Origin of the sequence: Rubrilithobacter danxiaensis (assembly GCF_047272945.1) — a bacterium.
GTDB lineage: Bacteria > Bacteroidota > Bacteroidia > Sphingobacteriales > Sphingobacteriaceae > Rubrolithibacter > Rubrolithibacter danxiaensis.
In genome coordinates, this window is record NZ_JBKOPS010000013.1 from 1 (window position 1) to 57,671 (window position 57,671).

At 38.3% G+C, this 57,671-nt stretch carries 52 protein-coding genes (1 of these 52 running past the window's edge); 24 read left to right on the forward strand and 28 right to left on the reverse strand.

Annotation, left to right across the window (positions count from 1 at the left end; genetic code table 11):
* Positions 1 to 135: 135 nt before the first annotated feature.
* On the reverse strand, positions 136 to 1,512 hold the full coding sequence (locus ACLCDL_RS14960; protein WP_423149208.1) for an OmpA family protein: 1,377 nt from the start codon (positions 1,510 to 1,512) through the stop codon (positions 136 to 138).
* Between the two features lie 245 nt (positions 1,513 to 1,757).
* Between ACLCDL_RS14960 and queG the strand changes: the two genes are divergently transcribed.
* On the forward strand, positions 1,758 to 2,693 hold the full coding sequence (gene queG / locus ACLCDL_RS14965; protein ID WP_423149209.1) for a tRNA epoxyqueuosine(34) reductase QueG: 936 nt from the start codon (positions 1,758 to 1,760) through the stop codon (positions 2,691 to 2,693).
* A 44-nt stretch (positions 2,694 to 2,737) separates the two neighbouring features.
* Positions 2,738 to 4,222, forward strand: a complete 1,485-nt coding sequence (locus tag ACLCDL_RS14970) for an ATP-binding cassette domain-containing protein (protein WP_423149210.1) — start codon at positions 2,738 to 2,740, stop codon at positions 4,220 to 4,222.
* Here ACLCDL_RS14970 and ACLCDL_RS14975 read toward each other — a convergent pair.
* From ACLCDL_RS14975 to ACLCDL_RS15015, 9 genes are all read right to left on the reverse strand, one after another.
* Positions 4,219 to 5,346, reverse strand: a complete 1,128-nt coding sequence (locus ACLCDL_RS14975) for a glycosyltransferase family 9 protein (RefSeq protein WP_423149211.1) — start codon at positions 5,344 to 5,346, stop codon at positions 4,219 to 4,221. The genes ACLCDL_RS14970 and ACLCDL_RS14975 overlap by 4 nt on opposite strands.
* 3 nt (positions 5,347 to 5,349) lie before the next feature.
* Positions 5,350 to 6,828, reverse strand: a complete 1,479-nt coding sequence (rfaE2, locus tag ACLCDL_RS14980) for a D-glycero-beta-D-manno-heptose 1-phosphate adenylyltransferase (RefSeq protein WP_423149212.1) — start codon at positions 6,826 to 6,828, stop codon at positions 5,350 to 5,352.
* A complete protein-coding gene (locus tag ACLCDL_RS14985; RefSeq protein ID WP_423149213.1) occupies positions 6,809 to 7,399 on the reverse strand; it encodes a D-glycero-alpha-D-manno-heptose-1,7-bisphosphate 7-phosphatase in 591 nt (196 codons plus the stop codon). Before ACLCDL_RS14985 ends, rfaE2 begins: the two co-directional genes overlap by 20 nt.
* Before the next feature lie 7 nt (positions 7,400 to 7,406).
* Positions 7,407 to 8,132, reverse strand: a complete 726-nt coding sequence (locus ACLCDL_RS14990; protein WP_423149214.1) for an SDR family oxidoreductase — start codon at positions 8,130 to 8,132, stop codon at positions 7,407 to 7,409.
* A 38-nt stretch (positions 8,133 to 8,170) separates the two neighbouring features.
* Complete coding sequence (locus tag ACLCDL_RS14995) at positions 8,171 to 9,451, reverse strand: glycosyltransferase family 4 protein (protein ID WP_423149215.1); 1,281 nt, start codon at positions 9,449 to 9,451, stop codon at positions 8,171 to 8,173.
* A 28-nt stretch (positions 9,452 to 9,479) separates the two neighbouring features.
* The gene (locus ACLCDL_RS15000; protein WP_423149216.1) at positions 9,480 to 10,496 is read right to left on the reverse strand and encodes a glycosyltransferase; all 1,017 of its coding nucleotides are present in this window, start codon (positions 10,494 to 10,496) and stop codon (positions 9,480 to 9,482) included.
* Positions 10,497 to 10,609: 113 nt separating this feature from the next.
* Positions 10,610 to 11,491, reverse strand: coding sequence for a Ppx/GppA phosphatase family protein (locus ACLCDL_RS15005; RefSeq protein ID WP_423149217.1), 882 nt, complete (start codon positions 11,489 to 11,491; stop codon positions 10,610 to 10,612).
* Between the two features lie 5 nt (positions 11,492 to 11,496).
* Positions 11,497 to 13,551, reverse strand: coding sequence for a polyphosphate kinase 1 (gene ppk1, locus ACLCDL_RS15010; protein WP_423149218.1), 2,055 nt, complete (start codon positions 13,549 to 13,551; stop codon positions 11,497 to 11,499).
* Positions 13,552 to 13,624: 73 nt separating this feature from the next.
* The gene (locus ACLCDL_RS15015; RefSeq protein ID WP_423149219.1) at positions 13,625 to 14,230 is read right to left on the reverse strand and encodes a hypothetical protein; all 606 of its coding nucleotides are present in this window, start codon (positions 14,228 to 14,230) and stop codon (positions 13,625 to 13,627) included.
* 125 nt (positions 14,231 to 14,355) lie between these two features.
* On the opposite strand from ACLCDL_RS15015, the gene ACLCDL_RS15020 reads away from it, so the two are divergent.
* From ACLCDL_RS15020 to ACLCDL_RS15030, 3 genes are all read left to right on the forward strand, one after another.
* Positions 14,356 to 14,847 carry a YajQ family cyclic di-GMP-binding protein gene (locus ACLCDL_RS15020; RefSeq protein WP_423149220.1) on the forward strand — a complete coding sequence of 164 codons (492 nt, stop codon included), beginning with the start codon at positions 14,356 to 14,358 and terminating at the stop codon, positions 14,845 to 14,847.
* Entirely contained in the window at positions 14,847 to 15,272 is a 426-nt protein-coding gene (locus tag ACLCDL_RS15025; RefSeq protein WP_423149221.1) for a GNAT family N-acetyltransferase, read from the forward strand. Before ACLCDL_RS15020 ends, ACLCDL_RS15025 begins: the two co-directional genes overlap by 1 nt.
* A 73-nt stretch (positions 15,273 to 15,345) precedes the next feature.
* Positions 15,346 to 16,236, forward strand: a complete 891-nt coding sequence (locus ACLCDL_RS15030; RefSeq protein ID WP_423149222.1) for a restriction endonuclease — start codon at positions 15,346 to 15,348, stop codon at positions 16,234 to 16,236.
* Positions 16,237 to 16,270: 34 nt separating this feature from the next.
* On the opposite strand, the gene ACLCDL_RS15035 is transcribed toward ACLCDL_RS15030, so the two are convergent.
* From ACLCDL_RS15035 to folB, 5 genes are all read right to left on the reverse strand, one after another.
* Entirely contained in the window at positions 16,271 to 17,584 is a 1,314-nt protein-coding gene (locus ACLCDL_RS15035; protein ID WP_423149223.1) for a nicotinamide mononucleotide adenylyltransferase, read from the reverse strand.
* A 98-nt stretch (positions 17,585 to 17,682) separates the two neighbouring features.
* Positions 17,683 to 18,123, reverse strand: a complete 441-nt coding sequence (locus tag ACLCDL_RS15040) for an Hsp20/alpha crystallin family protein (RefSeq protein WP_423149224.1) — start codon at positions 18,121 to 18,123, stop codon at positions 17,683 to 17,685.
* A 147-nt stretch (positions 18,124 to 18,270) separates the two neighbouring features.
* Positions 18,271 to 18,918: an MgtC/SapB family protein gene (locus tag ACLCDL_RS15045; RefSeq protein WP_423149225.1), complete on the reverse strand. Its 648-nt coding sequence runs from the start codon at positions 18,916 to 18,918 to the stop codon at positions 18,271 to 18,273.
* Position 18,919: 1 nt separating this feature from the next.
* Positions 18,920 to 20,317 (reverse strand): FAD-binding oxidoreductase, encoded by a 1,398-nt coding sequence (locus ACLCDL_RS15050; RefSeq protein WP_423149226.1) that lies wholly within the window; start codon positions 20,315 to 20,317, stop codon positions 18,920 to 18,922.
* Between the two features lies 1 nt (position 20,318).
* Positions 20,319 to 20,684 (reverse strand): dihydroneopterin aldolase, encoded by a 366-nt coding sequence (folB, locus tag ACLCDL_RS15055; protein WP_423149227.1) that lies wholly within the window; start codon positions 20,682 to 20,684, stop codon positions 20,319 to 20,321.
* 71 nt (positions 20,685 to 20,755) lie between these two features.
* Between folB and ACLCDL_RS15060 the strand changes: the two genes are divergently transcribed.
* The 3 genes from ACLCDL_RS15060 (at position 20,756) to ACLCDL_RS15070 (ending at position 24,977) form a co-directional block, all read left to right on the forward strand.
* Complete coding sequence (locus ACLCDL_RS15060; protein ID WP_423149228.1) at positions 20,756 to 21,967, forward strand: acyl-CoA dehydrogenase family protein; 1,212 nt, start codon at positions 20,756 to 20,758, stop codon at positions 21,965 to 21,967.
* Between the two features lie 84 nt (positions 21,968 to 22,051).
* Positions 22,052 to 23,248, forward strand: a complete 1,197-nt coding sequence (locus ACLCDL_RS15065; protein ID WP_423149229.1) for a Gfo/Idh/MocA family protein — start codon at positions 22,052 to 22,054, stop codon at positions 23,246 to 23,248.
* 316 nt (positions 23,249 to 23,564) lie between these two features.
* Positions 23,565 to 24,977 carry a sensor histidine kinase gene (locus tag ACLCDL_RS15070; RefSeq protein ID WP_423149230.1) on the forward strand — a complete coding sequence of 471 codons (1,413 nt, stop codon included), beginning with the start codon at positions 23,565 to 23,567 and terminating at the stop codon, positions 24,975 to 24,977.
* A gap of 52 nt (positions 24,978 to 25,029) precedes the next feature.
* Here the strand turns inward: ACLCDL_RS15070 and ACLCDL_RS15075 are convergent, their stop codons facing one another.
* A complete protein-coding gene (locus tag ACLCDL_RS15075) occupies positions 25,030 to 26,169 on the reverse strand; it encodes a cystathionine gamma-synthase (RefSeq protein WP_423149231.1) in 1,140 nt (379 codons plus the stop codon).
* Between the two features lie 127 nt (positions 26,170 to 26,296).
* Here ACLCDL_RS15075 and egtB point away from each other — a divergent pair, with 127 nt between their 5' ends.
* On the forward strand, positions 26,297 to 27,445 hold the full coding sequence (gene egtB / locus ACLCDL_RS15080; RefSeq protein WP_423149232.1) for an ergothioneine biosynthesis protein EgtB: 1,149 nt from the start codon (positions 26,297 to 26,299) through the stop codon (positions 27,443 to 27,445).
* A 4-nt stretch (positions 27,446 to 27,449) separates the two neighbouring features.
* The gene (locus ACLCDL_RS15085) at positions 27,450 to 28,457 is read left to right on the forward strand and encodes an L-histidine N(alpha)-methyltransferase (protein ID WP_423149233.1); all 1,008 of its coding nucleotides are present in this window, start codon (positions 27,450 to 27,452) and stop codon (positions 28,455 to 28,457) included.
* Positions 28,458 to 28,462: 5 nt separating this feature from the next.
* Here the strand turns inward: ACLCDL_RS15085 and ACLCDL_RS15090 are convergent, their stop codons facing one another.
* Positions 28,463 to 29,443: an exonuclease domain-containing protein gene (locus ACLCDL_RS15090; RefSeq protein WP_423149234.1), complete on the reverse strand. Its 981-nt coding sequence runs from the start codon at positions 29,441 to 29,443 to the stop codon at positions 28,463 to 28,465.
* A gap of 279 nt (positions 29,444 to 29,722) precedes the next feature.
* On the opposite strand from ACLCDL_RS15090, the gene ACLCDL_RS15095 reads away from it, so the two are divergent.
* From ACLCDL_RS15095 to ACLCDL_RS15105, 3 genes are all read left to right on the forward strand, one after another.
* Positions 29,723 to 30,421: a DUF3291 domain-containing protein gene (locus tag ACLCDL_RS15095; protein WP_423149235.1), complete on the forward strand. Its 699-nt coding sequence runs from the start codon at positions 29,723 to 29,725 to the stop codon at positions 30,419 to 30,421.
* A gap of 3 nt (positions 30,422 to 30,424) precedes the next feature.
* Positions 30,425 to 30,676: a hypothetical protein gene (locus tag ACLCDL_RS15100; RefSeq protein ID WP_423149236.1), complete on the forward strand. Its 252-nt coding sequence runs from the start codon at positions 30,425 to 30,427 to the stop codon at positions 30,674 to 30,676.
* A gap of 275 nt (positions 30,677 to 30,951) precedes the next feature.
* Positions 30,952 to 31,488, forward strand: a complete 537-nt coding sequence (locus ACLCDL_RS15105; protein WP_423149237.1) for a DUF6580 family putative transport protein — start codon at positions 30,952 to 30,954, stop codon at positions 31,486 to 31,488.
* A 72-nt stretch (positions 31,489 to 31,560) separates the two neighbouring features.
* On the opposite strand, the gene ACLCDL_RS15110 is transcribed toward ACLCDL_RS15105, so the two are convergent.
* Both ACLCDL_RS15110 and proB read right to left on the reverse strand, forming a co-directional pair.
* A complete protein-coding gene (locus ACLCDL_RS15110; RefSeq protein ID WP_423149238.1) occupies positions 31,561 to 32,805 on the reverse strand; it encodes a glutamate-5-semialdehyde dehydrogenase in 1,245 nt (414 codons plus the stop codon).
* Position 32,806: 1 nt separating this feature from the next.
* Entirely contained in the window at positions 32,807 to 33,895 is a 1,089-nt protein-coding gene (gene proB, locus ACLCDL_RS15115) for a glutamate 5-kinase (protein WP_423149239.1), read from the reverse strand.
* 259 nt (positions 33,896 to 34,154) lie between these two features.
* On the opposite strand from proB, the gene ACLCDL_RS15120 reads away from it, so the two are divergent.
* The 5 genes from ACLCDL_RS15120 to ACLCDL_RS15140 are packed head-to-tail and all read left to right on the forward strand — an operon-like array spanning position 34,155 to position 41,455.
* The gene (locus tag ACLCDL_RS15120; protein WP_423149240.1) at positions 34,155 to 35,636 is read left to right on the forward strand and encodes an ATP-binding response regulator; all 1,482 of its coding nucleotides are present in this window, start codon (positions 34,155 to 34,157) and stop codon (positions 35,634 to 35,636) included.
* 3 nt (positions 35,637 to 35,639) lie between these two features.
* Positions 35,640 to 39,683 (forward strand): response regulator, encoded by a 4,044-nt coding sequence (locus ACLCDL_RS15125; protein ID WP_423149241.1) that lies wholly within the window; start codon positions 35,640 to 35,642, stop codon positions 39,681 to 39,683.
* 6 nt (positions 39,684 to 39,689) lie between these two features.
* The gene (locus ACLCDL_RS15130; RefSeq protein ID WP_423149242.1) at positions 39,690 to 40,067 is read left to right on the forward strand and encodes a response regulator; all 378 of its coding nucleotides are present in this window, start codon (positions 39,690 to 39,692) and stop codon (positions 40,065 to 40,067) included.
* A gap of 3 nt (positions 40,068 to 40,070) precedes the next feature.
* A complete protein-coding gene (locus ACLCDL_RS15135; RefSeq protein ID WP_423149243.1) occupies positions 40,071 to 40,895 on the forward strand; it encodes a CheR family methyltransferase in 825 nt (274 codons plus the stop codon).
* The gene (locus ACLCDL_RS15140) at positions 40,892 to 41,455 is read left to right on the forward strand and encodes a chemotaxis protein CheB (RefSeq protein WP_423149244.1); all 564 of its coding nucleotides are present in this window, start codon (positions 40,892 to 40,894) and stop codon (positions 41,453 to 41,455) included. Before ACLCDL_RS15135 ends, ACLCDL_RS15140 begins: the two co-directional genes overlap by 4 nt.
* Before the next feature lie 311 nt (positions 41,456 to 41,766).
* On the opposite strand, the gene ACLCDL_RS15145 is transcribed toward ACLCDL_RS15140, so the two are convergent.
* Together ACLCDL_RS15145 and ACLCDL_RS15150 are read right to left on the reverse strand one after the other, a co-directional pair.
* Complete coding sequence (locus ACLCDL_RS15145) at positions 41,767 to 43,341, reverse strand: S41 family peptidase (RefSeq protein ID WP_423149245.1); 1,575 nt, start codon at positions 43,339 to 43,341, stop codon at positions 41,767 to 41,769.
* Between the two features lie 152 nt (positions 43,342 to 43,493).
* On the reverse strand, positions 43,494 to 44,024 hold the full coding sequence (locus ACLCDL_RS15150) for a T9SS type B sorting domain-containing protein (protein ID WP_423149246.1): 531 nt from the start codon (positions 44,022 to 44,024) through the stop codon (positions 43,494 to 43,496).
* Between the two features lie 609 nt (positions 44,025 to 44,633).
* On the opposite strand from ACLCDL_RS15150, the gene ACLCDL_RS15155 reads away from it, so the two are divergent.
* Positions 44,634 to 45,797, forward strand: coding sequence for an MFS transporter (locus tag ACLCDL_RS15155; RefSeq protein ID WP_423149247.1), 1,164 nt, complete (start codon positions 44,634 to 44,636; stop codon positions 45,795 to 45,797).
* 1 nt (position 45,798) lies between these two features.
* Here ACLCDL_RS15155 and namA read toward each other — a convergent pair whose 3' ends face one another.
* On the reverse strand, positions 45,799 to 46,863 hold the full coding sequence (gene namA / locus ACLCDL_RS15160; protein WP_423149248.1) for an NADPH dehydrogenase NamA: 1,065 nt from the start codon (positions 46,861 to 46,863) through the stop codon (positions 45,799 to 45,801).
* 17 nt (positions 46,864 to 46,880) lie between these two features.
* Positions 46,881 to 47,768 carry a hypothetical protein gene (locus ACLCDL_RS15165; protein WP_423149249.1) on the reverse strand — a complete coding sequence of 296 codons (888 nt, stop codon included), beginning with the start codon at positions 47,766 to 47,768 and terminating at the stop codon, positions 46,881 to 46,883.
* Positions 47,769 to 47,985: 217 nt separating this feature from the next.
* Between ACLCDL_RS15165 and ACLCDL_RS15170 the strand changes: the two genes are divergently transcribed.
* Positions 47,986 to 48,675: a hypothetical protein gene (locus tag ACLCDL_RS15170; protein ID WP_423149250.1), complete on the forward strand. Its 690-nt coding sequence runs from the start codon at positions 47,986 to 47,988 to the stop codon at positions 48,673 to 48,675.
* A gap of 18 nt (positions 48,676 to 48,693) precedes the next feature.
* Here the strand turns inward: ACLCDL_RS15170 and ACLCDL_RS15175 are convergent, their stop codons facing one another.
* Both ACLCDL_RS15175 and ACLCDL_RS15180 read right to left on the reverse strand, forming a co-directional pair.
* Positions 48,694 to 49,131: a hypothetical protein gene (locus ACLCDL_RS15175; protein WP_423149251.1), complete on the reverse strand. Its 438-nt coding sequence runs from the start codon at positions 49,129 to 49,131 to the stop codon at positions 48,694 to 48,696.
* Positions 49,124 to 49,480: a Rieske (2Fe-2S) protein gene (locus tag ACLCDL_RS15180; RefSeq protein ID WP_423149252.1), complete on the reverse strand. Its 357-nt coding sequence runs from the start codon at positions 49,478 to 49,480 to the stop codon at positions 49,124 to 49,126. Before ACLCDL_RS15180 ends, ACLCDL_RS15175 begins: the two co-directional genes overlap by 8 nt.
* Positions 49,481 to 49,518: 38 nt before the next feature.
* Here ACLCDL_RS15180 and ACLCDL_RS15185 point away from each other — a divergent pair, with 38 nt between their 5' ends.
* On the forward strand, positions 49,519 to 50,142 hold the full coding sequence (locus ACLCDL_RS15185; protein ID WP_423149253.1) for a 7-carboxy-7-deazaguanine synthase QueE: 624 nt from the start codon (positions 49,519 to 49,521) through the stop codon (positions 50,140 to 50,142).
* A gap of 54 nt (positions 50,143 to 50,196) precedes the next feature.
* On the forward strand, positions 50,197 to 52,098 hold the full coding sequence (locus ACLCDL_RS15190) for an OmpA family protein (RefSeq protein ID WP_423149254.1): 1,902 nt from the start codon (positions 50,197 to 50,199) through the stop codon (positions 52,096 to 52,098).
* Positions 52,099 to 52,185: 87 nt separating this feature from the next.
* Here ACLCDL_RS15190 and ACLCDL_RS15195 read toward each other — a convergent pair whose 3' ends face one another.
* On the reverse strand, positions 52,186 to 52,587 hold the full coding sequence (locus ACLCDL_RS15195; RefSeq protein WP_423149255.1) for a hypothetical protein: 402 nt from the start codon (positions 52,585 to 52,587) through the stop codon (positions 52,186 to 52,188).
* 47 nt (positions 52,588 to 52,634) lie between these two features.
* The gene (alaS, locus tag ACLCDL_RS15200; protein WP_423149256.1) at positions 52,635 to 55,244 is read right to left on the reverse strand and encodes an alanine--tRNA ligase; all 2,610 of its coding nucleotides are present in this window, start codon (positions 55,242 to 55,244) and stop codon (positions 52,635 to 52,637) included.
* 121 nt (positions 55,245 to 55,365) lie between these two features.
* On the opposite strand from alaS, the gene ACLCDL_RS15205 reads away from it, so the two are divergent.
* Both ACLCDL_RS15205 and ACLCDL_RS15210 read left to right on the forward strand, forming a co-directional pair.
* Entirely contained in the window at positions 55,366 to 55,701 is a 336-nt protein-coding gene (locus tag ACLCDL_RS15205; protein WP_423149257.1) for a MerR family transcriptional regulator, read from the forward strand.
* A gap of 59 nt (positions 55,702 to 55,760) precedes the next feature.
* Complete coding sequence (locus tag ACLCDL_RS15210; RefSeq protein WP_423149258.1) at positions 55,761 to 56,645, forward strand: diacylglycerol/lipid kinase family protein; 885 nt, start codon at positions 55,761 to 55,763, stop codon at positions 56,643 to 56,645.
* Here ACLCDL_RS15210 and ACLCDL_RS15215 read toward each other — a convergent pair.
* Positions 56,642 to 57,671: the 3' portion of a metallophosphoesterase gene (locus ACLCDL_RS15215; protein ID WP_423149259.1), read on the reverse strand. 32 nt of this gene lie beyond the right edge of the window; 1,030 of the gene's 1,062 nt are visible here — the last part of the coding sequence; its start codon lies off the right edge, out of view; the stop codon is at positions 56,642 to 56,644. The genes ACLCDL_RS15210 and ACLCDL_RS15215 overlap by 4 nt on opposite strands.

The window sequence follows — 57,671 nt, forward strand, 5'->3', positions numbered from 1 at the left end:
TGCCTTTACACAGTGCAGCTTAAATTCAAAACTGTGCTTCTTTTTCTTTATCATAAAAATGCCCCCAGAAAGTGTCTAACTTTTTGGGGGCACTGTACATGATGCAGCCTCTTTATTATTATTATTTGAAAAGATTTAATACAGGGTAAATTCCACTCTCCTGTTATTTTGCCTTCCGGCAGCAGTTTTATTACTTGAGATTGGCTGGCTCTCTCCATAGCCGGTTGCTTCAATTCTCGATGGATTTGCACCTTTACTTACCAGGTATTCTTTTACAGATTCCGCTCTTGCTTTTGACAATCTCAGGTTAGCTTCGGAGCTTCCCACATTATCAGTATGGCCTGAAAGTTTTAAACTAAAGTTCTTCTGTACAAGCAAATTTGCAACCCTGTCTAAAGTTGGATATGATTTAGATCGAATAGTTGCTTTACCAAAATCAAATTCAAGATTTTTAATAGCATCTCTGACTACTCTTTTGTCTTCCTCAGTTATAACAGTTGTCCGGGTAATATTCTTAGCTTCGGGAAGAGGGCATCCGCCACCATCAACCTGGGTTCCGGCAGAAGTTCCGGGGCATTTATCAAAATAATCTGAAACACCGTCTTTATCCTCATCTGCCAGAACTTTAGCAAAATCCTGTCTGAACTGCTCTAACTGCTGTGCTCCTTTGGCTCTTTCGCCGGCAAGCTCATCCCGTAAAGCCTGATTTTGCTTCATATAATCGTATTGCATTGAAGCAACGGGATTGTAAGTTGCCAGCTGAGGTTTTGATTTAGGCCCTAAAGAGAATTCCAAACCAATGTTGGCATAAGAGAATTTATCATTCTGAGGGCCGTTGTTATATCCGTCAAGGTTATCCGCATCAAGAAAGTTCATCGTATAACCCAGGTTTAAACTGGCAGACGGTGAAACATTAAATTTCAGTCCCGCTCCTACAGGAAAGAAAACTTCCGTTAGATCTTTTCCGGGAGTAAACTCCACGCTTTCTCCGGTAGTTCGCTCCAGTTGCGTACTGTATCCCATTAACCCCGCTCCTGCTTTTACAAATGGCTGTACCAGACTTTTTTTATTCAGCCAATTGATATTTGCTATTGTTAGCTCACCAACTAAGCTTGCAGACCAGTTCATGTCAGTTTCAAAGGAATTAAAAGGACTCGTATTCGGCTGTCCGCTTCCCAATGCCTTGGAATTATCTCCTTTAAAACCTCCCCGCAAAAAGTCGGCAGCAATACCAAAGCCGGGTAGTATTTGCTTTTTAACAAAAAGGCCGTAGCCTACATCAGTTTTCCACTTGGTGAAGTCATTTTTTCCGAAGAAAACAATTGGCGACAGAATACCCGCATGCACACCTACAGACCAGGTACGAAAAGAACTTGCCGGACTAAAGGGCTGAACATTGGTAGTTGAAACTTCCACAGCGGTGTTTGAAACTCCCGCAGTATCCTGCGCCATTACAGAAGCAGGTATCAAAAGCCCTGCAGCGAATGCGTATTTAAGATAATTTGTTTTCATAGTTATAGTATATCCTAAAATAAAAAACAAGAAGAGAAAAAGTTTGCCAAAAAAGCATTAAGACTTTAAATTGAAGTTTAATTGTTAATTTTTAAGCAACTGAATATCATTTACTAAGCTCCTGATAGCAGAACTAATAGATTTTCAATATTTATGCAATTAACCTTGGTTATGCCTTTAATTCTATACAAAAAAGTATTGTTATTGAAACAGCGGCCTGAAATTAAAGGTGTATTTTTGCACGAATGATTTCCAGTAAACAGGCATATAGTAGTTATATAAAAGCAGAAGCAAAACGGCTTGGCTTTATGTTTTGCGGAATTTCAAAAGCTGAGTTTTTGGAGGAGGAAGCAACACGTCTTGAAGAGTGGCTGAATAAGGGATATCATGGAGAAATGTCGTACATGGAGAATTATTTTGACAAACGGCTTGATCCAACAAAACTGGTTGAGGGTGCAAAGTGCGTCATATCACTGGCATATAATTATTATACTACAAATCAACAAGATGACCGGTTCGCTCCGAAGATTTCAAAATATGCTTATGGAATTGACTACCATGGAATTATAAAAGACAAACTAAAGGAATTAGTTAATAATATCAGAGATACTATTGGTGAGGTAAACGGAAGAATCTTTGTGGATTCAGCGCCTGTTCTTGACAGGGCCTGGGCAAAAAAAGCAGGCTTGGGATGGATTGGAAAAAACTCCAACCTGATTTCCAGAAAAGCAGGATCATTCTTCTTTCTGGCCGAATTGATTCTCGACCTGGAACTTGAATATGATATTGCTCCTACAAAGGATTACTGCGGAACATGTACCCGGTGTATGGATGCCTGTCCGACTGATGCTATTGTAGCGCCTGCTGTTGTAGACGGAAGCAGATGTATCTCCTATCTTACCATTGAATTAAAAAATGAAATTCCGTCTGAATTTAAAGGAAAAATGGATAACTGGATGTTTGGCTGTGACATTTGCCAGGATGTTTGTCCCTGGAACAGGTTTTCTGTTATTCATAATGAGCCAGGGTTTACTCCAGCCGAAGAGTTGATACAATTTACACAAAAAGACTGGGAAGAACTGACAGAAGATGTTTTTAAAAAAGTATTTAAAAAATCGCCTGTTAAACGAACAAAATTTTCAGGTCTAAAAAGAAATATCGCTTTTCTTAGCAGCAAATAACCTCCTCAAATTCATTATTCAAATGCAATAAGTACATTCGTACCATGTTTCTTTTGATTGAAAATTTAACTGTACGACACTTAGATAAGGTTTTGCTTCATGATTTGAATTTAGAGATCAGCGAGGGCCAGCAATGGGCTGTGGTTGGAGAAAGCGGTTCGGGTAAAACAGCTCTACTGGAAGCTATAGCAGGGAACTTCAACATACAAAAAGGCCAGATAAAGCACTGTTATCATGAGAATTACCCACACTCAACTAATCTTCAATTTAATATAAATAACCTTATAAGTTTTGTAAAACAGAAGCACTCTTTTAAAAATCGTTCGAATACAACAGATTTTTATTATCAGCAGCGTTTTAATTCTTTCGATTCTAAAGATGCCCCCACTGTGCGTAGTTATCTGGAATCTATCAAACCTGTAATTGCTGCTTCCACATACTGGACTTTTGATTACACAACCGAGCGGTTAAAACTAAAGGAATTGCTTGATAAAGAATTGATCAAGCTTTCAAACGGGGAAACAAAGCGTTTATTAATTGCTGCTTCGCTCATTAAAAATCCAAAATTATTGCTTCTTGATAATCCTTTTACCGGCTTAGATGCAGATACCAGGCCTTACCTGCGCAAGCTTATTAAAGAAATTATTGATTCAGGTATTACGGTAATTATTGCAACCTCTCCAACTGAAATTCCTGATTCTATTACTCACATAGCTGTATTAAAAGACGGAACCATAACACAAAAAGTAGAAAAAGCCGCTTTTAATCCTGATTCTGTGATAGCTAAATCTGCTGATCATCCCGATACAGATCTTTTAACCGACTTATTATCATTAACAGAAAAACCTGTTTTTAAGAAAATAGTACACATGGAGAATGTGACAGTTAAATATGGAGATAAAGTGATACTCGACGATGTTAACTGGAAGGTAGAAAACGGAGAGCATTGGGCATTGACAGGGCATAATGGCGCCGGAAAATCTACTTTACTAAGTCTGATCAATGGCGATAATCCACAGGCTTATGCCAATAAAATTACGCTGTTTGATCGCAGAAGAGGAAGCGGCGAATCCATATGGGATATAAAAAAGAAAACCGGGTATGTATCGCCTGAGATGTTACAATATTTCAAAGCCGGCTCAAGCTGCATTCATGTAGTAGAATCAGGCTTTTATGATACCATGGGATTATTCCGTGCCAGTAATACGAAAAATTCAGGTATAGCTGCACAGTGGATGAAAGTTTTAAAAATTGATTCTTTTGCACACACTCCGTTTAAAAATGTATCTGCAAGTGTTCAGCGATTGTGTCTTCTGGCACGTGCCCTTGTAAAAAACCCGGTTCTGTTAATTCTTGATGAACCCTGCCAGGGATTAGATGAAAATCAGCAGCACTACTTTCAAAGCCTTATCGACACGATCTGCAAAATAAGCAATACTGCCTTAATATATGTTACTCATTATCACGAAGAGCTTCCCTTGTGTGTAACTAAACAGTTAAAATTAGAAAAAGGAAAAGTAGTAAGCTAAAACCTGTTGGCAACAGCTTGCTCTGTTGTGACAAGTTCAGGAAAAACAGCGGTATGCTGACCCGAAATGATCTCGTAAACAGAATTAATAATTTCACCGGGTTCTATCATGGGAGCCGTTTCTGAGAAAACCGTTTGATTTACAAACCTGATCACTTCATTTTTACTACGTTTTTCCGGTGGCACATCAAACGGCAAAACTTTTCCCTGTGATTTCCAGGGCAGATGTTGTGGATTTGTAAGCGCATACAATACAATTACAGGCGTATTTACTGCTGCAGCCAAGTGAATTGTGCCTGTATTGACAGATACTACCAATGGAGACTTTTTGATCAATAAAATAAATTCATCCAAAGAAAGTTTTCCTCCCAGAGAGAAAGCACCTTCTCCCGCTGCCTGGCTTAATTCATCTGTTAAGTTACTCTCTGTTGGGCCGCCTGTAAAAAGCAGTTGAAATTCGTTTCTTAAAACTTTTGCCGCTTCAACCCAGAGATGTTTTGGATATTGGCGTTTTTCTTCACTTACACCCGGATGCAGAATAAGCCAGGGCTTATTATCATTAAATCCGAACTCGCTAAGTTTACTTTTCAACGCGTCCCAATTATCCTCGTTAATATCGAGGCTCAGCTTTTCGTTTTCAGTATAAGCCCCAACTTTTGCAACCAGATCCAAATCCCTCCTGACCTGGTGACGAATAAACGTATAGGGTTCCTCGTCCGGAAGCCAGTCTGTTAGCAAATCATAAGGATTCTCTCTGCAATAAGCTACTCTTCGCGGAATACCCGCAAGATAAGCAAGCATAGCAGCAGGCAAGGGATTTTGACTGTAAACTGTAAAAATAAAGGCTGCATCAAACCTGCGTTCTTTCAGCTCATCAACTACCTCAAAAAACGATTCCCGGGAAACTTCTTTATCAGTTTTTATCCAGGGAAGATCATAAACGATAACCTCATCTATTTCTCGTATATATCTGGCAATAGCTTTTGAAGCAGAAGAAGTAAGTACCGTTATTTTACAGTTATATGTTTCTTTAAGCGCCCGGATTGCCGGTGAAGACATAATAAGGTCGCCCATATTATCGGCCCGAATACATAAGATGTTTTTAAAAGATGAAGGTTCTGTCATAAATCAAGCTTGAGCCAGCCGGTATTCATTTCCGCTATTGATCCTCCTGATAATTAATGTAGTGGAATGATCGGGAACCAATGGAACAAAGACTACTTCTCCCCCTAATTCTTCCACAATTTTTGCTTCAGGCAATGTTTCTTTTGTATAGTCTCCGCCCTTAGCATAAATATGGGGCCTTGCAGCTTTTATAAGCTCTATAGGTGTGTCTTCTGTAAATGGTACGATATGGTCAATAGCGCTCAAACCAGACAATACCTGCATCCTGTCTGCCAGTGGATTTATCGGGCGGTCTTTTCCTTTGAGCCTTTGTATGCTTTCATCACTGTTTAAGCCCACAATCAAAATATCTCCCATTTCTTTTGAGCGATTCAGGTAAGAAACATGTCCGCTGTGAAGAATATCAAAACAACCATTGGTAAATACAATTCTTTTCCCTTGTGCCTCGTAAATCTCACATAGCTTCTTCAGTTCAATTGGATGAGTAACGAATTTATTATGGATGGAAAAGAAAGATGTAAGTTCTTCCACATAGCAGGGAGCAGTATCTTCTTTTTGTACTGCGATTGCAGCAGCGGCTGTGGCTAATTCAGTTGCAAGGGGAATATCAGCACCTGTATGCAATGCAAGTGTATAAGCGCTTATAAAAGTATCCCCTGCACCAACAACGTTGGGAGAAGAAACATGATGAGCTAAAGACCGGTACGAAAACTTCCCTTCCTGAAAGATCAACGCACCGTCTGCATCAAGTGTGAGCGCAATATTTTTAGCTTTGGTTTTTTCGTATAACTTCTCGCCATAGTTAGCCAGCTGTTCAGCACGATCGCTTTCCTGATGACTGAGATTAAGAATCTTTAATGCCTCGTAATAATTTGGTTTTACAAGCGAAGGCTTGACATTCTTAAAACTCAGCAAATTCTTTGAGTCAACTGCAAAAAATTTAGGTGCCTTTTTTTGAAGCTGCTCAAGGGTTTTTATAAGATTAGGCGTTAAAATACCGCTGTAATAATCGCCCACCATTATAATTTCAAAATCGCTATAATGTTCTTTCAGGTACTTTATCAGTGTTTCCTGAGTTTGAGAATTTACAGGCTTTTGAGAACCATAGTCGAAACGGGCAAGAATTTGCGACTGACACATAACCCGTGTCTTCACCATCGTTTTCCTTCCTGCTTCTTTAACTATGGCATGCGTTTCAATTCCCGCTTTTTTAATCAGTTGTATTGCCCTTTCTGCACCATCATCATCACCAACAGCAGAAAGAAAAGTGACCTTAGCTCCTAAAGCGCAGAGATTTACTGCAATATTTGCCGCACCTCCCACTACTTCGTCTTGTAAGGATACGTTTACAACCGGCACCGGCGCTTCAGGTGAAAGGCGTGTACTGTCTCCTTTCAAATAACTGTCTAAAATTATATCTCCAACAACCAATACTTTTGGCTGGCTAAATTGTTCCAGTATATTAAGATAAGCTGCATTCATTTCCAGGTATTGTTTTTACAGGTTTCAGTATTTGTATTGCCGCTTCGTTGATACTTTTAACAATATAATCCGGCTTTCTTAATTCATTTATGAGCCATTCTGTTTCATTCCCGTTATCTATAAGAACAGTTTTGCAGCCCGCCCTGTTTCCGGCTTCCACATCATTTAAAATATCGCCTATCATCCAGGATTGAGACAAGTCAATTTGATACTTCTGTGCCGCCTGCTGTAGCATACCAGGTAACGGTTTTCTGCAGGAACACTCCACGTTATACTCTGCTACTTTTCCGTCAGGATGATGCGGACAATAAAAAAAATCATCCAGCCTGATATTCTCCTTATTTAAAAGACCCTCGAGTTTCCGGCGTACACCACCCAATGCTTCTTCCTTGAAATATCCCCGGGCTATCCCGCTTTGGTTGGAAACAACAAGCAATAAAAATCCTTCCTGCTGAAGTTCGTTCAATCCTGCTGTACAATCGTCAGAAAGTTTAATCAGATCAGGATCAATATTATAAGGAATATCAGGTATCAGCGTTCCATCTTTATCCAGAAAGACTGCCTTATTCATTGTTTTATTATGGCCAGGATGTTTCCTGCATTGGAATCACCATCATTTCAGGAATAACAGAATCGGTAGTATCTTCAAGCAGCTGTTTGATTTTTTCGGCTACATTTTCAGGATCCTGCAGGTTTTGAGGCGGAATATCAGGAAAACGATCCAACAGAAAGGGAGTACGCATGCCGCCAGCTATTAAAGCAGTAACTTTCACTCCAAACCGCCTTGCTTCTGTAAAAAGTGCCTGAGTAAAGCCACGTAAACCCCATTTACTTGCATGATAGACAGATGCTTCCGTCCACGCTCTTAAAGCCGCAGTGGAAACAATATTGATGATGTGGCCGCTTTTTTGTGCCGCCATTACCGGCAAAACGAATTTTGAAGTTAAAAACGGACCCCGTAGATTTACTTTCATGGCAGCATCCCACTCAGATACAGTTAAATCGAGGATGGATTTTGTAAAGTCTATTCCGGCATTATTGATTAGCACGTCTAATTTTCCGTGATCGGTTTTAATTGAATTTATAACCTGTTCCACATTTTCTGCATCGCTTAAATCCAATCTTTTAAAAAACACCTTTTCTCCTTTAGCTGTAAAATCTTCAGCAACTTGACTGGCTTTTTCTTCCTGAATATCCCCAATAACAACGGTAGCTCCTGCCGATGCAAGGGCTGTTGTAATGGCTTTGCCTAATCCTTGTGCACCTCCTGTAACTAAAACTACTTTTCCGTTTAATTTTTCCATTAATTTAAATTTGTTTTTATTGTTTGATTAGTAACATATTAAGCTGCCTGGCTCTTCTTATTCAGCTGGGGCTGAATTTCAATCGGAACCGGCTGCAGGATCTTGCCGTACATAACATCCACCATTTTGGCTACATGCGCCCAGGTGAACATAGAGTTAACCCTTTTAAGCGCATTTACCTTCATTTTTTTAAGCAATGCCGGGTTAGAAAAGAGGTGTTCAATTTTTCCTGCTAATGCTTCCGCATCATTTGGCGGTATGAGATAACCGGTTTTGCCGTTCACTATGCTGTACTTTATTCCCCCAACATTTGACCCGATTACCGGTGTTCCGCAAGCCATTGATTCCAGTGGGGTAATTCCAAAAGGTTCATACCAGGGAGTAGTAATAAAAACATTGGCAGCAGAATAGTAATATTTAAGCATATCTCGATTTTTCCTGCCTACAAAGGTGATATTATCAAGCACGCCTTCCGCTTTTGCTATTTCCTGTAGCCTTGCAATTTCCGGACATAATACGGGGTCGGGAATATCACTTTCGCCACCGACAATAACCAACCGCAAACGTTCTGTATTTCTTTTAGACTTTGCCAGCGCTTTAACTACATTATCAACCCCTTTTCGCGGAACCATACGCCCCAACTGTAAAATAATATTTTCTTCGGGGTCAAGGTCGAGAATTACACGTGCAAGTGTTTGTTGTACCGGGTAAAACTCTGAAGGGTTAAACCCACAGGGAATGATAGAGATCTTATCAGGTGAAGCATTATAATATTTTATCAGGTCTTCTCTGTCCTGAGGGCATTCTGCAATTATCTGATCAGCTTTTTTAACTGCATCTTCTTCGATTTTCAGTCGCTGTGCCGGAAATTTATCCTGTTCTTTCTGATGAATACGGCGCACGTGGCCCAATGCGTGGAAAGTAACCACAAACGGTATGTCTAACAGTTCTTTTAGCCTGGAGGCAACCCAAGCCGACATAAAGAAATTAGCATGAACCAATTCATAATTTATTTCTTCTTCTTCTATAAAAGTCAGCATACTCGTAGTAAACTCCGGCATATGCTGAAGAAGCTCTTCTTTTGGAACAAAGCAAACCGGACCTGCCTGAACATGAATAACCCGGATGCCCGGCAGCCAGTTTATTACCTGTGGTAAATTCTCATTATCCCACCGGGTAAAAATATCTATCTGATAACCTGATACGGCTAAATACTTTGCTAACTCTGCTACGTAAACATTTTGACCTCCGCTGTCAACACCTCCTAAAGTAGCTAAAGGAGATGCATGCTCACTGATAAATGCAATTCTGTTTTTCATGAATAAAGGTTAGATGTAAAGCTTATAATTATGAGACTTGCAACGCGAATCCGCTTTTTTGCTGCTTTTGTATTACTTTGTGAAATACCTCCTCCCAGTCTCTGGCAAAGCGATTAATGTTAAATCTTTCGCGGGCAATTTTCTGTCCTTCCTTACCAATGCTAACTGCCAGTTCCCTATCATTTAACAATAATTTCATTTTATTGATTAAATACGTCAAATCGGTATGAACGAAACCGCTTATTTCGTTTTTAACAGCTGTTGTCATTTCGGTAGTTGCCAGTCCTACTATCGGCACTCCTAACGACATAGCTTCGCAAACAGAAAGGCCCAGACTGGTATAGCGTATCGGGTTGAAGAAAAACCGGTAACGGCTTATAAATTCCGGTAGTTTTGTGTGCGATATTTCTCCAAGGCCCAACTCTTCTGCTCCCATGCCAACAAGATCTAATGGAATATGTTTTCTTACTTCATTAAATATATCGAAACCCAGCCGCCGGCCTCGTTTTTCAATATTATTTATTACAACAATTCCTTTTTCAATTTCGCCTGTATATTCAATTTCCGGTACAATTACGCCATGGTCAATTACATGAACAGGTGTCCTGTTATTATCCCACATTAAACTGTTAAAATGTGTAACGTGTACCAGCAGTACTTCGGGATCATCAACAACGTGTTTTGTATCGGTTGGATGTTCGCGTGGAGGATCGTGCTCGAGGTAGATTTTAGGTAATTCCCTTTGCTCGGCAGAAAGAGTTTCATACTGATCTGTGAGGTAATTTTTCTTTGATTGGAAAAGGATACAATCTAATTCAAGGTTTTTAACATCTTCTGCAGCTACTTCGTGAACATTACTTGCAAAAGGAAAAGTTTCTCCCTTTCCATAATATCCTTCTGATCTTTCTGAATTTACCGGGATGTATATATCGTAGTTACCTTGCGACAAATAATAGAGGTAGCTACCGTGAATGTGCCAGGTAAATATTTTAGGTCTTGAGTTTCGGGCGTTAAAATCTAAAGTCTCAGCTAAGTACGTTTCCATGTATTTTCTCAGTTTAATTTCTTAAACATTATGAAAGTGGAAACGGTTTTTTTCAGTGTCTTTATTTTGCGTAAAACAAATTAAAAAGATTGATTATCAACCGGTAAATCTTGTTATTTAACTTTATTTTTTTCGATTAACAGTTGAATAATACCATCTACCATACCTACACGAGGAACAAAAATCTGCTTTACGGCAGCCCATTTCATTACGCTCAGGTAAATTTCAGATGCGGGAATTATAACATCGGCCCGGTCCTGATTTAATCCTAGTACGTTAATGCGGTCTTTTAAAGAAAATGAATTTAAATAATTATATAAATTTTTGAGCTTCGAAAAGCTTAAAGGAGTGCCTTCCTTAGTCTCAGACAACCTGAACAACTTGTTAATATTACCTCCTGTGCCTATACCATTTAAATTTTTATACTTTCGCGAAGTTACTTTAATCCATTCTTTCATCTCTTCCCAGGTCTCTGCTTTATCCACATTATCCAGCATGCGTATAGTACCAATAGGAAAAGATTGTGATGCCAGTGGTTTTCCCTCAGAAAATACTGAAAGTTCTGTGCTTCCGCCACCTACATCCACAAATAAATAATTTTTCTTTTTATCTATATAATTATCTGTATTGCTGGAATATATAATGGTTGCTTCTGTTTTTCCTTCAACTATTGAAATATCAATGCCAGCAAAGGCTCTTATGTGGCTGATTACTTGATTTCCATTTTCAGACTCCCGCATCGCCGAAGTGGCACACGCCATATAATCTTCCACCTTGTAAACATCCATCAGATTTTTGAAGGCCAGCATTGTTTTAGCCAGGTCGTTAGCCTTAGCAGGTGAAATCTTTTTATCCAGAAAGGCATCATCACCTAAACGCAGAGGAACCCTGATCAGCGTATTTTTTTTAAATGACACATTCTTGTCATTCTCAATGATGTCGGCAATTAAAAGCCGTACAGCGTTCGATCCTATATCAATTGCAGCGTATCTCAAAACCGTTATTTTTTATATTTTAAATATGTATATATATCGTTTTGTGCCCTGTAGCTTACTTTACTTCGGGTTTTTCTGTACTGGTTATTGTTCAGGAAATTAATTTCCCTCGCTTTTGTGTTATCTTTTAACTGAATTTCTATTATATCCCGTATTTCCTTTCGAACATAACTATCTAATACCGGAAATCCTACCTCCACCCTGCGATCCATATTCCGGGTCATAAAATCAGCCGAGGATAAAAATATTTTTTCATCTCCTCCATTTGAAAATATCCATACACGGGCATGCTCCAGGTATTTATCAATAATGCTTATTACTTCTATGTTTTCACTGAAACCCTCTACGCCCGGTATCAGGCAGCACATACCTCTTATTATAAGATTTATTTTTACACCTGCATTATTTGCTTCGTACAGCTTTGCAATAATATCTTCATCCGACAGGCTATTCATTTTCAAAACCATGTAAGCCGTTTTACCTGCCTTTGCATTTTCAATTTCAGTTTCTATTAAACTATAAATTTTATTGCGACTTTCTACAGGAGAGACTATCAGGTATTTATACCCTTTTTGAAACACTTTTTTATGAAGCCCATTAAACAGATTCTTTAATTCTTTAGTTATTCCGCGATGGGTAGTGAACAAGCTGTGATCGCAATATAAAGCCGCTGTTTTTTCGTTATAATTTCCTGTCGCAAGATTTGCATAATCCACTATCTCCCCTTTTTCTTTCCTGGATATGAGGCAGATTTTAGAGTGTACTTTATAATCAAGTAAGCCGTAGTTTACGTTTACCCCCTCTTCTTCCAGCCGCCTTGTCCAATAAATATTGGCTTGTTCATCAAACCTTGCTTTTAATTCGAGCAGGCAATTTACCTTTTTGCCATTTTTTGCGGCATTGATCAATGCATTTATAACTTTTGAGTTCTCGGCAAGCCTGTAAAGCGTAATACTAATTTCAGTGACTTTTGGATCAATGGCCGCTTCTCGTAAAAAATGAATAATGTAATCGAACGACTGATACGGAAGATTTATTAAGTAATCTTTTTGAGCGATCTGGCTAAAAATGCTCTTGCTTAAATCCAGGTCAGGAACTTTTAAAGCAGTTGTTTTTGGATATTCCAGCTGAGGTCGCCCGACATTAGGAAAATTAATAAAATCTTTAAAATTATGATATCTGTTCCCCGGAATGAGGCCATCGGCTGTTAAATCAAGTTTTGCAACCAGAAAATGAAGCATATCGAGCGGCATCTCACTGTCGTATAACAAACGCATGGGCTTACCCTTTTTTCTTTTCTGAAGGCTTTTAGTAAGTGCATCTATAAACTTCTCGCTTACATCTTTATCTAGATCCAGTTCCGCATCTCTGGTTAATTGTATTGAATATGCTTCGATATGTTCATATTCAAATATGAAAAATATATTTTCAAGACAATAGCGGATAATATCATCAAGAAGAATAATAAATTTTAAATTATTTGTTTCGGGAAGAACAAGAAAGCGGTTTAAATTGGACGGAATTTCAATAAAACTGTACCGATACTTCTCCTTCTTATTCTGTGTAGTAAGTTTTACAAGCAGATAAATTCCCCGGTCTTTCAGTTCAGGAAAAGGTTTATCCTCATGCAACATAACAGGTACCAGGGTAGAAAGGATTTTCTCGCGAAAGAAGTTCCTTACAAATTGACCTCTGGCAACATTCAGCTGTCCTTCGTTAATTATAAAGATTTTTTCTTTGGTAAGTTCTTTAATGATTTCATCCTCAAATAGATGGTCGAATTTGCGCTCCTGTTTAACTACAATATTCTTAATCTCTTTTAGTATTTTTTTAGGATTATAGCCAAAAAGCTCTTTCGCTTTTGTATTCACATTTGCCAGGCGATTGAGCGTAGCAACCCTTACACGATAAAACTCGTCCAGGTTAGAAGAAAAAATTGCAAGAAAACGAATGCGCTCTATTAAGGGAACTGTGATATCCGCAGCTTCCTGCAAAACCCTGTCATTGAAGTATAACCAACTGATTTCCCTGTTAGTAAGTGGTATCCTTTCTTTAGGCATTAAGTTATATAAGCAATCTGAACCGAAAAGCCGGATTACAAACTTGTATTTTTTATTGTTAAATTAATATTAATTATTCCGCTTTCGGTTCCTGAGAAGAATTCACTTTATCTTGCTCCGCAGGCTGTTGGGACGACGCTGGTTTTGCATTTCTTTTTCTGGTTGCAGAAGCAGTCGAGCTTGTAGCTCTTCTCCGGGGTGCAGCTGCATTACTTTCAGATTGCTCTCCAGCGTTAGCAGTTTTGCTTCTTCTTGCTGTGGACACCGTAGTGGCTTTTGCGGCAGCCTGCATAGCCTCTGTTCCTGCCTTTGGAGATGCCGTTCTTCTGCTGCGCTTAACCGGCTCTTGTTTTTCTTCACGAGTTACACCGGATTCATTATTCCTATGTTTAACCTCTTCAATGGCTGTATCCAGTTTTTTGATGATAGAGGTATTTTCTTTGCCCGATGATCCTCTTCCTTTTTTATCAGACAGCTTTTTAGCCAGGAATTTTCCTGCCTTTTCAATATCCTTTCCTATAACTTCGGCTTCATGCCCCAGGCTCTCAATAATTTCTTTGAACCGGGCACTTAGATTTGAACTGAGTTCTTTCCTCGCGGCTTTTTTATCAGCATTTTTAACTGACTTATTTTTATTCTTTTTCTCAGATTTTTCCGACTTTCCTTTATCCTTTTTCATATTATTGATTTTTGTGCTTTATTAATTAAAACCGAAAGAAGTTTTACAATTGTTATATGTTAAGTAACTGAACATTCAATAATTCTTATTTAAATTTACCATTTTTAAACCAGCAAATAACGCGTATGCCTTCCTTTGACATTGTAAGTAAACTTGACGGCCAGACTCTGGATAATGCTATAAACAACGCAAAAAAAGAAATACTGAACCGGTATGATTTTCATGATTCAAAAAGTACTGTTGAATTAGACAAAAAAACCAACGAAATAACCATTGTAACAGAAAACGATATGCGCTTAAAAGCTATACAGGATTCGATTATTTCACGTATGGTTAAACAACATCTGGACCCTAAAAGTTTGGATATGGGAAAAGAACAGTATGCTTCGGGCAACATGATCCGGAAGGAAATTAAAGTGAAAGAAGGTATTGATAAAGAAACCTCAAAGAAAATCGTCAAGAAAATTAAAGACAGCGGATTAAAAGTACAGGCTTCTATTATGGACGATCAGGTGCGTGTTCAGGGGAAAAAGATTGACGACCTTCAGGCTGTAATTTCAGTGTGTCGTACAGAAGATTTTGGACAACCATTGCAATACATCAATATGCGCAACTAATGGAAAACTTCATTATTTCAGCAGACAAAACAAAACTGGATTTAAGCGTGATACACGATTATTTGAGCCAGGATTCGTATTGGGCAAAAGGAATTCCATTGCATATTGTTGAACGTGCAATTGATAATTCCTTATGTTTTGGCGTGTATGAAGCGGACAAACAGGTAGGATTTGCCCGTGTTATTACAGACTGCGCTACCTTTGCCTATTTAGCTGATGTTTTTATATTACCTGAATACCGTGGTAAAGGCTTATCCAAACAGCTTGTGCAGTATATAAAATCTTACCCGGATCTGCAGGGATTACGACGCTGGATGCTCGCTACTGTAGATGCTCACGGACTTTATGAGCAATACGGTTTTAAAGTTATAAGCACTCCCGAACGTTTCATGGAAATTAAAAATCCGAATATTTATTTAAATTGATGACAGATTATGCCGAAGGGATAATTGGCATCAAACTAATATAACGTACAATACTTACAAGCTATCTAAGTTAATGACAAGGAAAAAACATAATAGTAACTTACCAACATTTGACCAACTATTAGTTCCTACCGTTAAAGCTCTGATTGATTTAGGAGGTTCTGGAAGTGTAGAAGAAATAAATACAAAAGTTTATGAAATTGCAAAAATAAGTGACGAGGTTTTGCAAATTCCACATGGAGTAGAAGGAAATACAAATGAAGTTGATTATAGACTTGCATGGAGTAGGACATATCTTAAAAAATTTGGACTTCTTGAAAACTCATCAAGGGGAATTTGGGCGCTATCTAAAGCCAATATTGATGTAAGTAAACTTGATCACGTAGAAATTGTTAGAAAAGTAAGAGACCAAGACAAACCACTTCAACCTAAAATTAGAACTTTAAGATCAACACCTGGTAAAATAGAAATAGAGGAAGTTACTGACGAAGTTGATAACAGTGAAGAATGGAAAGAAAAACTATTGAATATCCTTTATAATATTTCTTCAGTTGCATTCGAAAGACTCGCCCAGAGATTATTAAGAGAAAGTGGTTTTTTCCAAGTTGAGGTAACAGGGAAAGTTGGTGATGGTGGAATTGACGGAAAGGGAATCGTTCGAGTAAGTGGACTTCTAAGTTTTCATGTTATTTTTCAATGTAAGCGTTATAGAGGTTCGGTAACACCAAGTCAGATACGTGACTTTAGAGGAGCAATGCAAGGCAGAGCAGATAAAGGACTGTTCATAACAACAGGTACATTTACAAGAGAGGCAATAAAAGAAGCTATAAGAGACGGTGCACCTCCTATTGACTTAATTGATGGTGAACTACTCTGTGACAAACTAAAGGAACTGAAGTTGGGTGTTAATACAAAATTGACCGAAACTGTTGATATTAAAAACGATTGGTTTAATAACCTATAGAATAAAAAGAATTTAGCTCTACTAATTCTCTTCATTAAACCGTCTTCACGTCTTTCAGATCGTACCCTTCAATATTAGTTATATAGTTATTACGTATCAGAAATTCAAAAAGCGGCCTTGCCTCTTCTGATACCGGCATATTACGGGTAGTAATAATCTCATTGCTCTTTTTATTCAGGTACGGATAGGCAAATAACTTGACATTTTTACTGAAAAGATCGCTGATATAACAAAGTAACTCGTCTGTGTAATGTTCGCCAAAGCTTTTGGAATCAAATATCCTCTTTAAATTAGCTATATTGGTAGATATACCTACGCTGCTCGGTTTGCAGCGGGAGAGATATTGCGCAAGTTTATGATTCCTGGTAAAGTTAGAAACGATAACATTATTACCTGTTGCACACAATTCTTCAGCTCTTGAAGCAAATGTTTCCAGGTCTTCATTACTTAGCTCTTCGTTTTCACCCTCCAGTAAATTGGTCATTAATACTTCGATAAGTACCACCAGATTCTCGTCCTTCACATTCTGTGAACGCTTAAATTGATCAACAGCAAGATTAAAAAGATCAAAATTTGGAGTTGATTTCTGCCTGTACTTGGTACGCAGAATCATAATATCTTTTTTGTATAAAAGATCTTTAGGTTGCAGTGCATTTCCGTCTTTATCAAATACTGCCGCTCCCGAAAATCCTTTCGCAATCAGGTAAAGATTTACCAAGCGGTCGTTCGCATTTGTAAAGGCCGGGCCCCGAAGACTAATTAAATCAATTTCAACAGATCCTACAGAAAGATTATCTACCAGCGATTCGATCATCGTTTGCACATCCTGGTAATAAAAAAACGCCGCAAAAACCAGGTTTACACCTAAAACGCCTAATACATTCTGTTGCAGGCTTGCATCACTGTCTAACAAGCGCACATGGAAAATGATATCATTTGATTCTCCTCCAGGAGTGGTTTGAAATCTTATTCCGAGCCACCCGTGCGGATCATTCGTTTTACTAAAATTGAGCGTAGTAACGGTATTGGCAAAGGCAAAAAATGTACGACCAGAATATTTATTTCCAACAAGCCTTTCTGGTAATAAGTCAAATTCATGGGTAAGCATTTTTTCAAGGCGAGATTTACTTACGTACCTTCCTGAATTTTCTTTACCATAAATAGAATTGCTGAAAACCATGTCGTACGCAGAAATTGTCTTAGCGATAGTCCCTGAAGCAGCGCCTGCCGTAAAAAAGTTTCTTGCAACCTCCTGTCCTGCCCCTATTTCTGCAAATGTTCCGTAAATATTAGGATCAAGATTTATCTTTAATGCCTTACGCTTGGTTTCCAGTATTTCCCTTGCCATGAGGCAAATTTATAAATTTAGAACGTTTGCTGCGATAATAAAAAAGGTGCTTCCTGTGAAGGAAACACCTTTAACCAAACCTAAACCTCACCTTTGAATTATTTTACAGCAATTTCTCTCGTTAGATTCTTTGCTTCTTCTTTTTTTGCTACGTTAATTTTTAATACACCATCAACATACTCAGCTTCAATGTTAGCATGATCTATTGTATCTGGCAATGTAAATGAGCGTACAAATGAATTGTAACTGTATTCGCGTCTGTTATACTTTTTATTTTGCTCCGTATTCTCTGTTTTCTTTTCGGCAGAAATACTTAAGACATGCTTTTCAAGATTAATCTTAAAATCTTCTTTTTTAAGTCCCGGAGCGGCAAGTTCAATATGAAATTCGTTTTCTGTTTCTGCTATATTAACCGCAGGTACACGTGAAGTAAGTCTGTCAGAAACAAAAGAATCGTTAAAAAGCGATTCAAAAATGTCGTTGTACCATGGACTTAATGCGTTTCCGTTAGTGCCGTTATTAAATTTAACTAAAGCCATTTTATAATCCTCCTATATTTTTTAACTACGATAAGAGGGAATCAAGTCCTATGCCAACGGAACTTACAGAAATAAAAAGTGGCAAATATTCAGAATAAAGACTAAAAGGCAGCTAAATTTGAATAAAACTGTCTTTTTGTCTTTTATTTAACTAATTTGAAAGGATTGAATCTCGGGAAGATTTACCATCAGTTCGTTTATATTCATTATCTTATTCTTATTTCCTGAAATATCAAGAACCACCTGCAGATTCCCTGTATCTGTTTTTGCAACCCTGATCCTACGAGATTTCAAACCACGCATCAAAAGGTTCTGCTCCAATTGATGAAGTGATTGCAGATCGGTATTAATAAAGGTAATGTTAAACTGCTTTCGATGATGAAGAACGTCAACCCACTGTTCTACCCGATAAAACAGGGATAGAACAAGAAGAATTACTACGGATAAAATGATTGAAAGTAAATGATGACCTACACCGCAAAGCATTCCAATAGCTGCGGAAGCCCATATAACCGCTGCAGTTGTTAATCCTTTTACCCACAAACTATCTTTAAAAATAACTCCTGCTCCTATAAATCCTATTCCTGTTACAATATTTGAAGCGATACGATCGCTGTGTCCGGCAGAATGGATAGAAACAAGGGTAAAAATAGTTGCTCCGAAACAAATAAGAATTATGGTTCTGAAACCTGCAGACTTATTCTGATATTCCCGCTCCAGTCCTATAACACTTCCGCATATTAACGAAATAGCAATACTGACAAGATCGTGTGAATTAAGATCGGCATTAAACATCTCAGAAAATTTTACCTGGGTTCAAAATTTCATTCGGATCAAAAACTTTCTTTATACCACGCATTAAATCCAGGTGCCCGGTAGAATATTTTAAATTCATATATTCACGTTGTACAAGCCCGATTCCATGCTCACCTGAAATTGTACCTCCTAACGAAATGGTTAATCCGAATATTTCACGAATACCCTCTTTCAATTTGCTATTCCAGTCCTCATCCGTCATATTTCCTTTAATTATATTTACATGGAGATTTCCATCTCCCGCATGTCCATAACAAACCGATTCAAATCCGTATTTGTTTCCAATCTGTTTAATCCCATGAATTAAACGAGGGAGTTCGGCTCGTGGCACTACCGTATCTTCTTCTTTATAAACAGAGTTTGATTTTACTGAAACCGGCAGTACTCTTCGTATCCGCCACAATTCATCTTTTTGCGCAGCAGAATCAGCAAAGAGAACTTCAATGCAGCCATTTAACTCCAGCACTTCGTTTATTTTTTCACAATCGGCAAAAAGCATATCCAGGTTATTTCCGTCAACCTCTATCAATAAAAAAGCATGTACCCCTTCTTTTAGTTCAAATGGAATTTTATCGTACTCAATCACCCATTCCACTCCTTTACGTTCCATAAATTCAAGAGCTGAAGGAATCACTCCTGTACGAAAAATAGCAGAAACAGCTGCGCAAGCTTGTTCATTATCCGGAAAGGAAGCCATCATTAAAAGATTGTGCTGCGGCGCAGGAATAAGTTTAACAACTATTTTAGTTACAATTCCTAAAGTCCCCTCCGAGCCGATAAGTAATTGCGTAAGATTATATCCCGATGCGTATTTTAATGTATTTGCGCCTGTCCAGATAATTTCTCCTGTAGGTAAAACAACCTCCAGATTAAGTATATATTCACGAATTGTTCCATATTTAACCACCCGGGGGCCACCTGAACCATGAGCGAGGTTGCCACCGATAAAACAACTTCCCTTACTCGATGGATCAATTGGATACAAAAATCCCTTTTCCGATACTTGATTTATAAATATTTCGGTAATTACACCCGGCTCTACCGTTGCCTGTAAGTTTCGTTCATCAATCTCTATAATTTTATTAAATTTTTCCATAGAGATGAGTATCCCTCCATGAACCGGCAATGCGGCTCCGCTAAGCCCGGTTCCTCCGCCGCGTGGTGTTGCGGGAATATGATGTTCATTGCATAATTTCAACAGATCCGAGATCTGTTGAGGAGAAGAAGGCTTTACTACCACTTCAGGAACAAAGGAAAGGTCTTCCGTTTCATCCCGTGAATATCTTTCCATCTCTTCAGCAGAAAAAGCGACCGCTCCTTCCCCTGCAATTCCTACTATTTCCTTCAGAATCTCTGACGTAATCTTATTATAAGTCATTTTAGCGGGTATAAACAAGCTGGACTACTGAATTATTAATCTGAGCGGAGAACGGAGGATTCATTTTCTGGAGCCTTACTTTTATATAGTCAACATATCCGAACTCTTTTTTTATCCTTTCGATGATGTTATAAACAACCGTTTCCAGTAGCTTTCGTGTGTTGCCCATTTCGGCTTCCGCAATCTCAAAAAGACGTTCGTAATTAAGTGTATGTTGAATTTCGTCGTTTCCTGCAGTTTTTAATTCAAATTCAGTTTCTATATCCAGCAGGAATGTAGTTCCTGTTTTTCGTTCTTCTTCATAAAAACCGTGGTAAGCAAAAAAACGGATGCCGTTTAAAGCTACTGTCTGCCTCAAAATTCCCATAAACAAAAATAGATTTTTGCTGATAAATACTTTATAAAAAGCAATTCGTTAGATTTGATAAAAGCTTCCCGATGGATAAGCAGGATAAGATATTCGCTAAGTCAGCACGAAAAGACTTGTACCAGTCGCCTGATTATTATTTAATGGACGAGCTGTTAACTGAAGAACATAAACTCATCCGAACCACAGTACGGGATTGGGTGAAACGCGAACTGAGCCCGATAATTGAAGAATATGCCCAAAGTTCTACATTTCCGAAACATTTAATAAAGGGATTAGCGGAAATAGGTGCATTTGGGCTAACCATACCCGCAATATATGGAGGAGCCGGATTAGATTATATTTCTTACGGTATTATTATGCAGGAATTGGAGCGGGGTGATTCGGGAATACGATCTACCGCATCTGTACAAGGATCTTTAGTTATGTATCCTATTTTTTCATTCGGGTCTGAAGATCAAAAAAGAAAATATCTGCCTGAACTGGCTTCTGGTAATTTAATGGGTTGTTTTGGATTGACCGAACCGGATCACGGATCCAATCCGTCGGGAATGTCCAGTACTATAAAAGACGCTGGCAGCTACTACATCCTTAACGGAACTAAAATGTGGATATCAAATGCGCCATTTGCTGATATTGCTGTTGTTTGGGCGAAAGATGAACAAAATGTGGTTCGGGGAATGATCCTGGAACGGGGAATGGAAGGATTTACAGCGCCCGAAACTCACAATAAGTGGAGCTTAAGGGCATCCGCTACAGGAGAACTGGTATTTGATAATGTAAAAGTTCCGAAAAAAAATCTATTGCCGGAAGTCAGAGGAATGAAAGGCCCTTTAAGCTGCCTCAATCAGGCAAGGTTTGGAATTGCGTGGGGAGCCCTCGGCGCAGCTATGGATTGCTACGACACCGCTTTAAGGTATGCCAAAGAGCGTACCCAGTTTGATAAACCCATTGCTGGTTTCCAGCTGCAGCAAAAAAAGCTTGCAGAAATGATAACCGAAATTACAAAAGGCCAGTTGCTGATATGGCGTTTAGGAGTTTTAAAGAATGAAGGCAGAGCTACTCCTGCCCAGATATCCATGGCGAAAAGGAATAGTGTGGAAACAGCTGTACATATTGCAAGAGAAGCACGGCAAATTCTTGGTGCCATGGGAATAACCGGCGATTACCCAGTAATGCGCCACCTGATGAACCTTGAATCTGTAATTACTTATGAAGGCACACACGATATTCATTTGCTAATTACCGGCGAAGACATAACCGGAATCAGCGCATTTAAATAACAAGAATTTTACCGGCAGCCTGATACGGTTGAATTAAAAAAATTTAGTTTCAGGTTTTTGTTAAAACACAACCAATTTAAAAATATGAGTAGAAAGATCGCCATGCTTGGTTCGGGCTTTATCGGCCGCTTTTATGCTGACGCAATACTTGGACAAAGAAGTAAAGACCAGATAGTTAGTGTTTATTCCCGCCGGGAAGAATCAGCCAGAAAATTTGCGCAGGACTATTCCTTTCAACACTGGACCACTTCGCTGGAAGAAGCCGTTAACCATCCTGAAGTAGATGTAGTATGTATCGCACTCCCTAATAACTTACATGAAGAAGCCGTTTTAGCCTGTGCAAAGGCAAAAAAGGCGGTACTTTGCACAAAGCCTTTGGGACGAAATGCGGAAGAAGCAAAAAGAATGCTTGAAGCCGTAGAAGCAGCAGGAATAATTCACGGTTATCTTGAAGACCTTTGTTATACACCAAAATTTTTAAAAGCTGTGCAAAGCGTAAAATCTGGCGCACTCGGCCGTATTTTATGGACAAAATCAAGAGAAACCCATCCGGGTCCGCATAGCGAATGGTTTTGGGATATAGAGCAGGCAGGTGGCGGAGCAATCCTCGACCTGGGATGCCATTGTATTGAAATAGGCCGAAATTATATCGGGAAAGACATTAAACCAATAGAAGTTATGTGCTGGGCTGCTACCCAAGTTAAACCCATTGATGCTGAAGACCATGCAATTGGATTGATAAAATATGAAAATGGGGCCATCGGGCAGTTTGAAGTAAGCTGGACATTCAGAGGCGGACTGGATTTGCGGGATGAAGTAATGGGTACAGAAGGCACTATCTGGATAAATAACTTTTTAAGAACCGGCTTTGAGATGTTTACCTCGGGGAAAGGTGGTGATTATATTGCTGAAAAAGCCGAGAGCAACAGCGGCTGGCTTTTCCCTATGGGTGATGAAGTAAATGACCTGGGATACAATCATATGTTTACAGATATGTTCAGGGCTATAGAAGAAAACCGGGAACCGGCTGAAACATTTTATGACGGATATATAGTAAATGCAGTAATGGATGCGGCCTACAGATCGGCTAAATCAAAATTATGGGAGCCGGTAAAACTGGATATCTGGAGAGGCAAAGAAGGAGTTGAAAGCGGCCGCACACTGGTAGACTATGATGAAAATTACTATCTTATAAAAGAAGAATTAACTCATTTTGGAGCAAAGAAACTAATATTAAAGGATAAAAAATCGGGTAAAATCCTGGAAAAAGAGATCTTTTAAAAGCGCATCTCACCAATTTCTTAATGTTGTAACTCATAACTTATAACTGCGTAAGAGATAGAAAAAATTATGAAGTTTACGAAGGGGCTTAACGCCCCTTTGTTATTTCTATACCTCCTAAAAAATTTCACTGAGCTGTAACACCTTAAAATTCCTGTCGTATAAAAGAAGTGAAGACAACTACTTACCTGTAAATTTTAATTGATTTTAAAGGTAGTGGGTTATTCAGAAGTTACAGCAGTACTACTTATTAAAATCTACCAGTGCAAGAGAAAAAGGGCAATAGAATATTTTTTAAAAGGAAGGAAGTTATCCTATGAAACTTTTAACCTTTGTACGCAACCAGCGCTATACGTTTAGCATTGCTGTTATAATCATTCTGTCTTCCACTATCCTGATACTTTTAAATCACTATTCCATTAAATTCCTTTCAGCTACAAGGGCTTATGTTAACGGGGAGTCTCAATATTCTAAAGGCCAGAAAGATGCTGCAAAACATCTTGTTTCTTATTTAGACACTTATGATCTGAAGTATTATCGTTTATTTGAGCAGGAATTGTCTGTTCCGATTGGCGATAGTATTGCCCGTGTAGAAATGGACAAGGATGAGGATTATGAAAAAATAAAAAGCGGTTTTATCCAGGGAAGGAATCATTCGCTGGATATTGACAACATGATCTGGCTGTATCAAAACCTCAAAGGATTTTCATATTTCAATTGTGCAGTACATGAGTGGAAAATGGCGGATGCCGAAATACGTCAGTTGCATGAAATTGGCAAATCTATCTACTGGAAATCATTGGATGAAAAATTTCTGCCTGAAGAACGGGAGCAATTACTAAAAAAAATCGACCGAATTAATGATCAGCTTACTGCACATCAGCGGACTTTTTCTTTGGTATTAGGAGAAGCTACACGACTGGTGACATCTATGTTATTATATCTGAATATTATTTTTATTTTATCAATTGTCATCAGTGCAGGTATTTTTACACGAAACATAATCAAACAGCTGGTAGAATCAAAGGCGCAGATTGAAAAACAGAATCATGCTAAAGATGAGTTTTTAAGCATTGCCAGTCACGAGCTTAAAACACCCTTGACGAGCATGAAAGCATCCCTGCAAATTTTAGAGCGTTTTGCACGAAATTCTAACGAAAGTCATCAGATACATCCGTTTATTCAGAACGCAAACAAACAGGTTAACAGGTTAACAGGCCTGGTTAATGATCTGTTAGATGTTACCAAAATCCAGCGAGGGAAATTACAGCTTAATAAAAGCATTGTTTCAATATCTGAATTAGTATCTGAAGCTGTTGAAGAGATCAGACATACAACAGAACATCATTATCATATTCTTGATTTACCTAATCTGTATGTCTTTGCTGATAAAAGCAGGATAAGCCAGGTATTGGTTAATTTTCTTACAAATGCAGCCAAATACTCCCCTGAGGGCAAGGAAATTGTAGTTTTTGCTCAGCCCGAAAAAGAAAGTATCCGTATTTGTGTTCAGGATTTTGGAATAGGAGTTCCGAAAAACAAAATCCCTTTGCTTTTTGAACGGTTTTACCGGGTAGATGAAACTGAAAACGTGGTTCAGGGCCTGGGATTGGGTTTATATATAAGCTGCGAGATTATAAAAAATCACGAAGGCGAAATCGGTGCAGAAAGTGAAGTGGGTACAGGAAGTACCTTCTGGTTTAGATTACCTGTAATACAACCGGCATAACCTGAAATAAAATCACAACTATTTCTTTTTAAAAAGATACCGCAGCTTTGTCTCAGGCCAATGCATTTGCAATATCTTCCAGAAGGTCTTCAATATCTTCCACTCCTACCGATAAACGCAATAAACTGTCAACCACTCCCACTTTTTCTCTTAATTCTTTAGGGATAGAAGCATGTGTCATCGTAGCCGGATGATTTACAAGTGATTCCACTCCCCCTAAAGATTCTGCCAGCGAGAATACCTTAAACCTGGAAGCAATTCTAAATGTTTCCTGCAAATCGGCATCCTTAATCGAAAAAGAGATCATTCCACCAAAATCTTTCATCTGTTTTTTAGCAACCTCGTGGTTTGGATGATCTTCAAAACCCGGCCAGTAAATCTTATCTACCTTGGGATGATTTTTTAAGAAAGCCGCTATTTGACGGCCGTTCTCGCAATGTGCTTTCATACGCAGGTGAAGCGTTTTTATTCCCCTCAGAACTAAAAAACTATCCATTGGCCCTGGTGTAGCGCCGCATGAATTATAAATAAAACGTAAACGCTCATATAGCCTGTCATCGTTCATCATTAAGGCTCCCATAACCACATCGGAATGACCTCCCAAATATTTTGTAACCGAATGCATTACCAGATCTGCACCCAGATCGATTGGATTTTGGAGATAGGGCGATGCAAATGTATTGTCAACCGCAAGAAGCAAATCCTTTTCTTTACAAATTTGTGCAATACGCCCGATATCTACTATTTGCATTGTTGGATTGGTAGGCGTTTCTACCCAAACAAGTTTGGTTCTTTCATTAACTACCTCTTGTAAATGATCAGGGTTTGAGAAATCAATAAAGTGAAATTTGATACCATAATTGGCGAATATTTTCGTAAACATGCGGAAAGATCCCCCATACAAATCATTTCCGGTTATAATTTCATCGCCGGGAGCCAATAATTTAATCACTGCATCTGTAGCTCCCATCCCGCTGGAAAAAGCAAGTCCGTATTTTGCATTCTCCAAAGCCGCCAGGCAATCTTCCAGCGCTTTACGCGTCGGATTTGTTCCCCTTGAATATTCATATCCTTTATGCTCACCAGGTGAAGCCTGCCAGTAAGTAGAAGTTTGATAAATAGGTGTCATGATGGCTCCTGTAGTGGGGTCAGGCTGCTGCCCGGCGTGTATAGCTTTGGTTGCAAATTTCATAGCTTATATTGAATTGAAGACAAAAATATAAATCTTACTCCCTGATAAAGCCATTTGGAAATCTTTTTATGCAAACACCTAAGAAAACATTATCGGTTACTATCAGGTTAAAAGGAAAAATAGATGGATGTTTATCAATACCTATCGTTTAATACGAAAACGAACAGAAGAAATTTGCGCACCGCTCCGAACGGAAGATTATGTAGTACAGCCAATACCTGATGTTAGTCCCCCCAAGTGGCATTTAGGACATACTACCTGGTTTTTTGAGACTTTTATCTTAATTCCGCATGCAGAAAACTACAAACCATATAACCCCGACTACAATTATGTTTTTAACAGTTATTACGAAACTGTAGGCGCCAGAGTAATAAGGACAGACCGTGGCAACCTGAGCAGGCCCACTGTAAATGAAATATTTCTTTACCGCCAGCATGTAGATGCTGCTATGGCGGTTCTATTATATAACGATGAAAAAGTAAATCAACTTAAAGACCTTATTGAATTAGGTTTGCAGCATGAACAACAGCACCAGGAACTTTTATTTACAGATATAAAATACATTTTGGGCCATAACCCTCTTTTTCCTGCTTATTCTGCCGACTACCCTTCTATAAAGAAAACAGACACCGAAACAGCATATGTTGAAATACCCGAAGGAGTTTATGAAATAGGCTATCAAGGCCTTGGATTTTGCTTTGATAATGAACTATCAAGGCATAAAGTTTACCTGAAAAACTTTTCTGTAAGCTCTGCACTTGTAAGCAACAAAGAATACCTCGAATTTATTAATGATGACGGATATAAAAATTTCCGGTACTGGCACTCAGAAGGCTGGGATTGGGTTAATAAAAACCACATAACAAAACCGCTTTACTGGCATGAAATTGATAAGGTTTGGTTTAATTATACCCTGCGGGGCTTAGAACCCGTATCAGAATCAGAGCCGCTTAGCCACATCAGTTATTACGAAGCCCATGCCTATGCAGAATGGAAAGGATTACGGCTACTAACGGAGTTTGAATGGGAAGTTGCAGCAGTTCAATTTGAATGGGGACATCGTTGGGAATGGACCGAAAGCGCTTACCTGCCCTATCCGGATTTTAAAAAACCCGCAGGAGCAATCGGAGAATACAACGGCAAATTTATGGTTAATCAAATGGTACTACGAGGTGCATCTGAATTTACACCAGCCGGACACAGCCGGATAACTTACCGCAATTTCTTTCACCCGCATTTGCAATGGCAATGTACAGGCATTCGTCTGGCAAAATAAGACTATGAAAAAAGAACAATTGACTAAATTTGAAGATAACAGTAATCTCGAACCTGAAAATATCGGTGGTTTTTTGCAGGATGTTATTAAAGGCCTCCGATCGCACCCCAAAAAATTATATTCAAAATACTTTTACGATGCAGAGGGCGACCACATTTTCCAAAGGATCATGCGGTCTGCCGACTATTATGTAACAGACTGTGAGCTGGAAATTTTCAAAAACAGGTGTAGTGATTTCAGTAAATTATTTTCACGTTTCAGCGAAGGATTTGATGTAGTTGAACTCGGTGCAGGAGATGCTTATAAATCCCGCCATTTGTTGAAATGTTTATTGGATGAAGGACTTGATTTCACCTACTATCCAACAGATATTTCTGAACATGCAGTAAATATGGTTTCGGATGAACTTCCAGAAAAACTCACGGGTTTAAAAATAAAAGGACTTACAGGAGAATTTTTTGATACACTTGACGAGGTAAGCCGCCTTTCGGGCAAACCTAAAGTTGTATTATTTCTCGGATCAAATATTGGGAACATGCCTCCTACAGAAGCAGTTGATTTTTGCCGAACTCTGCGCAAATATCTTTCCGACGGCGATCTCGCTTTGATTGGATTTGATCTGAAAAAAAATCCATGGACAATTTTCAAGGCTTACAACGATAGTGAACGCATTACTAAAGAATTCAATCTTAACCTGCTTAACAGGATAAACAAGGAGTTAAACGGAAACTTCAATTTAGAACAGTTCGACCATTATGAAAATTACGATCCTGAAAGCGGCGCCTGCAAAAGTTATTTATTTAGTTTAAAAGATCAGAAAGTAACCATTCAGGGTACTGAAATACATTTTGCAGCGAATGAAATTATCTATATGGAAACTTCGCAAAAATATACCGAAGATGAAATTGAGAAAATAGCACGGGAAACGCACTTTAAAATCGAAACCCACTTATACGATTCGAAAAAATGGTTTATAGATTCAGTATGGGAAGCTATTCCTTATCAAATCTAAAATAATTACTTTCCGAACTTCAGCTTTAGCTGTTCCAGCATATCGTTGGTAATGGGTTCAGATTTTTTGGGTTTTGAATTAAATTGCTCTTTTGAGTTCCTTTGCTGAAAGTTTTGCTTCTGAGGATTATCAGTCCTCTCAAGCACAATGGTAGTTTCTGTTTGTTTTTTGATTACAACTTTCTTTTCATTCCACCTGACCCATATTTTTTCAAGGCAACGCTTAGTATATAATGGAAAATCGCCCTGCTGCATCCAGGAATAATAACTTGGCTCTGAATGGAAAACATCTTCTACCCGTTTACCTTTATGCTTTCCGAAGTTGAAAATTTCTTCGCCACTTTCGTTATAAACAATTCTCCCCGCAAAATCTACCGGCCTGCTTAAATTAGTAAAAGCATGCAAGGCATCCACATCATTTTGCACAGGCACCAGTTTGTTCCCTTTCTTATCTTCCCATTCTACATCCTGGTATTTTTCTAGCTGCGCCAGCAACACCTCGTAGGTTGCTTTAATGTCAGCCTCCGCCGAGTGCGCATTTTCGATGCTTTTTCCGCAGTAAAACTGATATGCAGCTTTCAGCGTTCGTTGTTCCATTTGATGGAAAATATTCTGAACGTCCACAAATTTCCGTTCCGAAAGATCAAAATCAATACCGGCACGAAGAAATTCTTCCAACAGCATCGGAACATCAAATTTATTTGAATTGTACCCGGCAAGGTCGCAGTTATCTAAAAAATCAGCCAGGCTTTGTGCTACATCTTTAAAGGCGGGTGCATCTTTTATATCCTCATCATATATCCCATGGATCAGTGAAGATTCTAAAGGAATTGGCCTCTCTGGATTAATTCTTAGCGTTTTTATTTCTTCTGTCCCGTCCGGTTTTGCTTTAAGGATAGAAATTTCAACAATACGATCAATTCCGATAGTTAGACCGGTAGCTTCAAGATCAAAAAAAGCAAGAGGACGTTTCAGATTCAGTTTCATGTGCAGCAAAGGTCGGAAAATCTATTGAAATATTAGATTTGTTGATTATTTTAACGCTGAATTTACACAGACATCTGTTCTTGCCACTGCGGAGAAGTAAAAATTCTTTTAAAAAGAGTCGATTAAGAAAATAGCAACAATCCCAAAAGAATTCCAGTTATCATTATTACATACAATAAAATTTCATTAGTGGCAAAATGTTTATACTTTGTCCAGAAGGTATATTTTTGTTCTTCTTTTGCCATAAAATCGGGTTGGAATACAAAAATAGGATTATAAATGCTTGTCTCATTAACTATTGTAAAATATAGAAAAAGGTTTATTCCATTGGCGCTTCTTTCAATGGCCATATTCCGGATTCCTTTGCTTATTAACAAAAGTTGCAGGTTCTGGAAACTATTGGGTACAGGCAGAGGTGGCAGTTTCGATTTAAACCCGGACTGGCAACATTGGGGATTACTCGCTACATGGGAAAACCGGGCTGATTTTGAAATTTTCAACACCACATCGCTCATAAAAAAATGGTGGGCCACCTTTACTACAGAACAATGGACGATACTTTGCGAACCTATCTCCGGCCACGGAAAATGGGATAACCAGGAGCCCTTTAAATATACAGGTAACCAGGAAGAATATACCGGGCCTGTTGCTGTTTTAACCAGAGCAACTATTCGAATCAGCCGGTTAAAAAATTTCTGGTCACATGTTAAACCTGTTGCCCGGATAATGAAAAATGCTCCCGGTTATATTACCTCAGTTGGTATAGGAGAGGCTCCTGTTTATCGACAAGCCACGTTTTCGATCTGGCGCAGCTTAAGTGATTTAAAGGTATTTGCTTATCATTCAGAAGAACATAAACAAGTTATAAACAAAACAAGGAATGAAAACTGGTACAGTGAAGAGCTGTTTGCACGGTTTAAACCCGTTTACTCAACAGGCTTACTGAACGGAAAAAATCCGCTGGAAAATATAATATAATATATGAGAATAGTAGCAGAATTACCACGTCCTGATTGTAAAATCACTATTTTTTCGATGAACATGAAGTACCTCATCAAATTTGAAAAAGGTGCTCTTGAACAAACATATAAGCTTTCTGAAATAGATATAACAGAAGGAGTAAACGGAGTTTTTAAAATATTGGATGATGAATTTATCACCTCCGTCGTTCAACGTTTTGATTTTATGCGTACCGACTTTCACGAAGCTTACAAGAGAAATGAATATAAATAAAAACAGTAATACAAGAATGATTAGTAATTAAATATCAATTTTTTATATAAAATATTAATATTAAACAAAATTATATTTGGCTACTTAATCTGTAAAGTTTGTAAAACAAATTAAATATCTAAACAAACAAAAAAGTTAATCCTAGACAATAATCTGTAAAACAGTAATATATTTATTAAAACAGAATTAAATTTGGCAGCAATAACACTAAAATTAATGGATTCATATCGGATAATTCCCTTTTTTTGATTTGATATTTTTTCTAATTTTGAAAGATGACAAAGCACTTAAATTTTTCCAGGATAATTGTATTAAGCTTACTTGTAGTACTTGCGGCTTCCACTCGTGCTATCCCCCTATTAATCCCCCACCTTTGGAATTTTACAGCAGTTGGTGCCCTGGCAATTTTTGCAGGAGCACAATTTAAAGACAAATGGCTTGCATTTTTAATTCCCTTAGCAGTTATGGCTCTATCCGATTTGTTTATTGGATACGGCTTCAATACTTCAGTTTATATTGGGTTTGTGTTAATGGTGTTGTGCGGTTTCTTAATCAGAAAAAATGTAACGGTAGCAAATGTCGGCCTGGCATCGATAGGTGGCGCATTAATATTCTTCCTGATAACAAATTTCGCTTATCTGTATCCGGAAACTTTATATCCTCATAACTTTAGCGGAATAATTCAATCTTACATAATGGGATTACCGTTTTTACAAAACATGCTCATTGGCGACGCAATCTATGGAACCGTGCTGTTTTATGGATTCCATTTACTTGTAAAGAAATATCCCGCTTTAGCAGTAGCTAAATAAAGAATACTTATAGCTTAAAATAAGAAAGCCGGATCAGAGGATCCGGCTTTCTTATTTCTCGTACAAACTTTATTAAGGCCTTACCTGGCCATTTCCTTTAACGATCCATTTATAACTTGTAAGTTCATCAAGTCCCATTGGGCCGCGGGCGTGTAGCTTCTGGGTACTAATACCTATCTCTGCACCCAGTCCAAACTGAGCTCCATCTGTAAAAGCGGTTGACGTATTGGCAAAAACAGCAGCAGCATCTACCCCATTTAAAAATCGTTCAATATTTTCTTCACTTTCAGATATAATGGCTTCGCTGTGTTTGGAGCTGTTATTAGCAATATGTTCCAAAGCCTCTTCCATATCTTTCACAGTTTTTACAGCCATTTTATTTGACAAAAACTCTGTCCCGAAATGCTCCTGTCTTGCAGGGTTCAATGTTGCAGCATATGCACCTTCAACAGCTTTAAACGACTGATCATCAGCAAACAACTCTACTTCTTTCTTAGCTAAAGGTTTAATCAATTCAGCAAGGTCCTTCAATCTTGACTCATGAATTAACAAGCAGTCAAGAGCGTTACAAACGCTTACTCTGCGTGTCTTAGCATTCAAAATAATTGACTTTCCTTTTTCAAGATCGGCAGTTTCATCAAAATAAGTATGTACAATACCTGCGCCTGTCTCTATTACCGGAATCCGGGCATTTTTCCGCACATAATTTATTAGAGACTGGCTTCCTCTTGGTATCAATACATCAACATATCCGGAAGCGTTTAAAAGCGCTTCTGTTGCTTCCCGCTCAGGCGGCAGCAATGTTGCACTATTTTTATCAACCCGGTGTTTTTCTAAAACTTTATGAATAAGTGAAATAATAGCCTGATTGGAAGAAGAGGCGTCGCTGCCGCCTTTTAAAACACAGGCATTCCCTGATTTTAAACAAAGAGAAAACACATCGAATGTAACATTGGGCCGGGCTTCGTAGATTACCCCAACCATACCCAACGGCACACTTACCTTTGTTAATTTCAAACCATTTGGCAGTTCTTTACTTATAAGCGTTTTACCAAGCGGAGAAGGCAGACCTGCTACATTGGTTATTTCTTTGGCAATATCCTTAATTCTTTGCGGGGTTAATTTTAAACGGTCATATTTCGGATCCTCAGGATCCATGCGCAAAAGATCCTCCTTGTTTTCTTTTAACAGAAATTCGGTTTCTGTAACAGCAAGGGCAGCAAGGTCTTTAAGAATTGAATTAATTGTATCAGCATTTAATAATCCAAGTTTCCTGCTTGCTTTACTGGTATCAACAAAAAAATGGGTGTACTCCATATTAATTTATTTCAGTATTCAAAAATAAGTAATCGTAATGAACTAAGGGCTTCTCTTTCTTTTTCCCGATACGTTCCGTTGCTTTTTCTGCACTGTATTCCGCTATTCCCAGTCCTACTGTTTTTCCCTGCTCATCAACCAGTTTAATAATATCGCCTTTTTGAAATCCTTTTTGAATTGACGAAATTCCCACTGGAAGCAAACTGGTAGCTTTTGGCGAATTTAACGCAATTTTTGCTCCTTCATTTATTTGGACAATCCCTGTTGCATAATTTTCCGAATGGGCTATCCATTTCTTCTTGCCCGAAGTAGTTTTTAACGGTATAAATTTTGTGTTTACAACCTTGTTCTCCAATACATCCAATACAATGTTTTCCTTTTTTCCGTTGGCTATATGAACGGTTATACCTAATTGTGCTACCTTATGGGCCATATTAGATTTTGTAACCATCCCTCCTCTTCCAAATTGTGATTTGTTAGCAGTAATGAATGAAGAAAATCCAGTACTTAAAGGTGCAATCTCTTCAATAACTTTTGATTTAGGATCTTTAGGATCACCGTTATAAATACCATCCACATTACTTAAAATAAGTAAGGCATCAGCATTCAGCATAGACGCTATCAAACCGCCAAGTTCATCATTATCGGTAAACATTAATTCGGTTACTGATATAACGTCGTTTTCATTTACAATTGGAATGACATTATTTTTAAGCAGTATCTGGAAGCAATTCTTCATATTCAGATAATGCAGGCGGTCTCTGAAATCTTCCTTGGTAACTAAAACCTGTGCGCTTATTAAATTTTTCCTGTTAAACAGATCGGCGTATGTATTAATAAGTTTTACTTGTCCTACTGCAGCAAAAAGCTGGCGGCTGGCAACAGCATCCTGCTTCTCAGGAATTTCTATAAGGCTTTTACCAAAAGAAACGGCCCCTGATGAAATAAGAATAACTTCTTTCGATTGACTTTTAATCCGGGCTATCTGATCTGCCAAATGTTCCATTCGCTGTAAATCCGGCAACCCGTTTTCCTGTGTTAAAACATTCGATCCTATTTTTATAACAATTCTATTATATGAAAGCGCCATTCCTTTAAAAAGCTTTACTCTTTTTTATAATACTTATTTTTGCGCTAAAGCTACAAAAAACCATTTTTTAATCTCTTTAGGAGTAGAATATATTTTAAAACAAATGCTGAACTACATTGTTAATAATTGTTTTTTGATATGCCAGGAGCTTTCAAAAAAAACATTTCTAAATAAAAAAAGGAGCCTGGAAAGGGAAGTATCTGCTCCTCGTAATACTATATTTGAACTTGATATACTTAATAGAATTTAAAACGCTATAATGATTCTTATAGTTGATGATAAGCCTGAAAATATATTTTCGCTAAAAAAATTACTGGAATTAAACGGATTTGAAGTTGACGCAGCCCTGTCTGGAGAAGAAGCCCTGAAAAAAATACTAAAAAGCAAGTACGCCCTGATTATCCTGGATGTGCAGATGCCGGGAATGGACGGCTTTGAAGTTGCTGAAGCAATATCTGGTTACAGTAAAACAAAAGATGTTCCGGTGATTTTTCTTTCTGCTGTAAATACTGAAAAGAAGTTTGTTACCAAAGGATATTTTAGCGGCGCACTTGATTACATTACCAAGCCTGTTGATCCCGATATTTTACTTCTAAAAGTTAAAACGTTTCATCGTTTATACGAACAAAAGCAGGAGTTAACGCGGATACACCAGGTTTTACGTGAAGAAATTGAATTTCGTAAAAAGGCGCAGTCTGAACTGAGAGAAAGAGTACAGGAATTGCGTTCCATATTGGAAACTATTCCCCAGATTGCGTTTACTGCAAAGAATACCGGCGAAATTGAGTTCGTAAACCAGCACTGGTTTAATTATTCAAATTCAGGACATCTTTTTCCTGAAAACCATCCGGACGAGAACAGTATTGATGAAAAATGGGCTGAAGCCATACAAACAGGTCAGCCGCTGGAATCAGAAGTAAACATTAAAAAACTAAACCAGGATATTTACAGGGTACATCTGTTACGTGCCATCCCTGTTAAAGAAGGCGATAATGTAATTAAATGGGTTGGAACATTTACAGATATTGAAGACCAAAAACAGGCCGAAAATAAAAAAATCGAGTTTTTAAGTATTGCCAGCCACGAGCTGAAAACTCCTCTAACCAGCATAAAAGCCTATTTCCAAATTCTTGAGCGTTCGTTGAACGACACGGAAAACAAAGAAGTATCAAAAAAATATTTAAACAGAACTCAGTTTCAGCTGGATAAGCTTCAAAGCCTCATTGCCGACCTTTTAGATATTTCTAAGATTGAAAGCGGAAAGATCAAGTTCAACAAAAAAACCTTCGAACTGGAACCTTTGCTGAATAATGCTATTGAAATCATTAATCAAACACATGATGATTATAAGATTATAAAAAAAGGCACTGCCAATGTTAAGGTATATGGGGATGATATCAGGATTGAACAGGTAATAATTAATTATCTGACCAACGCTATCAAATATTCACCGGAAAAGAAAGAGGTTCATGTCGAGATATCCACTCCCGATAAGAACGAAGTAAAAGTGCTGGTAAAGGATTTTGGAATTGGTATCCCAAAAGAAAAGCAATCTAATATCTTTCAGAAGTTTTATCGTGTGGAAGAATCTTCTCATCGTTTTCAGGGCCTTGGCATGGGCTTGTATATCTGCTCAGATATAATACGACGGCACAATGGCAAATACGGCGTAAAAAGCACACCCGGAGAAGGCTCGGAATTTTATTTTAGTTTACCCATTCAGCATACTGAATCAGAATAACAAATGAAGAGAAATTTTAAAAGTTTGCCCTTACCGGTAAAATTAATGATTATTGGTTTTTTGCCACTTGTATTTCTGCTTTTGTTCGGAATCAAAATCCATCAGGAGAAACAGGAACGGCTTCACACACTGGAAAATTTCAGAAACCGCATTTTTGAATCCTCTGAAATAATGAAACTGATAGCAGAACTTCAAAAAGAAAGAAGATTTAGTTTCAGTTATGCTTTAAGAAAACAAAACAAAGGCAGTTTAATAAATCAAAGGACAAAAACCGATTCTGCCCTGCTTGCCCTTGATACTTTCTCTACTCCCAGTGTCAAAAACTTTCAGTCTTACACGTTTATTGACAGCCTCGGTTCTGTAAGAAAACAAATTGACCGCGGTTCTTTAGATCCTCAGCAAATAACAAATTATTATACCAATACGATCTTTCGCCTCAATACGCTCACGCCGGTTTCGTTACAGAATATTGCAAAAAGTGACAGTATTTATAAAGAAATGCAGAGCCAGAAGCTGTTGTCTGAAATGATAACTTATTTGGGTCTTCTCCGTGCAAGCATTTATTCAGTGTTATTTTATCAGGGAAACCAGATGAATCCCGCTGCCACCGATCAATTGAACAGTATTTATGGCATTTACAATTCTTTCTACCGGGAGTTTTCAGTAAAAGGATCAGAGCAGGCAATAAGTACTTATCAAAAAGCCCGGGAAAACAGCGACCTTAAACCTACTCTGGACTTTATTGAAAGCTACATTAAAAATGATGGTATTGATAAAACTTATACTCCTGACGAATTCTGGGATATTTCAGGAAGCGGCGTTGCCCAGTTAGACAGGTTACTTATAACACTCACGTCAGAAGTCAATAAAAAAGTTAGTGAGCTATATGAAGCTGAGAAAATGGATATGTATAAAAATCTTGCTCTTGTAACCGGTATCATCATTCTGGTTATCATTATTGTTTTTTATACTATCCGAACTATCTCTCAGAGCTTAAGTCAATTACGATGGGCCGCAGAGAAGCTTGCAGTAGGTTCTACCGGAATAGATTTATCGATATCTTCTAACGATGTTATTGGCAGTCTTGCCGAATCGGTGCTGGTTATAGACCGCAACAACAATCAGCTTGCCAAAGCTGCAGAGGCAATAGGTCACGGAAAGATGGATGTAGAGATAGTTCCCCGTACCGAGGATGATGTTATTGGCCATGCCATTTTACAAATGAAGAAAGATCTTCAGCAATTCCGACAGGAAAATAAAGAAAAGATATGGGTTCAAACCGGAGTAGCATTAATAGTAACCAGTCTGCAGGGTGAGAAAACGCTGGACACACTATCAAAAGATTCATTAAATGCTTTGGTAAACTACCTGGAAGTTGAAGTGGGACTATTTTTTATAAGCAACGAAGAAAAACTGCATTATTATAATGGATATGCTGTCGCAGATAAAAAATCAATCCCGACTGTAATTCCTTTCGGCGAAACACTTGTAGGACAAGCAGCAGTCAATAAAGAAATTATTTATTTAAAAGACACACCTGCTGACTTTGTAAAGATTGCAACTGCCAGCGGTTCTGCTAATCCAAATCATGTTCTGATTGTTCCGCTCGTATATAACGGAATTTTAAAGGGTGTAATAGAACTTGGTTCGTTTAAACCATTTTCGGAAGCTGCACTTCATTTGACAAAAGAGGTATCAAATAATATCGCGGTAGCTTTAAATACAGCTAAGAACAGGGCAAAACTGCAGGAATTATTTGAAGAAACCCAGGCACAATCAGAAGAGTTGCAGGCACAGCACGGTGAATTAGAGAATATTAATACCGAACTGGAAGCGCAAACACATAAACTGCAGGCATCAGAAGAAGAATTGAAGGTGCAGCAGGAAGAATTGCTTCAGGCAAATAAGGAACTGGAAGAAAGAGCCCGGCTACTGGAAGATAAAAACCAGGTAATTGTTGAACGCAATCTGGAAATACAGAAAAAAGCAGAAGAACTGGAGCTGAGCACAAAATACAAGTCGGAGTTTTTAGCAAACATGTCACATGAACTGAGAACGCCGCTCAATTCAATCCTTCTTCTTTCACGACTAATGGGTGAAAATACCGAGAATAACCTGTCGGAAGACCAGATTGAATATGCCAAAGTAATTCAAAGTTCGGGTAACGGACTGCTCACGCTGATAGATGAGATTCTGGACCTTTCAAAAATTGAATCAGGGAAAATGGATCTGGAATATTCTCCGGTATTTGCCGATGAATTAGTACGAGACCTGCAAAGCATGTTTGCACCTTTGGCAAGGGAAAAAAACCTGGAACTACTTTTCAATATCAGTCCGGATGTCCCATCAATTTCAACAGACCGTTTGCGGTTAGAACAGATACTTAAAAACCTGCTTTCAAATTCACTTAAATTTACATCAAAGGGCTCTATTAAGTTTCATATCTCAGTTCCTGAAGACAAGAGCTCCTACATAGCTTTTAGTGTAAAAGACACAGGAATAGGCATAGCTAAAGAGAAACAAAAACAAATATTTGAAGCTTTCCAGCAGGCAGACGGCACCACAAGAAGAAAGTACGGGGGCACCGGACTTGGATTGTCTATCTCAAAAGAGCTGGCGAAGCTTTTAGGAGGCGAAATAAAACTAATAAGCGAGTTAGGAAGTGGCAGCGAGTTTATAGTCACAATTCCTCAATACCCAATCCCGAATAAAAAGGAAATATCAGAAGATAAAATTGATATCAGAAAGGAGATTGATGACAAACCAGAAGCTGCCACATCATCACCGGAAGAGCGGCCGCGTTTTATAACCTCTGTAATTCCGAATGAATTAGATGATGATAGAAATTCCATCAATCCTCAGGATAAATACATCCTTATAGTTGAGGATGACACCTTATTTGCCAAAGCATTGCTGGAGTTTACCCGTAAAAAGGGATATAAAGGCATTGTAGCTGTTCGGGGAGATAGTGGAATTGAACTTGCAAAACAATATAAGCCAAAAGCCATTTTGCTCGACATTCAGCTTCCTGTAAAAGACGGTTGGGAAGTAATGGAAGAGCTGAAGGCAAGCAAAGAAACAAGGCATATTCCGGTACATATTATGTCTTCGATGGAAGTTAAGAAAGAGAGTCTGCTAAAAGGAGCAATCGATTTTATTAACAAACCGCTGGCTGTTGAGCAGATGCAGAAGGTATTTTACAAGCTGGAGGAGGCATTAAGTAAAGGCTCACGTAAGGTGCTGATAATTGAAGAAAATCCGAAACACGCTAAGGCGCTTGCTTACTTCCTCGAAACCTTTAAAATAAATTCAACCATAACTGAAACTATCCGGGATGGTGTTAACGCCTTGCAGAAAAAAGAAGTTGACTGTGTTATCCTGGATATGGGGATACCCGACAAAAATGCCTACGAAACCCTGGAAACGGTGAAGGAAAATCCAGGACTGGAAAATATTCCTATTATAATCTTTACCGGTAAAAATTTATCAAAAAATGAGGAAGGAAAGTTAAAGCAATATGCGGATAGCATTGTATTGAAAACCGCTCATTCCTATCAGCGCATTTTAGACGAGGTTGGATTGTTCCTTCATGTTGTGGAAGAAAAACAAACAGATCAAACTCAAACAGCACCGTCATCCAGGTTAGGAGTATTAAGTGAAGTATTAAAGAACAAAACTGTGCTGGTTGCTGATGATGATGTACGAAACATTTTTTCGATAACCAAAGCGCTGGAGCAGTTAAAAATGAAAGTGATTTCGGCGGTAGACGGAAAGGAAGCATTAAAAATTCTGGAAGAAAATCAGGAGGTTGATATTGTATTAATGGATATGATGATGCCCGAAATGGACGGGTATGAAACAACCGCAAAAATAAGGCAGAATTACAGGTTTAAAAACCTGCCTGTAATTGCTGTAACAGCAAAAGCTATGATAGGCGACCGTGAAAAGTGCATTCAGGCAGGTGCTTCTGATTACATTTCAAAACCAATTGATATCGATCAGCTCATCTCCCTTTTAAGAGTATGGCTTTATGACCGTACCATTTAAAGCAATATGGATCAGAAAAAAGACAAAGTATTAATAGTAGACGATGAGTCCCGAAACATTTTTGCATTAAAAGCAGTACTAACAGCAAAAGGATTTAGCTGTATTTCAGCCACTACTGCCGAAGAAGGATTGCAGATAGCATCGAACCAGAAAGATATTGGCATTATTCTTATGGATATGATGCTGCCGCAGACGGATGGTTATGAAGCTATTTCTATCATTCGGAAAGATCCGCAATTAAAAGAAATTCCTGTAATTGCAGTTACAGCACAGGCAATGAAAGGCGATAAAGAAAAATGTTTAAATGCAGGGGCAGATAATTACATTTCTAAACCCATAGATGTAGACCTATTACTTAATTTATTGAAGCTTTATTTGAAGTAGCACGTGGAAGCAGAGATTATAAAAGATGAGGAAATTAGAATTTTATTGAATGATTTAGTTGAAACTCACGGATATGATTTTACAGAATATTCAAAAGCTTCTTTAAAAAGGCGTATTTCCCGCCTTTTTTTATTAGATCGTTTTCCCAGCTTTGCAGAATTCCGGTTTCGCTTGCTAAACGACAAAAATTACATCGGGCGTTTTGTTGAGCAGATTACAGTTACTGTTACTGAAATGTTCCGCGACCCGGAATTTTACAAAACCCTTCGGGAGCAGGTTATACCCGTTTTAGGAACCTATCCTTTTATAAGAATCTGGCATGCCGGATGTGCTACCGGTGAAGAAGTATACTCTATGGCGATTTTGCTGCAGGAAGAGAATCTGCTGCATAAATCCCTTCTTTATGCAACCGATTTAAATCCGGAAGCGCTGGACAAAGCAGCCAAAGGAATTTTTCCATTGAGTGCCATGAAACTTTATTCTGAAAATTATATTCAGGCAGGTGGTAAAAAAGAGTTTTCCAGCTATTATTCCGCTGTGTACGACAGGGTGAAATTTAACGAAAACCTGAGCAGTAAAATGATCTTCTCTACTCATAATTTAGTTTCAGACCATTCCTTTAATCAGTTTCAACTAATTTTGTGCAGAAACGTATTGATTTATTTCGACAAGGATCTCCAGTCGAAGGTATTTACTTTATTTGATGAAAGCCTGGAGAACTTAGGATTCCTTGCCCTGGGCTCAAAAGAAACCATCCGCTTTTCTTCCATAGCTCCAAGGTTTAAAGAAGTAAACAAAAAGGAAAAAATCTGGAGAAAACAGGGATGAAACAAACCAAACTGATAGCAATCGGCGGGTCGGCAGGAAGCCTGAATGTAATAATAAAACTTTTGCCCCGCCTTAAACCTGATTTTAACATCCCATTAGTTATTGTTTTGCATCGAAAAAAAGCTATAAACTCTTCGCTTGCTGCAATTTTTTCACATAAAACGCCTTTAAATGTCAAAGAAGTTGAAGATAAAGACCCGATTCTTCCGGGAAATGTCTACCTCGCTCCTGCCGATTATCATTTACTGATAGAAAAAGAAGGCACATTTTCTCTCGATGCATCTGAAAAAATACTTTTTAGCCGGCCCAGTATTGATGTTACATTTGAAACTGCCGCAGAAGCATACAGGGAATCTTTAACCTGCTTTCTTTTATCCGGGGCAAATGCCGACGGTACAAGGGGATTGCAAAAGGTAAGGGAATATGGTGGAACCGTTGTAATTCAAAACCCGTCAACAGCAGAAATATCTTTTATGCCTAATCACGCGCTTGCCAATCTTGATATTGATTTCGTTCTTGATTGTAATGAAATGGCGACTTTTATAAATAAACTGGATTGATTAGAAGTCAGATTTTTTGAAATCTTCGTATCCGTATTCTTCATTCTCACCAAGCTCTTTTCCCGAGTATTTACCATATCTTAATATAGTATACACCATGTAAACTAACAGGAATGGTGATATCATAAACATAACAGCAATTACATTTAAAAAACTGTTGCTGTAAATCAGAATAAGATATACCAGGAGGAATAAACTAACGAAGCCTATTGCAAAAGAAGCATTCCGGAACATGATACTATTTCTGATAAGAACTTATAGAAATAGATATTGTTCATGTTCCGGAAGGGAATATTAAAGATTTCGGTATTTTATTTCAGCTTTAACCGGTTTTCGATGAGCCCTTTAAAAGAATCGTCCTTACCTACATTTTTAACTTCTACCGAGGATGCGTTCATCACACGGTTACCTTTTAAAACCATGGTGGTATTGGCGCTTATCGTATTGCCATTTTGAATTAAGGCCAATGCTTTTGATAAACATAACTCGTTCGGATCGCCAAAGTCTCTTGTCACATCGTCAACAGAAGCAACATCAGGTGTAAAACCTGAAAAATAATCTCCCTGACCTGACGCGTTTCTTGTTTGGAAATTTGGAATGTACATTTCGTACTGGTCAATACGGATGGGGAAAAAGCCCACCGGTTTACCATAGGTATTTGATCCTATGATTTTAACGTTCAGGTGTGGCTTCAAATTATTAATAACAAGCTCACTTGCAGAAGCCGTATTTCGTGTTACTATGAAATACACATTCTTAACCGATTCAATTTTAGGAATGGTTACGTCGCTTCCGTTTACTTCCATTGTACTGCTGAACTTGTAAGTATTACCTTCTTCAGTAAAATCAAGATCAAAATAAGTTGCAGTACGGCCCTTGTAGGTAACCGGATCGTTATTTTCATCATACAAGATCTGTTTTTTCAATATTTCAGCCTTATCTGATGACATCAGATCATTATAGTGTTCTATGTACATTACCTTATTATTGAGGCTTGACGGGGCAATAAGATTTGTAAGATATTGTGCAGTATTTACATAACCACCGCCGTTATAACGCAGGTCGACAACAATATTTTCAATGTTTGCATTAGCAAATTCAGAGAAAGCATCATTTAATACAGACTGGGAATTGTTCAGATTAGAAAAGCGGGCTAAAGCAACATATCCTACCTTTTTAGTACCGGCAGTAAGTATAGTTTTCTTAAAAACAGGATTGCTTTCATAGAAATCCATGTTAAGTGTTACAGTAGAAACGGAACCATTAGGTTTTTGAACTTTCAGCACTACCCGATTCTGCTCAGGTATATTATCAAAATTATCAAGATTAATGTTTTCCTCATCTGCCTGCAATACCCGGTATCCGCGTTTTAAACCTGCCTTATAAGCAGGAGAACCTACCTCTACATATTTAATCCGAAAATCATAAGAAGAATTGTTAATCTCAATAGGTTGTATTTTAAATCCAAGGTCATCACCCGAACCTTCCAAATCAACTGCACTCAGACTTCCTGAAATATTTGTATTGACATTTAAGAAAGAATATTTAGGATAGCCGGCATTGGCCACATACTCATAAGGTTTTCCGGTTTGGGGGTTGACGGGAATTTGTGTAATGGTATATAATTCACTGTTTAATATGCTTTCTTCGTCGCCCTGAAAAGAAGCGAATTGTCGGGGGTTAAATTCCTGATAGCCGGGTAATTGATCGTACCACAGGTAAGTTTGTTTTGCGTACAGGTAAATAGAATCAAGAGAAAGCTCGGTTCTGGTTCCCGTTTCAGGTGAAACATTTTCTTCGGGTTTAAGCTGAGGATCTTTTTTACATGCAGCAATAAACGTAATAAGTAAAACCCAGATAAGATATTTCGTGCTATTTTTTTTCATCCCTTCTTTTGTTGCTTTATTAAGATTCTCTTAACGCATATTGGTTTAATAAGATTTCATTAAAAAAGCCATTTTACATTTTAATGATTATAAAAGAAACGGAAATGGGAACGAAATAGTTTTTCAAATAACAGATCCTGCCTTATTTATTCTTATTTAGCAATTAAAACATATCCGCTTCTTCTAACAGTACTATTAAAATTAATGATGTAGTAGTAAGTGCCATCAGGTAAAGGTTTTCCGTTGTTGGTGCCATCCCAAGAGTTGAAATAACCTTTACTTGAAAACACTGGAGAACCATACCTGTTAAAGATTTCAATACTGCAGTCAGGAAAATTAGTATTAAGGCTTGTAATTCTCCATGTATCATTTATGCCATCCCCATTTGGAGTAAAAGCTGAAGGAATTAGTATATCTTCTGGAGCAATATACCCTTCAGGAGTAAAAGAAATATCATCAATTACGAAATCATTGCCGAAATTTAGAGGATCCGCCGAATCTTTTATAAAAAATTCTGTTTGCCCCGAGCCATTGGTATCAAAAGAGAAAGATATTTCCTCCCAGGTTGCACTAGGTTTTAATTCCAGCTTTCTTGCCGCACTTCCCAATATTGCTCCATCACTTGTTTTCACTGTAAACATAAGATCCGGCTCTTCTCCAACAGCATCTTTTTTTAAACTCATCACATATATTTTAAACTTATATGTTGTATTGGGACATAAATTAAAAGCTTGTTTATAAAAGTACTCATATTTCGGATCTGGAGAATTCACTAATAACATATATCCATTTTTGTCACCAGAAGTATGATCCTCGGTAATTGTATACCAGGGTTGTGGTTTTCCTGGTTGTACGAAACAATTGCCTGAAAAATAACTCAAAATAGAATAACGTGCATTGGTAGGACAATCAAGTTCACCAGCTGGATATTCTACCCACCAAGGAACATTGCTATTTTTGGGACCAAATTGAGAACTTCCCCTCCCAAAATCCTCTTTAACCGTTATACAACTTTGAGAAAAACCTAAAAAACAGAAGTAAAAAATAAAAATACAGCAAAGAAAAAACTTCTTTATACAATTGTAACCGGGCATTAATTTTAATAATTATAGAGCGTATGTTGTAAGTTTAAACAGCAATCTTAACTTATACGAAAGTTTATAAAAGAAGTTCGTTTTCATTCTAAAATTTTCGGGAAGATTTTTATATAAAACTACTCAGTTCATACATCCCTCATATCAGATTTATTTTCTAATATTGGCCTTTCCGTATTATTGCGCTAAGCCACTTTCATGAAATCAGATATAGCTTTTCAAAGTACCGCTCATAGATCAATATTATTACACAGGATAGCAGTTGCAAGTCTTTTTTTCATTCAGGGATTAGGATTTGCCAGCTGGGCCTCACGCATTCCTACAATTCAGCAGAAGCTGCATTTGTCTGAAGCAGAGCTTGGGGGAGTTTTATTTGCATTGCCTGTGGGTTTAATGATTTCCCTACCTTTTTCGGGAATCCTAATTGTAAAACAGGGCAGTAAACGGGTAGTATTGTTTTCCGCAGTTTTATATGCTGTAATTCTGTTGAGTATCGGTTTATCGTTTAACACACTTCACTTAATCGCATCCTTATTTTTATTTGGGATTACAGGGAATATGATAAACATTGCAGTAAATACGCAGGCTGTTGGTGTAGAAGATTTGTACAAAAAATCTATTATGGCTTCCTTTCACGGGTTATGGAGTTTGGGCGGATTTACCGGTGCAGCCATTGGCGCTTTTATGATTGGCTTAGGCATTAATCCTTTTTATCATTTTATTCTAATTCTCATCATTACAATTGCAGTTGTCGCAGTCAGCTCGGGCTATGTTCTGAAAAAAGATATAAATACAAAAACTGACCAGCCTATCTTTGCCCTTCCCGAGAAATCACTTATTAAACTGGGAGTTATTGCTTTCTGCTCAATGATTTGCGAAGGAACTATGTTTGATTGGAGCGGCATTTATTTTAAAAATATTGTAATGGCCGAAAAAGCCTGGGTAGGTGCGGGATATACCGCTTTTATGAGCACGATGGTAATGGGACGTTTTATTGCCGACCGTTTTACCAGCCGCTACGGGTTAAAAACAACGCTGCAGGCGAGTGGTGCATTAACCGCCACAGGACTAATCGTATCAGTACTCTTTCCAAGTTTATATACTGCAATCCTCGGCTTTTTATTGGTAGGCTTTGGTGTATCTTCTGTTGTGCCTTTAGTTTACAGTGCGGCCGGAAAATCACAGGTATTATCCCCGGGGGTTGCCCTGGCTGCCGTTTCTACCATTGGTTTTCTTGGTTTCATGATAGGTCCGCCGCTAATAGGAATGGTTGCTGCAGCCTCCAGTCTCAAATTTTCTTTTACAATAATTGCTGTAATGGGCTTATCCATAGCCCTTGTTGCAACAAAAGCAAAAGTATAAGCTATCTTCTTGCCCGCTCGTACTGTACCGGCCAATCTATATCGTAATGTAAGGTTCTGGCGGCATGTAAGGGAAAATAAGGATCTCTTAAAAACTCCCGGGCTAATAAAATGATGTCTGCCTGTCCTGTTTCAATAATTGATTCTGCCTCTTCTGCCTGTGTAATAAACCCTACTGCCGCGGTCAATATTCCTGCCTCTTTTCTTATTCTTTCCGCAAAGCCCACCTGGTAGCAAGGGCCAACGGGAATTTTAGCATGAGGAACATTTCCTCCCGATGAACAATCGATCAGGTCAACCTGCAATTTCTTAAGTTCCTTACTTAATTTTATCGAGTCTTCTATATTCCAGCCTCCTTCTGTCCAGTCTGTTGTTGAAACCCGGACAAATAAAGGATAATCTGAAGGCCATTCTTTATTAATTTCTTCAGTTACTTGTAGCAACAACCGTATCCTGTTTTCAAATGATCCCCCATATTCATCATTCCTTCTGTTACTTAAAGGTGAAAGAAATTGGTGCAGCAAATAGCCATGCGCAGCATGGATCTCTATAACTTTAAAACCCGCCCGCACAGCACGTCTTGCAGCTTTACCAAACGCTGCAATTAACTCTTCAATTTCTTGCTGCGTAAGTTCTGCTGGAACAGGAGAACCATCGTTAAACGGAATAGCACTTGGAGCTACGGTTTTCCAGCCCTCGTTATCTTCAGAAACAGGTTTCCCTCCTTTCCACGGGCTTGCTACACTTGCCTTTCTTCCGGCATGTGCTAATTGAATACCTGCAACTGCATGCTGGCTTTCAATAAATTCTGTTATCCGTTTTAAACCTGTAATATGTTCATCTTTCCAGATTCCTAAATCCTCGGGAGAAATGCGTCCTTCGGGAGAAACAGCGGTAGCTTCAGAAATTATGAGCCCGGCGCCGCCAACCGCTCTGCTGCCTAAATGAACCAGATGCCAGTCGTTAGAGAAACCGTCAAAACTTGAATACTGGCACATGGGCGAAACTGCAATCCTGTTTTTAATACGGATTCCCTTTATTGTAATGGGATTAAATAAAGAAGCCATAAAAATTAATGTAAGTATTATCCGGAAAAATCAATTTTAGTGAATGCAGATATCGTGCCTTTATTACGGTCGTATAATATCCATTTCTCTAATTCAGCTTTTGCTGCTGCTTTTGAAACTACCCAGGGGTAAAGACTTTCTATTTCCGAAGGAAGTAAATTGGTATTACGCAAAGCCTGAAATCCCGTCTCTAACCCAATTTTGTTGCTGTTCAGTTTAGTTTCTTCACCCTGTAATTGAAGTTTATTCTTGAAACATGCTAAAGCCTTCGATAAAACATCTTTTGCCTCTTCTTCATTTTTATAATCGGGGATGGAAAATGGCTCAGTATAATAAATTACGGTACCAACCTGAAGGTAATAGAATGTATAATAAGCAGGGTCTGTAACACTAAAGCAAGTTTGGGATGGTGCTGTTTTTCGGGAGAAAGATACAGCGGTATCAGCTGATTTTGGAAACTCCCTGGCCTCAATCTTTTTTGAATTTAAATTCATTTTTTCCAGTGCGTTGTTTCGTAAACTATTATTTCCAGGATAGAGGGTGTATCTTACTTTAAGCGGCACCGCAACTTTAGCTCCTGATTCGTAATCTGTCCTCAATACAGCCACTGGAATAATAGCTTGCTGGGATGGCTTAATTTCTACCCAATTTTCAGCAGAAGGATTCTGGATTAAAGAATCGGGTTTTTCATAAAAGAAAGAAGATTTACTTCCATTAAAAAAATTAATATACTCGCCCTTACAGGAAGTGTTACCCGCTTTATCTGATGTAAATCCAATGATTCCCGCATTCAGATATAATTCCTCGTTTACATAGCAGCTTAGCTGTACACTTGTTTCTTTTTGCTGAGAAAAAGCAGTACAGTTAACAAAAATCAAACACATAATAAGTATGCTGTTTCTCATGCAGAACTTATGGATATCGTTTCAAAAGGTATTAGCAATTTTAAAATTTTATGTTTAAACATATAACTGCAATATAAGTTCATCAAAAAAACCTTAATAAAAACCAAGTATTAATATTTTAACAATTTTTAACCTTTATATTTAATTAATGATTAATTAAAATGAGTGATTAATGTCCTATATTCGTGCCCGAAATTATTCTAATTGAATTTCCTTCATGGAAAAAAGAAACTTTGATGAGAATAAGCTGAATATCAGCTTAGTTAACAGGTGGGAAAATGCCTGGCAGGAGCCTCTGTTCAAGCAAAAATTAATAGTGGGAATGAGCATTTTTGTTTCTTTAATGCCTATATTCCCTTTCTTTTTCCAGTACATCCAAAAGAGAAATGGTTTCCACCAGAACGATGTGATACTGCAACATCTTCCTGCACATGATGTTTCCATTCCTATTTTTATCATAACCTGGTTTATGGCTGTTTTAGCAATAATCAGGGCAGTACAGGATCCAACTATTTTTATCACGTTTCTTTACGGATTTATAATATTGAATATATCGCGTTTTATTTCCATTCTTCTCATTCCCTGTAATCCTCCTGCAGACCTGATCGCGATAACGGATCCAATCAGTAACTTTTTTTACGGAAAAAGCTATGTCACCAAAGATCTTTTCTACTCGGGGCATACGGCCACCCAGTTTCTTATTTTTTTATGCCTCAGAAACAGAAATGAGAAAATTTTAGGAATTATAGCAACTGTTTTAATGGGAATACTGGTTTTGGTGCAGCATGTACATTTTACAATTGATGTGATTTTTGCCCCTTTGTTCACTTATATCAGTTACTATATCTCCGTACAGATATTATATTCTAAAAGAATTGTTTTAATACCGATGAAGCGGAACCTATAAGTTCAAATTAAATTGCCGCTATAACAGATACGTTTGTGGAATTTGTACGGTCTCTTTCTCATCCCCCCAAATCATAGAAGTTATAAGCCATTTTCCATTGGTAAAAATATACTGGATATAGTTTACCCCCCTTTTCCACGGAAGCGGTGCATCAACTATGGAAGAATACTCATAAACACTTATACGCTGAGCCATTTTTCCAAAAATCTCTGTTATATCGGCTAATTCCTGCTGAGAGTAAAAAATTGCATTCCCCTCTTCTATCTGGTGCATCATGGCCTGTATATAACTCTGAACAGTAAAATCTATGGGCTTATCGAAATTCGTATTAATTAATTTTCCTGCGCCGTAAAACAGCTCCTGCAACTGATCAAATTTGGGGTAATGCTCCGGATTAAAGCAAATACATTCATAAAACTTTTCCGTTAAATGATCAATTTCCTGGATGTTAATCATAAAATAACCTTTTAAAAAAGTTTCTACTTTCTGGCAAACCTATGTATATCCCATCTTCCCTTACCTCAACAGGAAAAGTATCGATGTAATCGCCCTGCCCTTCGCTTCCCTTACCAGTTTCTAAATTGTAAGAATAACGATGATATGGACAAATAAGTTTTCCTTCTTTACACCATCCTCCACTTAAATCGGCGCCAGCATGCGGACACGATCTCTGTACAGCATAATATTTATCCATGTCTTTGATAAGGCATAATTTCTTCCTTCCCGCAAGAACAGAAGTAATAAAAAATGGCATTGAAAGAAGGTCAGCGCCAAGCAATATCCTGTACCATTGCATCTCTTTCATTCTTGTTTGATGTATATTTGCAACCCGAAAATAGAACAATGGCCCATCAAATACCAGCAGACGGAACTCTTTTACCTTTAATGGAAGAATTTTATACCATTCAGGGCGAAGGATATCATTCGGGGAAAGCTGCTTATTTTATTCGCCTGGGTGGCTGCGATGTAGGATGCCACTGGTGCGATGTAAAGGAAAGCTGGGACGCAGAACTTCATCCGCTTACTTCTGCAGATCAGATCGTTGAAAATGCGGCGAAATACCCCGGAAAGGCGGTAGTTGTTACCGGAGGCGAACCTTTAATTTATAACCTGGATTATTTAACCGGACAATTACAAAAAAGAGGAATTAAAACCTTTATTGAAACATCCGGCGCTTACCCATTATCGGGTTCATGGGACTGGATCTGTTTATCTCCTAAAAAATTCAAATCGCCACGGCCCGAAATTGCACCTTTAGCCGGAGAATTAAAAGTAATTGTATTTAACAAAAGTGATTTTGCCTGGGCTGAAGAACATGCCCAGATGGTTTCTCCGAGTTGTAAACTTTACCTGCAACCAGAATGGTCAAAAGCTTCGGTTATTACTCCTTTGATAATTGAATACGTAATGCAAAACCCCAAGTGGGAAATCTCACTACAAACCCATAAGTATCTGAACATTCCCTGATTTCCAGGAATTAAAATATAACCTAAATTCTTATAATTGCGTAATAGGCAGGTGATGAAATATACGCTCCTTTTAGTTTTGCTTTTTTCTGGCGGGTTGTTATTTGGACAAAACACACAATCGGCAAACAAGCAGGCCCAGAAAATTTACGAACAGGCCAATCAGGCTATTTCCTATAAATTATATGAGCAGGCTATAGAACATTTAAAAAAGGCCGTAAGTATTGATCCGAACTTTTCCGCCGCCTGGCAGCAGTTAGGGGATATTTACAGAAAGCTTCAAAACTACGGGGAGGCGAAAAAAAATTATTTGCAAATTTTACAGATTAACCCTGAATTTCATCCGCTTACTTATTTCGGATTGGCAGAAAGCGAACTGAATACAGGTGATTATGAAAACAGTTTAAAGCATTTCACTAAATACTTATCCTATTCATCCATTTCAGAAAGCAGCCGTAAAAATGCCACTAAGTACATTGAAGACTGCAAATTTTCCTTAAACGCACTAAAAAATCCGGTTAATTTCAATCCAGTTAACCTGGGCCAGCAAATTAATTCTAAAGAACAGGAATATCTGCCTGTTGTTACAGCCGATGAAGAGACCATCATTTTTACCCGGCAGGCTAACCGAAATGAAGATTTTTATAAAAGCACCCGAAGTAACAACAACTGGACGAATGTGAGATACTTAAGCAGGAACATCAATACAGATACATATAACGAAGGCGCACAGTGCATTTCCCCGGATGGCATGTATTTGTTTTTTACGGGATGTAATCGCCCCGATGGAATGGGAAGATGTGATATTTACGTCTGCAGGCGGGAAGGGAAAGACTGGAGCAAACCTTTTAACATAGGCGCACCTGTTAATACTCCCGGCTGGGAATCACAACCCTCGTTAAGTGCGGACGGACGTACCTTGTATTTTGTAAGTACGCGTCCCGGCGGAATAGGCGGATATGACCTCTGGAAAACAGAATTACAAACGGACGGAGGCTGGCAAATTCCTCAAAATTTAGGCCCTGAGATAAATACACCTTACGATGAGCAGTCTCCGTTTATACATCCCGATGATCAAACTTTATACTTTTCATCAAACGGCTGGCCGGGTATGGGAAACAAGGATTTGTTTTTAAGCAGAAAAGATGCTAATGGAAAATTTCAGAAGCCCAAAAATCTTGGTTACCCTATAAATACGTTTAAAGAAGAGAGCAGTCTAATTATCAGCAGTAACGGGAGCACCGCTTTTTTTGCTTCTGATAAAGAAGGCGGTTTCGGCGGACTTGATATTTATTCCTTTCCACTCCCGGAAAAGCTACGTCCTAAGCCTGTTACCTATGTTAAAGGAATTGTTTTTGACAAATCTACCCAGGAAGTACTTGATGCTAAAATTCAGATAATAAGTCTGGCTAACAACAAGGTAATCTTTGACGATTCAAGCGATTTTGAAACAGGAGAATTTTTAGCAACAATGCCGTTGGGAAAAACATTCGCGTTAAATGTAGCCAAAGAAGGATATCTGTTTTATTCTGAAAATTTCTCTTTAACTAATTCCACTACTAGTACAAAACCATTTCATATTAAAGTTCCTCTTGATAAAATTGAAGTAGGCGGGAAAGTAGTACTGAGAAATATTTTTTTTGACACTAATAAATTTTCTTTATTACCTGAATCAAAAACAGAACTTCAACAATTACTGGGCTTTTTAAACGCGAACCCTCGGATAACGATAGAAATCGGCGGACATACAGACAATGTCGGAGATGATAAATCGAACCAGTTGCTTTCGGAAAACAGGGCTAAGACAGTTTATAATTTCCTCGTGAACAATAAAATAAATCCTTCGAGACTAACTTATAAAGGATATGGAGAAGCTGCTCCCATCGCAGATAATTCTTCGGAAGAAGGAAGGCAAAATAACCGGCGGACAGAATTCAGGATTATCAAATCTCAGTAACAGGAAAAGACAGGGCACGTTTGAAACTGCCAGGCCGTTGATTTGAAATCAAAGGCTTTGCTTTGTGCTCACTACATGCTTCTTTTTTTAACTGATATACTTTTTAGCACTTGCGAGCACTTTTTCTACCTTAGGCATACCTTTTTCTATGCCTGATGTACCTTTTTCTACTTCCGGTATACCTTTTTGTACCTGTGATGTACCTTTTTCTGCTTTCGAAGTACCTTTTTCTACTTTCGATATACCTTTTAGTACCCCTGAGGTACCTTTTTCTACTTCCGATATACCTTTTTGTACCAGCGAGGTACCTTTTTCTACTTCCGATATACCTTTTTGTACCAGCGAGGTACCTTTTTCTACTTCCGATATACCTTTTTGTACCAGCGAGGTATCTTTTTCTATATCTAAAGTACCTTTTTCTACTTCCGATATACCTTTTTCTATGTCTAAAGTACCTTTTAGTACATCACGAGTACCTTTCCCAAGCAAGCGATAGGTGAGGCGATATAATTACACCAGCTGGATATGCAAATACCTTATTTTAAATATTCCTTTGCCTTTTCAAGTGCCCGTGTTAATCCGGCAGCATCTTTTCCGCCTGCTGTGGCGTAAAAAGGCTGACCTCCTCCCCCGCCCTGAATCTCCTTAGCGAGTTCCCTGATTATGGAACCTGCATTAAGCCCTTTGGCTTTTACCAGGTTATCCGATATCATTACGGTGAGGCTTGGTTTCCCCTCCGTTTCGGCCGCCAGGACTAAAAATAAATCAGGCACAATATCTTTTAAAGAATAAGCTAAGGTTTTAACCGCTTCAATGCTTGGTAGTTGAACTTTTTCTGCTATAAAATTGATCCCGTTTATCTGTTCTGATTTTTTAGCGAGCTCCTGCTTTAAATTAGCAGCCTTCTCTACAATCACCTGATCAAGCTCCTTTTTTAGACGGGCATTCTCTTCCAGAAGACTTTCAACTGACTTTGCGAGATCTTTTGGATTTTTTAACAGCTGCTTTAACTCAGTAACCAACTTATCCTGCGTGTTAAAATATGCTTCAGCTTTTTCACCTGTTATTGCTTCTATACGACGCACCCCTGCTGCTACCGCACTTTCTGAAATGATTTTAAAATATCCTATTTGTCCGGTAGCTTTTACATGAGTTCCCCCGCAAAGCTCTTTAGAGAAATTATCGTCAAAGGTTATAATACGTACAAAATCACCATATTTCTCGCCAAAAAGTGCTGTCACTCCCCTGTTTATTGCTTCCTGATAAGGCACAAAACGTTCCTCTTTTAAAGAAATATTTTCCCGTATTTTACGGTTTACAATTGCTTCTACCTGTGCAAGTTCCTCATTCGTTACCTTAGCAAAATGTGAAAAGTCAAAACGAAGATAATCCGCATTAACCAGAGAGCCTTTTTGCTGAACATGATTTCCTAAAACCTCTCTTAATGCAGCATGCATTAAATGTGTAGCAGAGTGATGATTCTCGGTGCTTAAGCGTTTTGACCGATCCACTTCTGCAATAAAATCAGCACCGGGTTCGTTCGGTAACATATCAGTAAAATGCACAATAAGCGCATTTTCTTTTTTTGTATCCGTAATAACAATCTCCTGCGAAGCACTCTTCAGTACGCCCGAATCTCCAACTTGTCCGCCACTTTCTGCATAAAAAGGAGTCCGGTCTAAAACAAGCTGGTATTGTTCTTTGCCCTTAGCACTTACTTTCCGGTATTTCAGAATATGGGCCTCAGAAACCAACTCATCGTAACCGATGAATTCCGTCTCGTCAGAATTTTTAAGAATTACCCAGTCGCCGGTATCAACCGCTGTTGCCGCCCGGGAGCGGTTCTTTTGTTCTTCCAACGCTTTGCGAAAGCCTTCCATATCTACACTTAAGCCTTTTTCACGAGCCATAAGTTCCGTCAGATCGATTGGAAAACCAAACGTATCGTATAGCTCAAATGCAAAATCACCTGCCACCTGGAACTTATCGGAAGCGTATTTTTCAAATCGTTGAATACCGGTTGCAAGAGTTCTCAGAAAAGAAACCTCTTCCTCTAAAATCACCTTTTGAACAAAGTCCTGCTGTGATTTCAATTCATCAAAGACTCCCTCAAACTGCTCGGCTAAAACAGGAACCAGCTGATTTAAAAAAGGCTCTTTGAAATTTAAGAAAGTGTAGGCATAGCGTACGGCACGCCGTAAAATGCGCCGAATGACATATCCCGCTTTATTATTTGACGGTAACTGTCCGTCCGCAATTGCAAACGCAATAGCCCGTATGTGATCCGCCATCACACGCATGGCGATATCTGTTTTCTCTTCCGCGCCATACGTGATCCCACAGGCTTTAGAAATAAGCTGAATTAAGGGCTGGAAAACATCGGTATCGTAATTGGAAGATTTACCCTGTAACACCCGCACCAATCGCTCCAATCCCATACCGGTATCGACATGTTTTGCCGGAAGTTGCTGCAAAGAGCCGTCTTTCAGACGGTTAAATTGCATGAATACATTGTTCCAGATTTCAATTACCTGAGGATGATCGGCATTAACCAGCGTTTTACCATCCACCAGTCTGCGCTCATCATCGGCACGGCAATCTACATGAATTTCAGAGCAAGGGCCGCAGGGACCTGTATCGCCCATTTCCCAGAAATTATCTTTTTTATTCCCAAGGATAATTCTTTCTTCGGGAACATACTGTTTCCAGAAATCATACGCTTCCTGGTCTTTTGGAAGGTTTTCTTTACTATCTCCTTCAAAAACGGTAACGTATAACCTGTCTTTGGGAATTTTATAAACCTCGGCAAGTAATTCCCAACTCCATTCTATTGCTTCTTTTTTAAAATAATCACCAAAGCTCCAGTTACCCAGCATTTCAAACATGGTATGGTGATAAGTATCAATTCCTACTTCTTCCAGATCGTTGTGTTTGCCGGAAACACGTAAACAGCGTTGGGTATCAGCTACACGTTTAAATTTCACAGATGCTTCACCCAGAAAAAGTTCCTTAAACTGGTTCATCCCGGCATTGGTAAACATCAGCGTTGGATCATTCTTAACTACAATAGGTGCTGATGGAACAATGTGGTGTCCTTTTCCTGCAAAAAAATCTAAAAACGCTTTCCTGATTTCTTTCGTCGTCATCTGTATAAAATTTGTGCAAAGTTAAATTTTTGAATGAAAGTTATAAGGAGAATAAGTGATTTACGAATTCATCTTCGCTCTTAATCTTTCCTAAAACAGAAATGTCAATTATATTTGCAATATGCCTTATAAAGAAAGAGATATCAACAAGCTTTATTATACGATGGGTGAAGTAACTGAACTGTTTAATGTCAATGCTTCGCAAATCCGTTTTTATGAAAAGGAATTTGATATTTTACAGCCTAAGAAAAATAAAAAAGGCAACCGGCTTTTCTCGCCGGAGGATGTTGAAAATCTGAAGATTATCTTTCACCTGGTAAAAGACAAAGGCTTTACACTACAGGGAGCCAAAGAATACCTGAAATCAAATAAATCAGAGGTTAAAGAAAACCAAAAAGTTATTGATTCGTTAGAGCGGTTAAAACAATTCCTGCTGGAAGTTAAAGAACAATTATAAATCTGCTGTGGTAAAGAATTCTTCTTTCTGCACTGGTACCGGATATTAAAAATAAAAAGATGAGAGTACTTTTTGTTATCAATCCAAAATCCGGAAACCGGCCAGAAGAAACGCTCGAAAAAACCATTTCAGATCAATCCAAAAAGCAGAGTTTTGAGTATCGCATTTATAAAATGCAGGGAAAAGACGACACGTCCTTCATTAAAAAGGAAATCAAGTCTTATAACCCTCAGATTATTGCCGGTGCAGGCGGCGATGGAACTGTTAACCTCCTTTCTAAACTATTATTAAATACTGGAAAAACGCTTCTAATAGTTCCTTTAGGTTCTGCCAACGGCATGGCCAGAGAACTGGGAATTTCCAACCGAATTGATCAATGTTTAGAACTTCTGAGCAAGGGATTTACCCGTGAAATTGATCTCCTTAAAATCAATGGCCACATTTGTATCCATTTGGCCGATGTGGGACTGAATGCACGGATTGTAAAACGTTTTGAACAGGATAACAGAAGAGGTTTGCTCACGTACGCCAAGCACATGTTCTATGAACTTTTTCTTATCAAACAATATAAATTTTATATTAAGTATGATAACAACGAAGTTTCCAGGAAAGCCGTTTCTTTAACTTTTGCAAATGCATCAAAATACGGAACAGGTGCGGTAATCAATCCTACGGGAAGGATAAATGATGGAAAATTTGAACTTGTTATTGTAAAACCGTTTCCTCGGGTAAAACTGCTTTCCATTGCATGGAAAATGTTTAACGGCACTCTTCAAACGTCAGAGTATGTTGAAGTGCTTGGATGTAAGCAAGCCCTGATTAGAAGTTCAAGAAAAACCACGTTACAGATAGACGGAGAAATTATTGGAAAAACCCGCGAAATCAGACTTGAAATTTTAGAAAAGGCTTTAAAAGTTTTAGTGCCCTCAGAAAAGATAAGCTAAATGATCTGTTGTTCGTAAACCAGGTTGCCTTTGGCTTTCTTCCGGGCGGTATCAATTACCCAGGCCGAAATGAAAACGGAGCCGTCCGTTTCAAACCGTACCTTAAAAAACCCTTTACATTTTATGCCGAACCGAAGATGTTTGCCTGATTGAATAAGATATTTTGTTTTTGAACCGGAGCCGCTTACCAGAAAATGATTATTTTCCTTGCAAATGTACTGCAGGTTGTGCTCGTGACCTGCGGCATAAATCAGGTTAGGGTAAGCTGCAAAAATTTCTTTCAGCCTTTTACGAAGTCGCCTGTATCGGGGATGGGAAACATCCTCTCTTGCTCCTAAAAATTTTCGATAGAGCGGCAAAATAGATCCGATAAGCGGCAGCGGAATCCAGGCATTTTCATCATAAAGAGTTAAAGGAAAAATATGATGTTTCAGCTTAAACCGGCCGCCGTGAATAGCATAACTATATACCGGATGATGGCCAATTACAACCAAATGTTTATTCTTATTTTCTTCCAGAATATTTATCAGATGCTCAAAAAACTCTTCTTCCGAGGATACACGGCAGCCGCATTGATCGCCAATCGGGCGAAAACCTTTTTGCATCCACCATTGTGTATCAATAGCTACCAGCGTTAGTTTGTCTGAAATATTTATTTCAACCGGACCGGGACAACCGTTGCTTGGCAAAAATATATTGCGGCCCTCAAACAGTTTCTGAAGATATTTCTCCTGGCGTAAAACGTATTCATAACCATCTTTCCTGCCTTTATTCCAGTCGTGGTTTCCTGAAATAAAAACAATTTTCCCATGATAATCTTTCAGGGCTTCATGATGCTGTTTCAAAGTCAGTTCCGCGTCGTGCCGTAAAATATTGCCTTTTGGAGGTAAGCCCCGGGGGTAAATATTATCTCCCAGAAAAATCACGGCGGACGCTTGATCAGGGTTAAAATGAGAGCGAAGAGTTTCAATAACAGGATCTGGCTTTGAACGGGAAATATCACCGGTATCTCCAATTAAAAATAAC

Coding starts and splice junctions, on each gene's coding strand:
- ACLCDL_RS14990 (WP_423149214.1), bottom strand. CDS start 8,132: ATGGAAAAATTAAACGGAAAAGTAGTTTTAGTTACAGGAGGTGCACAA.
- ACLCDL_RS15165 (WP_423149249.1), bottom strand. CDS start 47,768: ATGAGAAACAGCATACTTATTATGTGTTTGATTTTTGTTAACTGTACT.
- ACLCDL_RS14985 (WP_423149213.1), bottom strand. CDS start 7,399: ATGAATAAGGCAGTCTTTCTGGATAAAGATGGAACGCTGATACCTGAT.
- ACLCDL_RS15210 (WP_423149258.1), top strand. CDS start 55,761: ATGAGAGTACTTTTTGTTATCAATCCAAAATCCGGAAACCGGCCAGAA.
- ACLCDL_RS15050 (WP_423149226.1), bottom strand. CDS start 20,317: ATGACTTATAATAAGATTACGTCAGAGATTCTGAAGGAAATAGTAGGA.
- ACLCDL_RS15090 (WP_423149234.1), bottom strand. CDS start 29,443: ATGAAACTGAATCTGAAACGTCCTCTTGCTTTTTTTGATCTTGAAGCT.
- ACLCDL_RS14970 (WP_423149210.1), top strand. CDS start 2,738: ATGTTTCTTTTGATTGAAAATTTAACTGTACGACACTTAGATAAGGTT.
- ACLCDL_RS15105 (WP_423149237.1), top strand. CDS start 30,952: ATGACAAAGCACTTAAATTTTTCCAGGATAATTGTATTAAGCTTACTT.
- ACLCDL_RS15070 (WP_423149230.1), top strand. CDS start 23,565: ATGAAACTTTTAACCTTTGTACGCAACCAGCGCTATACGTTTAGCATT.
- ACLCDL_RS15110 (WP_423149238.1), bottom strand. CDS start 32,805: ATGGAGTACACCCATTTTTTTGTTGATACCAGTAAAGCAAGCAGGAAA.
- proB (WP_423149239.1), bottom strand. CDS start 33,895: ATGGCGCTTTCATATAATAGAATTGTTATAAAAATAGGATCGAATGTT.
- ACLCDL_RS15130 (WP_423149242.1), top strand. CDS start 39,690: ATGGATCAGAAAAAAGACAAAGTATTAATAGTAGACGATGAGTCCCGA.
- ACLCDL_RS15185 (WP_423149253.1), top strand. CDS start 49,519: ATGGCCCATCAAATACCAGCAGACGGAACTCTTTTACCTTTAATGGAA.
- queG (WP_423149209.1), top strand. CDS start 1,758: ATGATTTCCAGTAAACAGGCATATAGTAGTTATATAAAAGCAGAAGCA.
- rfaE2 (WP_423149212.1), bottom strand. CDS start 6,828: ATGAATGCAGCTTATCTTAATATACTGGAACAATTTAGCCAGCCAAAA.
- ACLCDL_RS15020 (WP_423149220.1), top strand. CDS start 14,356: ATGCCTTCCTTTGACATTGTAAGTAAACTTGACGGCCAGACTCTGGAT.
- ACLCDL_RS15025 (WP_423149221.1), top strand. CDS start 14,847: ATGGAAAACTTCATTATTTCAGCAGACAAAACAAAACTGGATTTAAGC.
- ACLCDL_RS15120 (WP_423149240.1), top strand. CDS start 34,155: ATGATTCTTATAGTTGATGATAAGCCTGAAAATATATTTTCGCTAAAA.
- namA (WP_423149248.1), bottom strand. CDS start 46,863: ATGGCTTCTTTATTTAATCCCATTACAATAAAGGGAATCCGTATTAAA.
- ACLCDL_RS15100 (WP_423149236.1), top strand. CDS start 30,425: ATGAGAATAGTAGCAGAATTACCACGTCCTGATTGTAAAATCACTATT.
- ACLCDL_RS15125 (WP_423149241.1), top strand. CDS start 35,640: ATGAAGAGAAATTTTAAAAGTTTGCCCTTACCGGTAAAATTAATGATT.
- ACLCDL_RS15155 (WP_423149247.1), top strand. CDS start 44,634: ATGAAATCAGATATAGCTTTTCAAAGTACCGCTCATAGATCAATATTA.
- ACLCDL_RS15095 (WP_423149235.1), top strand. CDS start 29,723: ATGCTTGTCTCATTAACTATTGTAAAATATAGAAAAAGGTTTATTCCA.
- egtB (WP_423149232.1), top strand. CDS start 26,297: ATGTTTATCAATACCTATCGTTTAATACGAAAACGAACAGAAGAAATT.
- ACLCDL_RS15040 (WP_423149224.1), bottom strand. CDS start 18,123: ATGGCTTTAGTTAAATTTAATAACGGCACTAACGGAAACGCATTAAGT.
- ACLCDL_RS14995 (WP_423149215.1), bottom strand. CDS start 9,451: ATGAAAAACAGAATTGCATTTATCAGTGAGCATGCATCTCCTTTAGCT.
- ACLCDL_RS15085 (WP_423149233.1), top strand. CDS start 27,450: ATGAAAAAAGAACAATTGACTAAATTTGAAGATAACAGTAATCTCGAA.
- ACLCDL_RS15030 (WP_423149222.1), top strand. CDS start 15,346: ATGACAAGGAAAAAACATAATAGTAACTTACCAACATTTGACCAACTA.
- alaS (WP_423149256.1), bottom strand. CDS start 55,244: ATGACGACGAAAGAAATCAGGAAAGCGTTTTTAGATTTTTTTGCAGGA.
- ACLCDL_RS15180 (WP_423149252.1), bottom strand. CDS start 49,480: ATGAAAGAGATGCAATGGTACAGGATATTGCTTGGCGCTGACCTTCTT.
- ACLCDL_RS15045 (WP_423149225.1), bottom strand. CDS start 18,918: ATGTTTAATGCCGATCTTAATTCACACGATCTTGTCAGTATTGCTATT.
- ACLCDL_RS15075 (WP_423149231.1), bottom strand. CDS start 26,169: ATGAAATTTGCAACCAAAGCTATACACGCCGGGCAGCAGCCTGACCCC.
- ACLCDL_RS15205 (WP_423149257.1), top strand. CDS start 55,366: ATGCCTTATAAAGAAAGAGATATCAACAAGCTTTATTATACGATGGGT.
- ACLCDL_RS15170 (WP_423149250.1), top strand. CDS start 47,986: ATGGAAAAAAGAAACTTTGATGAGAATAAGCTGAATATCAGCTTAGTT.
- folB (WP_423149227.1), bottom strand. CDS start 20,684: ATGGGAATTTTGAGGCAGACAGTAGCTTTAAACGGCATCCGTTTTTTT.
- ACLCDL_RS15065 (WP_423149229.1), top strand. CDS start 22,052: ATGAGTAGAAAGATCGCCATGCTTGGTTCGGGCTTTATCGGCCGCTTT.
- ACLCDL_RS15035 (WP_423149223.1), bottom strand. CDS start 17,584: ATGGCAAGGGAAATACTGGAAACCAAGCGTAAGGCATTAAAGATAAAT.
- ACLCDL_RS15190 (WP_423149254.1), top strand. CDS start 50,197: ATGAAATATACGCTCCTTTTAGTTTTGCTTTTTTCTGGCGGGTTGTTA.
- ACLCDL_RS15000 (WP_423149216.1), bottom strand. CDS start 10,496: ATGGAAACGTACTTAGCTGAGACTTTAGATTTTAACGCCCGAAACTCA.
- ACLCDL_RS15140 (WP_423149244.1), top strand. CDS start 40,892: ATGAAACAAACCAAACTGATAGCAATCGGCGGGTCGGCAGGAAGCCTG.
- ACLCDL_RS15015 (WP_423149219.1), bottom strand. CDS start 14,230: ATGAAAAAGGATAAAGGAAAGTCGGAAAAATCTGAGAAAAAGAATAAA.
- ppk1 (WP_423149218.1), bottom strand. CDS start 13,551: ATGCCTAAAGAAAGGATACCACTTACTAACAGGGAAATCAGTTGGTTA.
- ACLCDL_RS14975 (WP_423149211.1), bottom strand. CDS start 5,346: ATGACAGAACCTTCATCTTTTAAAAACATCTTATGTATTCGGGCCGAT.
- ACLCDL_RS15150 (WP_423149246.1), bottom strand. CDS start 44,024: ATGAGTTTAAAAAAAGATGCTGTTGGAGAAGAGCCGGATCTTATGTTT.
- ACLCDL_RS14960 (WP_423149208.1), bottom strand. CDS start 1,512: ATGAAAACAAATTATCTTAAATACGCATTCGCTGCAGGGCTTTTGATA.
- ACLCDL_RS15175 (WP_423149251.1), bottom strand. CDS start 49,131: ATGATTAACATCCAGGAAATTGATCATTTAACGGAAAAGTTTTATGAA.
- ACLCDL_RS15060 (WP_423149228.1), top strand. CDS start 20,756: ATGGATAAGCAGGATAAGATATTCGCTAAGTCAGCACGAAAAGACTTG.
- ACLCDL_RS15145 (WP_423149245.1), bottom strand. CDS start 43,341: ATGAAAAAAAATAGCACGAAATATCTTATCTGGGTTTTACTTATTACG.